Source organism: Fibrobacter sp. UWH1 (assembly GCF_002210365.1).
Classification (GTDB): domain Bacteria; phylum Fibrobacterota; class Fibrobacteria; order Fibrobacterales; family Fibrobacteraceae; genus Fibrobacter.
The window spans coordinates 57,672-108,091 of the sequence record NZ_MWQG01000012.1 but is presented as its reverse complement, the minus strand read 5'-3'; the positions used below and the strand labels follow the sequence as shown (position 1 = coordinate 108,091).

Annotated in this window: 30 protein-coding genes, 1 tRNA gene and 2 pseudogenes (1 of these 33 only partly in view); 21 read left to right on the top strand and 12 right to left on the bottom strand. The window is 51.1% G+C overall.

What is annotated here, in order from left to right; all coding sequences use genetic code 11:
- Positions 1 to 84 precede the first annotated feature (84 nt).
- Positions 85 to 759 (top strand): type II restriction endonuclease, encoded by a 675-nt coding sequence (locus tag B7992_RS07605; protein WP_217897590.1) that lies wholly within the window; start codon positions 85 to 87, stop codon positions 757 to 759.
- Between the two features lie 256 nt (positions 760 to 1,015).
- Positions 1,016 to 4,048, top strand: coding sequence for a discoidin domain-containing protein (locus B7992_RS07595; protein WP_088665955.1), 3,033 nt, complete (start codon positions 1,016 to 1,018; stop codon positions 4,046 to 4,048).
- An 86-nt stretch (positions 4,049 to 4,134) separates the two neighbouring features.
- Here the strand turns inward: B7992_RS07595 and B7992_RS07590 are convergent, their stop codons facing one another.
- The 4 genes and pseudogenes from B7992_RS07590 to B7992_RS17380 all read right to left on the bottom strand — a co-directional run bounded on the left by B7992_RS07590 (position 4,135) and on the right by B7992_RS17380 (position 8,536).
- On the bottom strand, positions 4,135 to 4,638 hold the full coding sequence (locus B7992_RS07590; protein ID WP_175547674.1) for a hypothetical protein: 504 nt from the start codon (positions 4,636 to 4,638) through the stop codon (positions 4,135 to 4,137).
- An 83-nt stretch (positions 4,639 to 4,721) separates the two neighbouring features.
- Complete coding sequence (locus tag B7992_RS07585) at positions 4,722 to 6,011, bottom strand: citrate synthase (RefSeq protein WP_073160268.1); 1,290 nt, start codon at positions 6,009 to 6,011, stop codon at positions 4,722 to 4,724.
- A gap of 230 nt (positions 6,012 to 6,241) precedes the next feature.
- On the bottom strand, positions 6,242 to 7,537 hold the full coding sequence (locus B7992_RS07580; RefSeq protein WP_088665954.1) for an aminotransferase class I/II-fold pyridoxal phosphate-dependent enzyme: 1,296 nt from the start codon (positions 7,535 to 7,537) through the stop codon (positions 6,242 to 6,244).
- A gap of 219 nt (positions 7,538 to 7,756) precedes the next feature.
- Positions 7,757 to 8,536, bottom strand: a pseudogene (locus tag B7992_RS17380) (virulence RhuM family protein).
- Positions 8,537 to 8,719: 183 nt separating this feature from the next.
- Between B7992_RS17380 and B7992_RS07565 the strand changes: the two are divergent.
- The 13 genes and pseudogenes from B7992_RS07565 (at position 8,720) to B7992_RS07510 (ending at position 23,304) form a co-directional block, all read left to right on the top strand.
- Positions 8,720 to 9,913: a hypothetical protein gene (locus B7992_RS07565; protein ID WP_088665953.1), complete on the top strand. Its 1,194-nt coding sequence runs from the start codon at positions 8,720 to 8,722 to the stop codon at positions 9,911 to 9,913.
- A gap of 617 nt (positions 9,914 to 10,530) precedes the next feature.
- Positions 10,531 to 11,356 (top strand): annotated as a pseudogene (locus tag B7992_RS07560) (PDDEXK nuclease domain-containing protein).
- Positions 11,357 to 11,791: 435 nt separating this feature from the next.
- On the top strand, positions 11,792 to 12,814 hold the full coding sequence (locus B7992_RS07555; RefSeq protein WP_073160365.1) for a branched-chain amino acid aminotransferase: 1,023 nt from the start codon (positions 11,792 to 11,794) through the stop codon (positions 12,812 to 12,814).
- Positions 12,815 to 13,009: 195 nt separating this feature from the next.
- Positions 13,010 to 15,850 (top strand): ATP-binding protein, encoded by a 2,841-nt coding sequence (locus B7992_RS07550; RefSeq protein ID WP_088665952.1) that lies wholly within the window; start codon positions 13,010 to 13,012, stop codon positions 15,848 to 15,850.
- A gap of 35 nt (positions 15,851 to 15,885) precedes the next feature.
- A complete protein-coding gene (locus B7992_RS07545; protein WP_073160276.1) occupies positions 15,886 to 16,413 on the top strand; it encodes a DUF177 domain-containing protein in 528 nt (175 codons plus the stop codon).
- Between the two features lie 17 nt (positions 16,414 to 16,430).
- Positions 16,431 to 16,616, top strand: coding sequence for a 50S ribosomal protein L32 (rpmF, locus tag B7992_RS07540; protein ID WP_073160278.1), 186 nt, complete (start codon positions 16,431 to 16,433; stop codon positions 16,614 to 16,616).
- Positions 16,617 to 16,688: 72 nt separating this feature from the next.
- The gene (gene plsX / locus B7992_RS07535; protein ID WP_088665951.1) at positions 16,689 to 17,675 is read left to right on the top strand and encodes a phosphate acyltransferase PlsX; all 987 of its coding nucleotides are present in this window, start codon (positions 16,689 to 16,691) and stop codon (positions 17,673 to 17,675) included.
- Positions 17,676 to 17,976: 301 nt separating this feature from the next.
- Complete coding sequence (locus B7992_RS16625; RefSeq protein ID WP_158535511.1) at positions 17,977 to 18,126, top strand: hypothetical protein; 150 nt, start codon at positions 17,977 to 17,979, stop codon at positions 18,124 to 18,126.
- Between the two features lie 270 nt (positions 18,127 to 18,396).
- On the top strand, positions 18,397 to 19,317 hold the full coding sequence (gene fabD, locus B7992_RS07530) for an ACP S-malonyltransferase (protein WP_073160283.1): 921 nt from the start codon (positions 18,397 to 18,399) through the stop codon (positions 19,315 to 19,317).
- Positions 19,318 to 19,465: 148 nt separating this feature from the next.
- Entirely contained in the window at positions 19,466 to 20,206 is a 741-nt protein-coding gene (fabG, locus tag B7992_RS07525; protein ID WP_073160286.1) for a 3-oxoacyl-[acyl-carrier-protein] reductase, read from the top strand.
- A gap of 52 nt (positions 20,207 to 20,258) precedes the next feature.
- Positions 20,259 to 20,495, top strand: coding sequence for an acyl carrier protein (acpP, locus tag B7992_RS07520; RefSeq protein WP_073160288.1), 237 nt, complete (start codon positions 20,259 to 20,261; stop codon positions 20,493 to 20,495).
- 154 nt (positions 20,496 to 20,649) lie between these two features.
- Entirely contained in the window at positions 20,650 to 21,480 is an 831-nt protein-coding gene (gene rnc, locus B7992_RS07515) for a ribonuclease III (RefSeq protein ID WP_073160290.1), read from the top strand.
- A 12-nt stretch (positions 21,481 to 21,492) separates the two neighbouring features.
- Positions 21,493 to 23,304 carry an extracellular solute-binding protein gene (locus B7992_RS07510; protein ID WP_088665950.1) on the top strand — a complete coding sequence of 604 codons (1,812 nt, stop codon included), beginning with the start codon at positions 21,493 to 21,495 and terminating at the stop codon, positions 23,302 to 23,304.
- Between the two features lie 75 nt (positions 23,305 to 23,379).
- On the opposite strand, the gene B7992_RS07505 is transcribed toward B7992_RS07510, so the two are convergent.
- From B7992_RS07505 to B7992_RS07495, 3 genes are all read right to left on the bottom strand, one after another.
- Entirely contained in the window at positions 23,380 to 24,957 is a 1,578-nt protein-coding gene (locus tag B7992_RS07505) for a hypothetical protein (RefSeq protein ID WP_141100408.1), read from the bottom strand.
- Between the two features lie 80 nt (positions 24,958 to 25,037).
- Complete coding sequence (locus B7992_RS07500) at positions 25,038 to 25,832, bottom strand: hypothetical protein (protein WP_073160296.1); 795 nt, start codon at positions 25,830 to 25,832, stop codon at positions 25,038 to 25,040.
- Between the two features lie 164 nt (positions 25,833 to 25,996).
- Positions 25,997 to 26,764, bottom strand: a complete 768-nt coding sequence (locus B7992_RS07495) for a hypothetical protein (protein ID WP_088665948.1) — start codon at positions 26,762 to 26,764, stop codon at positions 25,997 to 25,999.
- Between the two features lie 302 nt (positions 26,765 to 27,066).
- Between B7992_RS07495 and B7992_RS07490 the strand changes: the two genes are divergently transcribed.
- The 3 genes from B7992_RS07490 (at position 27,067) to B7992_RS07480 (ending at position 38,743) form a co-directional block, all read left to right on the top strand.
- Positions 27,067 to 32,427, top strand: a complete 5,361-nt coding sequence (locus B7992_RS07490; protein WP_088665947.1) for an InlB B-repeat-containing protein — start codon at positions 27,067 to 27,069, stop codon at positions 32,425 to 32,427.
- 137 nt (positions 32,428 to 32,564) lie between these two features.
- Positions 32,565 to 36,800 carry a T9SS type A sorting domain-containing protein gene (locus B7992_RS07485; protein ID WP_141100407.1) on the top strand — a complete coding sequence of 1,412 codons (4,236 nt, stop codon included), beginning with the start codon at positions 32,565 to 32,567 and terminating at the stop codon, positions 36,798 to 36,800.
- 221 nt (positions 36,801 to 37,021) lie between these two features.
- Positions 37,022 to 38,743, top strand: a complete 1,722-nt coding sequence (locus tag B7992_RS07480; protein ID WP_088665945.1) for an SLC13 family permease — start codon at positions 37,022 to 37,024, stop codon at positions 38,741 to 38,743.
- A gap of 230 nt (positions 38,744 to 38,973) precedes the next feature.
- Here the strand turns inward: B7992_RS07480 and B7992_RS07475 are convergent.
- Positions 38,974 to 39,047, bottom strand: a tRNA-Val gene (locus B7992_RS07475).
- 114 nt (positions 39,048 to 39,161) lie between these two features.
- Positions 39,162 to 39,713, bottom strand: coding sequence for a hypothetical protein (locus tag B7992_RS07470; protein WP_073236888.1), 552 nt, complete (start codon positions 39,711 to 39,713; stop codon positions 39,162 to 39,164).
- Positions 39,714 to 39,744: 31 nt separating this feature from the next.
- On the opposite strand from B7992_RS07470, the gene B7992_RS07465 reads away from it, so the two are divergent.
- The gene (locus B7992_RS07465) at positions 39,745 to 40,383 is read left to right on the top strand and encodes a 4'-phosphopantetheinyl transferase superfamily protein (RefSeq protein ID WP_073160304.1); all 639 of its coding nucleotides are present in this window, start codon (positions 39,745 to 39,747) and stop codon (positions 40,381 to 40,383) included.
- On the opposite strand, the gene B7992_RS07460 is transcribed toward B7992_RS07465, so the two are convergent.
- A complete protein-coding gene (locus B7992_RS07460; protein WP_073160306.1) occupies positions 40,380 to 40,826 on the bottom strand; it encodes a hypothetical protein in 447 nt (148 codons plus the stop codon). The genes B7992_RS07465 and B7992_RS07460 overlap by 4 nt on opposite strands.
- 3 nt (positions 40,827 to 40,829) lie before the next feature.
- Positions 40,830 to 46,181, bottom strand: a complete 5,352-nt coding sequence (locus tag B7992_RS07455; protein ID WP_141100406.1) for a hypothetical protein — start codon at positions 46,179 to 46,181, stop codon at positions 40,830 to 40,832.
- 112 nt (positions 46,182 to 46,293) lie between these two features.
- Here B7992_RS07455 and B7992_RS07450 point away from each other — a divergent pair, with 112 nt between their 5' ends.
- Positions 46,294 to 47,175 (top strand): A24 family peptidase, encoded by an 882-nt coding sequence (locus tag B7992_RS07450; protein WP_073160310.1) that lies wholly within the window; start codon positions 46,294 to 46,296, stop codon positions 47,173 to 47,175.
- 81 nt (positions 47,176 to 47,256) lie between these two features.
- On the opposite strand, the gene B7992_RS07445 is transcribed toward B7992_RS07450, so the two are convergent.
- Positions 47,257 to 49,599, bottom strand: a complete 2,343-nt coding sequence (locus tag B7992_RS07445; protein ID WP_176421883.1) for an Ig-like domain-containing protein — start codon at positions 49,597 to 49,599, stop codon at positions 47,257 to 47,259.
- A 216-nt stretch (positions 49,600 to 49,815) separates the two neighbouring features.
- Here B7992_RS07445 and B7992_RS07440 point away from each other — a divergent pair, with 216 nt between their 5' ends.
- Positions 49,816 to 50,420: the 5' portion of a TIGR02147 family protein gene (locus B7992_RS07440; protein ID WP_073236948.1), read on the top strand. The gene runs 253 nt beyond the window's last position; the window shows 605 of its 858 coding nt (coding positions 1-605); its start codon is at positions 49,816 to 49,818; its stop codon lies beyond the right edge, outside the window.

Genomic DNA, 50,420 nt, shown 5'->3' with positions numbered 1-50,420 from the left:
AAATGAGTATCTTTTGAAAAAGTTCAACATTATGCGTTAGCGATTAGAAATCGCCAAATATTAATTCATAATTTTATTGATGAATTGAATGAATTAGGAATTGAATTTCCTGACTCCTGTAAAATGGCAAAAAAAGCCAGAGAAATAAATGATAGGCTTCATAATCAATTGAATTATTCAATATTGAATCCTGACCAGTGCCTAATAGATTGGACTAATTCAGAATATAATGTTTTTAGAGCCATTGAACAATCGCGCTATGGAAAATTCCTCGCAAATGGTTTTCCTTCGGTGGACGAATTTATAAATGTTGCGAATCAGGTATTAAATCGTCGTAAAAGCCGAGCTGGAAAAAGTTTAGAACACCATCTGTCTGCGTTATTTGACAGCAATGGTGTTCGTTATGAATCTCAGGTCATAACAGAGGGAAATAAGAAACCAGATTTTATTTTTCCATCCAGTGCCGCTTACCATAATTATTCATTTCCTACCAATAAATTGATATCTCTAGCGGCAAAAACTACATGTAAAGATCGTTGGCGTCAGATTCTTAATGAGGCTGATCGACTAAAAAATGGATATAAATATCTTTGCACGTTACAACAAGGTATTTCAGAAAAGCAAATGGATGAAATGAAATCTGAAAAAGTGGTTCTTGTTGTTCCCAAGCCATATATCAAATCTTTCCCCCAAAGCAAACAATCTGATATTTGGACTATTGAAAAATTTGTGTCCTTTGTGAAAGAAACTGAAATGTAAGTCGAAATTGTATTTTGACAATTCTAAACCTTACCACAAAATCGTTGGCATTCAGCTGGATGTAAAGTCCGTAATGCGGAACTACCGCCGCAATGAAATTGCCCAATTCAGGTTGGCGGAAGTTGTGAAGGAAGAACTGTCGAAAATTGAAAAGTCTTCTGTATCGGGTGATATGATAGGCTTCTCGGATTTTATTAAAGAATTTATTTTTAGATTGCTATTATAAAATCTGAAAATTTAAAATCCGAAAAGTTTTATGAAAAAGAAATTTGTTTTGTCGGCGGCAATGATTGCTGCTCTTGGATTGGCGGGTACCGCCCAGGCGGCACAGACGGTGATTAAGGTGGATGATACCAAGCCGGGTGTGGTGATCAACAAGAATAATATGATGTCTGCGGATTTGGCCATCTGGAATCCGCCTAGCCGTTATTACGATATGACCGACGCCCTGGTGGATGGCGGTTACACTTTGTTCCGCTTCCCTAACGGCAGCTTGAGCAATGATTACCATTGGAATGGTATTGGCAAGTATGATAGCACGGGCCTTTGGATCACTACGGAAGAAGAGGGCAAGTACGCTCCGGGTTTCTTGGGTGAAACCATTTACCGCGGCACCACCAAGGACAATTACGGCTTTGTGCGTCGCAGTCATTTGGCTGATGGCAACATGAGTACCATGTGGTGGGGCGAGATTCTAGACCCCAACGATCCGCCTTGGGTTGTGGTGGAATTCCCCGAAAAGAAGAACATTGATTCCCTGCAGATTAGCTGGGGCGATTTGCGCCCCAAGGCTTTCCGGTATGAATACTGGACTACGGATTATGCGGAATATCCGGGTGTGCATCAGGCATTGACCAACGATTTGAAGTTGGAGGCCAACGTGAAGGTGACTGGCCCGGAAACTTTGTACAAGGGAAAGTCCGTGCGCACTCGTTATGTGGCGATCCGCTTTAAGTTGCAGGACTTGCCGGGCAAGGGCGTGCAGATTCGCGAAATGAAGATGTTCAGCAATGGCGAAGATTTGCTGGCTGGTAACGAATACAAGATGTATGCCATGTCTACCCGCAATGGCGACAAGGCCCGCACCGACTGGACCAACATTCCCTGGCATTTCGAAGAGTTCATGAAGTATCTGGGAACGCTGCCGAAGTCCGCCGACGGTAAGCCTGCCCAGGCTGTGATTTGCGTGAACGCGGGTACGGGCACTTCCAAGGAGGCTGCCGCCTGGGTGCGTTACGCCAACAAGGTGAAGGGTTACAATATTAAGCAGTGGGAAATCGGTAACGAACTGGACGGAGAGTGGGAGGAATCTGGCCCTATTTCTGCCCGCCATTATGCGGCCCGTTATCTGGAATACGCCCGCGCCATGAAGGCGGTGGACCCCACTATCATTTTGCATGGACCGCTGCTCAGTACTCACAAGATGATGCAGAAGGGCGCCGGCATTCTGGATGGAAAGTACTGGATGGAAGAATTCCTCCGCATTGTGGGGGAGGCGGAAATCGCCGATGGCAAGCGCTACCTGGATGCAGTGGACTTGCATAATTATCCGTACTGGACTCCCAATGGAGCCAACGCCAAGGACATGCTGAAGGCAATGCTGGATGTGGGCCCCAATATGGATACGTTGGATGTTTGGATGAAGCGCCACTTGCCTGGTGTGGACAAGGTTCCTTCTGCTTCTGGCGAAGAAAAGCGTCGCGTATTCCTTTCGGAATTCAGCACCAATGTTCAGGGCTACAGCCTGTTGATGGATTACCCCCAGGCAACGGCCATGGCCATGATTTTTGCGCAGCATGCGGTGCGTTTTGGTGACCGTTTGCAGGTGCTGCCCTGGGATGCTTTCGGTAACCTCTTCAAGAGCCCGGACGATACCTGGGGTACCATCAGTATGACCGCCCTTCTGAAGGAAGGTTCCTGGAACAAGTGGAAATCTCTGGAGCCTACTGCGGAATACTACGGCGTGTATATGACTTTCAAGCAGTTCCTGGAAGACGGCTTTGCTGTGGTTCCTGTGGAAAGTTCCAATTCTGAAGTTGTGGCTTATGCCTTGGCGAAGAAGGGTGCTGCAGGTGCTGGCGACTCGGCCCGTGTTCTTTTGGCAAATTTGTCTGACGTTGCGCAGGTTGTACAAATTGATCGCGCTTCCGTGGGGTCCAAGAAGGAAAATTCCCGCATTGAAGTGGACGTGTTTGGCGAAGATCAGTTCAAGTGGATTGGTGATGGCAAGAATGCCTATCCCTATCCGAAAATGGGTCCCAGTGGCCGCCGCCTGAATCCGGCAAAGTCCCGCGATGTTATGATTCCTCCTTTCGGTATGGCGGTGGTGCAAATCAATCCCCGCGTTGTTGGGGCTGACAAGGCCTCCGCAAAGAATGCCGCAACGCCTGTAGTCCTTGCCGCAGCTCTTGAAAAGAAGGTCATGATGCGTGGCGATACCCTGGACTTGTTCGGGACAGTCACCCAGCAGGATGGTGAAATTACTGGCGCATCCATTAAGATTCCTGATTTTGGCCCCAAGGGCGGTTCCAAGACGGTGAATATTACGCCCGATGACGGCAAGTGGAACGCGTCCATCGAAAGCTTCCATGTGAAGGTCCCTGTGCCGGAAACTGCAAAGATTACCGCCGCAACGGAAAAGCTTCCGGAAATGGAATTGACGGTTACAGGTCTTGGCGGCAAGAAAGTTGTGCAAAAAATTCCCTTCCGTGTCCGCGGCGCCTACCGCACCACCAGCTGCATGCAGAACTTCGACAACGGTATTGATGCCGTGGATTGGTTCCCCGTGGTGAATGGCGATAACGCCACTTCCATGGACGCCAAGGTCTATAACGGCAATCCGCCCCTGGGTGGTTATATCCGTCATGACTGGATTATTGAGCAACCTCCTGAACTGGGTTGGCCCAACTACTCCGGCGCTTACTATGTGCTGCCTCCCGAAGTGAAGAACTCCGTGGGCATTGTCTTTGATTACTCCACCAACCACAACAATCCCGACGGTTACATCGAACTGCAGATTATGTCGGAACAGGTGAAGGATTACGACGAGTTCATGGTCCGTCTGAAAAACACCCGCGGCAACTGGGTCCGTGACACCCTCATCTGGGAAAACATGACTCAGGAAGGTTGGGGCAAGAACGTTCCTCAGCTGGATCCGAGGCAAATCAAGAACTTCGCCTTCCGTGCCCGCTGGAGTGGCAAGGGTTTCATCAGCCTCGACAACATCTACCTGCTGCAGGAAGACGGGAAGGAAGTTCCCATGCCCAAGGGCCTGAGAAGATTGCGGTAAGTTTCACGGTTTCGGAAGAACTTTAAATAAAAAATCCGGGCTGCAAAAGCTCGGATTTTCTTTTCAAGAATTGTATTTAGTAGTGTTTATTCGTATGTTCCTACGAATAAATGTTCCTTGCGTGCGTTCTTCAGGTATTCTACATAAAAGTTTGTGGTCCCGGTTTCGATGCCGTCCCGGCATATGAAGGAGACGGCTATGTCGGTACAACCATATTTCTTGATGTAGCGGTAGCCCACGAATGAAACGAAGTTTCCTGAGCCTACGGATTCTGAAGCCTCTTCTGTCCATCCGGCAGCCTGCATGATGGCTGGGTAGGTGGTGTCGCACATGGCGGTATTGAATTCCTTGTGAGAAACCTTATACATGGGAGTTTCTGCGTCAAGGGTTTCTACGCCCGGTGTTGTGGTGGAAAATTTGAAACTTTCAAGAAGGGTTTTCATTTCTTCCACCGTCATGGGGGATTCCGTGCAGGAGTCTTCAATATTGTTGCCGTTGGTGCTGTTTGACGGGGATGAACTGTCGTCGGAACAGCCTGCCAATACGCAAAGGGCGATTGTTGATATAAGGGATAAAATTTTCATCTTCATTTTCTTGGCTGATAATCTCAAAATAAAAAAAGCCGCAGCTTAATAAACTGCAGCTTTTTGATAAGGGTGCTGTTGCAACGTTTTTAGCGAGCTTCGCGGTCCACCCAAGGTCTTGCGTTGAAACCAGTGTAAATCTGGCGGGGACGGTTAATCTTGGAGTTGGGATCGTCGTGCATTTCCTTCCAGTGGGCAATCCAGCCGGGCAGACGACCGATAGCGAACATCACAGTCAGCATGTCGGTGGGGATGCCCATGGCGCGGTACAGAATACCGGAGTAGAAGTCCACGTTGGGGTACAGCTTACGTTCGATGAAGTATTCATCCTTCAAGGCGGCTTCTTCAAGCTTCAGGGCGATGTCCAGCAGCGGGTCGTGAACGTGTTCGCGTTCGAAGACCTGGTACATCAGCTTCTTAAGAACCTTGGCGCGAGGGTCGTAGCTCTTGTAGACGCGATGACCGAAACCGGAAAGACGGAACGGGTCGTTCTTGTCCTTGGCCTTGGCCATGACCTGGTCGATGGTCATGCCGCTTTCCTGGATGCGGAGCAAAGTTTCAAGCACAGCCTGGTTAGCACCGCCGTGGAGGGGACCCCACAGGGCGCAAATGCCTGCGCAGATAGAAGCGTAAAGGTTAGCCTGGGAGCTGCCCACCATACGCACGGTAGAAGTGGAGCAGTTCTGTTCGTGGTCGGCGTGAACGATGAGCAAGGTGTTCAGGGCCTTTTCCATAATCGGATCCGGGTGATACGGACGAGCCTTGGAGCTGAACATCATGTTCAGGAAGTTACTGCAGTAGCTGCGTTCTGCTTCCGGGTACACAAACGGTTCACCGATGCTAGCCTTGTAGGAGAAGGCTGCAATGGTGCGGATCTTGGAAATAAGACCTGCGGTTGTGAGTTCGAAAGCGCTGGCGATGTTTTCGTCGTCGTAGAAGCGGGGGGTGAACAAGCCCACGGCGTTCACGATGGAGCTAAGGATACCCATGGGGTGGGCGTTAGGCGGCATCTGACGGAAGAAGCTCAGCAGGTTTTCGTGGAGGAGTGCGTTTTCGGTCAGCAAGGTGCGGAAATGGGACAGCTGCTGAGATGTGGGCAGTTCGCCGTAAATCAGGAGCCATGCAGTTTCCGGGAAGGTGGCCTTTTCAGCCAAGTCTTCGATGGCGTAACCGCGATAGCGGAGAATGCCCTGTTCACCATTCACGTAGGTGATAGAGCTCTTGGTGCTACCGGTGTTCAGGTAACCGTAGTCAAGCGTTACAAGGCCAGATTCCTTGCGGAGCTTGCTGATGTCGAGACCGTGTTCGTTCTCAGTACCTTCACAGACGGGGAGCTCGAAGCTCTTTCCGTTGTAGTTCAGTATTGCGTTGTCGGACATTGATCCTCCAGTGTGAGGTTTGAGGTGTGAGGTCGCTCGCGATGCTCGCTTTGAGGGGCGAGGCCTCTTGCCAAAACCTTTTTGTTCATCGTAAAATGTGTTTTGCAAAGATAGCTAACACAAAGTACTTATGCAAAATCCATGCCATGAAACTAAAGCAATGAAGTCGGACTCTAACCTCAAAGGGCCGAAGGCCCGACCTCATACCTCAAAGCCTCATGGCTTCGCTCTTACTTCTGCAGGTCCTTCACAGCCTTGTAGATGTTGTCGAAGAGCTTGCCCAACTTTTCGGTAGGCACTGCGGAGAAGGCCAGACGGATAAGACCACTCAGCATGATGGTGCCGGTGCTGTAATCCTTGATGAGCTTCTGGCGGAGTTCTTCTGCATCAACGCCCTTCGGCTTCACGCACATGAAGTAACCGCTGTTGAAGGGCATGGCTTCGAAGGATTCTGCGTATTCCGGATGGGAAGCGAGAATATCCTTGATGATGTCGTAGCGCTTCTTGAGGGTTGCGTACTTTTCAGCCTTCTGGTCGGCGTATTCGGCAGACTGGTAGGCGGCGAGAAGAATCTTCTGGCTGATGGACGGGCCGTTAGAGATGTTGCCACGGACGGTACCGGCGGCCTTGTCTTCCAGAGCCTTCAGCTGTGCTTCAGTTGCACCCTTGAAGCCGAAGCTCATGAAACCAACGCGGAAACCCCAGACGTAGTCTTCCTTGGTGGGGCCGTCCAGCTTCACAGCCAGCAAGTTTTCGTGTGCGTCGACAATTTTTGTAAAGAGGGATTCGCGGGTTACACCATCTTCGTAAACCAGGCCGAAGTAAGCGTCGTCCATGAGGGCCACAACCTTGTTGCCGGCAGCTGCGCATTCGGTAAGGATCTTTGCGATTTCAACAGCTTCAGTTTCGGTAGCGGTATAGCCAGTCGGGTTGTTGGGGAAGTTCAGGAGCACGACCTTCTTGTCGCTCTTGCCTGCAGCGAGGGCAGCCTTGAGAGCTTCGGTATCAAAACCACCGTTCTTGAAGGTATTGAAAGTCTTGATCTTTGCGCCGCGGGCGTTTTCAAAAACCAGTTCGTAGTTGTCCCAGTACAGGTCCGGAATGATGACTTCGTCACCGGCGTCCAGGAAGAGGTAGCCGGCGCAGCTGATAGCGTGGGTCAGAGCACAGGTGACCACCGGGTTGCTGAACTGCTTGGAAGCGAGGGTGGGGTTCTTCTTGATGACCTGTTCCTTCCATGCCTTACGCAGGTCCGGATTACCGAAGCTGGGAGCGTAGAGGAAGGAGTTCTTGGGGAGGTTCAGGGACTTGAGAACGCAATCCAGAACCAGCGGAGAACCGTCGTCTTCGAGAGCGGTACCGATGGTAGCGTTGATGTCGGAGCCCTTAGCTTCGGCACCCTGGCCAAGAATACCCTTGCGGGGGAAGAAAATGGCCTTGCCCTGTTCAGAGAGCATATCGAGGACCTTGCAGCCGTTTGCGGAAAGTTCGGCGTTCAAGGCAACTGCGAGAGGATTGTAGTTCATTTTTCGTGTCCTGTTGAAAAATTAGTTTAACCGGGGGCAATTTAGTTTTTTTTGACCCCACTCGCAAGGTAGGAGGGGACTTCCGCGAACACAAAAACAGCCCAAAAACGGCAAAAAAATGTTCGTCTTTTTCACAAATCGTATTACAATATTTGTTTGTAAGAAAAATGTGATTTTTTAGGGGGGGGGGGGGGGCTCCCCCGCAACGCCCCCGGCAAATCAAGTTGATTGTAGAGGAATCATGTTCAGCAATTGCTCTTTCGTCAAAAATTCTAAAACAGAAAATGCGGTCAGCTTGTTGCCCAAATCCTTTATGGATGCTCCTACGTGATAGACTATGTCGTCGACGATGATAAAACGGTCGTGAACATCTCGAATATTCAGGACCTGTACGGTGGGGTTTTGACGGTTTAATAGATTTTGCCGGGAGTCGTAGAGTCCTGTCGTCTGCATAGGGATCGATGATAATGATTTCTTGTTTTGCTGAACGGACGAGCTGGGCTGCGAATTCGTAGCCGCTCCACCAGGATTTCGCAGGAATTGCGCCTTCTGTGGGAGGCGTGTTTAGCTTGACAAAGAAATCTACTTGCTTTTCGAGAGCATCAAACGCTGGTTGATGCTGTAGCCTTTGAGAAGGTGGTTTTTAAGGACTTGGTTTGCCCAGCGACGAAAAAGGGTTGCATTTTTGCTGTTTACCCTATATCCGACGGATAATATCGCATCAAGATTGTAGTATTTCGTTTCGTAAACCTGTTGGCTTGCATTACCCATATGTTCCAAAACGGAACATGTGCTATGTTCATCTAGTTCCTGAGATGCGTAGATGTTTTTTAAGTGTTTTGTAATTGCGGGCCGTTTTGTGCCAAATAGCTCTGCAATTTGAGCCTGCGTCAGCCAGGCGGTTTCGTTTTCGAGACGGACATCAAGATGCAATTCGCCATCGGCATGGTAGGCGATGATTTCGCCTTTCTCAGGCTTTTTTTCCAGATGATTTTCCATCGGAAACTCCGCGGAACGCATTTCCCATGATGCGAGGAAACTCGCGGGCCCCTGTCGGGGGATGTAATAAAAACCGGCGTTTCCGGCTGGGATAAATATACAAATTGCAAAAGTCAAATTATGACAGTCTGTGTTTTTTGACTATATTTTTTTTTGAGAAAAGGGAATAAATTAGGAGAACATATGAATATAGGCCGCCTGCGAACTATTCTGAGCGCAAAACCGCGTGTCGCTCAGCTCGCTATGCTGTTGTTCGTGGCAACAATGCTTATTGCCTGCGGCGACGATAATGGCTCCAGCGCTACGGACGAAAGTGGTTCCTCCCACATGTCATCCACGACCGAGCCTGTCCCTGACCCAAATCGGGGAATTGAGGATTTGGATGAATCCTCCTCCAGCAGCCCTAACTCGGAATCAGCTGTTTTGTCGGCATCGAACCTTGAGCCTGTAGCGAATTCATCCAGCAGCTTCGTCTGGTTGCGTGAAGATATGGTGGATTCCTCTCGTCTGACCATTTATCGATTCCTGTATCCCCGCGCAGACATGTCCTTGGACACCGGGTACTTCAACGGAGACGAATGCCGCTTTGAAGCTGAAGGAAAGTTTCTTTGTGAACAACGTTCCTGTATTGCCTATGATGGTGGTGAAATTCGTATCCCGCAAAGTTATGGGATTCTTGGCGTTAGCGCAAGAGACAAGGACGGCGCCTATAGTGAGTACTTCCACACCAGCACAGATATTACGCGACTGGTGGATATAAACTTTGGCGATAGCGCACTTACTACATTCATTCCGTTTGCAGACATTCCCGAGTTTGATAGGGATGGCTTCTTGGAACAACTCTCTGTTTTACCTGCCGAGCCATGTTCAACTTTATTTCATTTTGAAGGAAATTATCAATTGCAAGCGGATGGATTGCCTGAAGGAATTGTACTTTATCGCGATGGCCAAGGAATCAAGGGGCGTGGAGATTCTCGGGAATACTATTCGGCTTTATTCCCGAAGGATGAATTGGACGCCGTAAAGGCACACATTTATGAGACCGGTCAAGATGAAAAGTCTTCTTACAACAAACTCATGGAAGGATATTACTGTGAACTGAAATATGCTCCAGATAGAGGACTTGATATCTCCAACCAAACGATTACAGCAGAGATTAATGATTTTGGCTGCGGAATTGTGTTGACATCCTATAAAACGGATATGATGGCTGGACTTTGTGAAGGCTGGAAAATCCCCGAAGATGCAAAGGTGTTTTCCTATCGTCTAATCAACATTTCTGGCAAGGTCCCTGAAAATCCTGTCCAGTGGAAGTTGACCTATATGGATCAGTATGGCCGAGGTGGCTCTTTGGATATTGTCACCCAATTTGAATAGGCAAAAATCTCAAATTTTAATTTAGCAGTTTTATTTAATGTACTCCTTTTAGTTGAAGTATTGGTTGTTTGTTCTCTATAACGACATTTGATGAGCTCTTAATGGGATGGGTGCCATTGACGAAATAGGACTCTTTTTTCTGCAACTTTTTAGTATTCCCTTTTTTTATTGAATTTATTTTAGCTGAGTAGTTGCATTCAGAGGGTATCTTAGAAAATGGAGCAAAACGAAGACTGCCGTCATCTTGATATTGACAAGAAATTGATGCTGGACGATCGCAAATCTTTCCGGTAAATGGAATCGAATGAAATCGAGTCGTTATTAAATAGTATGAACTCCATGTTTTCGCTTGTAAAAGAGAAATTGAAAAATAAGAATCAATAGTATTGGTTTCAATTTTTTTGAAAGAGCTAGAGGATTCCCATTTTTACAATTATTTTACATAAAATCATGCAACATTTCCTCGTTCAAAACGTGTTATAGTATGTAGGGCGAAAACGCCCTGCGCTATTGCGGGGGCGTTCCCGCCTGGATAAAACTATGGCGACATTTGATGAAAAAGTCGAAAATTCGATGGCACAACTGTGTTGAACTATGCCTAATTGCAGGAGGTCTTTTTGACAAAGAAAAGTGTTGAAACTATTAACAAGAGCTTTGTTCTTGATATTCGCGGAATCATTGAGCAGTCTCGTAGGAATGCTGTCCGTAGCGTAGATTTTTGCCGCGTTCAAATGTATTGGAACATCGGGCGGCGCATTCAAGTAGAGGAACAGAAAGGCAAGAAACGGGCTGATTATGGTTCGTTTCTCTTGAAAAACCTTTCCAAGGAGCTGGAACCGGAGTATGGCAGCGGATTTTCTGTGCGTCAGTTGGAAATGTGCAGGCGTTTTTATACCCTGTATCCAATTGCGAACGCAGTGCGTTCGCAATTGAACTGGACGCAATATCGAGATTTGATTAAGATTGATGATCCTGAAAAACGTGAATATTATGAACTGGAAACGATCAATAACGCCTGGACCAGCCGTGAACTAGAACGCCAGATTCATTCTCAGCTTTATGAACGTCTCTTGATGAGTTCTGACAAGGAAAAAGTCCTGGCTGTGGCTCGCAAGCAGCGTATTCCAGAAACGCCTCAGGAAGTTATCAAGGATCCCATGGTCTTGGAATTCCTGGGCTTGGAACGAAACCCTGAATATTACGAGAGGGATCTTGAAACAGCCATCATCAATCACCTGCAGCGTTTCTTGTTGGAACTTGGAAACGGTTTTGCCTTTATCGCAAGGCAAAGAAGAATTCTCCTTGAAGATGACCTTGCCCGAAGATAACGAGACAATTCTAGCAAGTGAGTTCAAACTTTACATGCCGAGCAAGGAACAGCTGATCGCTGAAGTTAAACAGATCCGTGAGGATTTTGAAAAAATACATGCTGAAAGGTCCTAGGTTTTTAAGAAATTACCTATAAATTTCCCAAAATTTTGGTGTTTATAGGTAGGATTTTAGTTTGTGCGTGATGAAACGAGGCGTTTTCGGGCAAATGAACTGTATTTTTGGCCAAAAACGGCCTTATTCAGGTGCTTTCCAAGAGTGTTTTACAAGAATTTTCTTCTTTAGCGTGAATTTTTACCTATAAATGCGATTCTTTTCGGCAATTTATGGGTAAAATCAGCATAAACAGGCTAAATCGATGAAGCCCTTGGCTTTGGGTTGAATTTGAAAGCCTTCGACTTGTATCCCTTGAATGTTTTGCCATAAAAATCACAGGGTTTTTATGATTTTTTGTTGCCGATTACGTGAACTTTTATAAATTTCAAACAGAAATTTTTAACTCTGGCGCCTTGTGACGCCTTATAAAAGGTCGCAAATATGCAGATTGATTTGAATAATGTCGATTGGAAGACTCTCCCCTTCGGTTACTCCGACACCGATTACAACGTTCGTTGCTACTACCGCAATGGCCAGTGGGGCAAGATTGAAGTCTCCTCCGACAAGAACATCAGCATCCACATGGCCGCTACCTGCCTCCACTACGGTCAGGAAGGTTTCGAAGGCCTCAAGGCTTACACCGGTAAGGATGGCAAGGTCCGTCTGTTCCGCGTTGACGAAAATGCAAAGCGCATGCAGAGCACTGCAAACCGCGTCCTCATGGCTGTTCCGCCTATCGAACTTTTCCGCGAAATGGCTCACCTGGTGACCAAGCTGAATGCTCGCTTCGTTCCGCCCTATGGCCATGGCGCAACCCTTTACATCCGCCCGCTCCTCATCGGTACTGGCGCAGAAGTTGGCGTGAAGCCTTCTGACGAATACCTGTTCATGATGTTCGTCTGCCCGGTTGGCCCCTACTTCAAGGATGGCTTCAAGCCTGTTGACATGATGATCAGCCGTAACTACGACCGCGCCGCTCCTCAGGGTACCGGTACTGTCAAGGTTGGCGGTAACTACGCTGCTTCCCTCCAGTCTCTTGCAGAAGCCAAGAAGCTGGGCTACTCCAGCACCATCTATCTGGATGCCAAGGAAAAGAAGTACATCGACGAATGCGGTCCGGCAAACTTCTTCGGTATCAAGGGCAAGTCCTACATTACCCCGAAGTCCGAATCCATCCTTCCGTCCATCACCAACAAGAGCCTGCAGCAGCTGGCCGAATACCTGGGCTACACTGTTGAAAAGCGCCCGGTGGCTTTCGAAGAACTGGCTGAATTCTCTGAAACTGCAGAATGCGGTACCGCAGCTGTGATTACCCCGATCAAGAAGATCGTGGACCCCGTTGCAAACAAGACCTTCACCTATGGTGACGGCGTAAACCCGGGCCCTGTCTGCACCGAACTCTTCACCAAGTACACTGCAATCCAGTTCGGTGAAGCTGAAGACCCGTTCGGCTGGACTGAAGTGGTTGACCTGTAATCAGGTCGCTGCGCTTTGAGGGCGGCCTTTGGCCTTTGAGGTATGAGGTCGCCACTACGTGGCTAGAGGCTTTACGAAAAAGCTCGCGATGGTTGTCGCGGGCTTCTTGTTTTATGACGCTTTTTCCTTAAGAAAAACTTACAACGCGGTGTGAAAATGTTATATCTACCTCTGTAAGGAGTATTTGAGGTATTTATGACGATGTTCCAGATTGGCTTTCTGGTAACGGCCCTTGGCTTTATGGGGCTCGACATACTGGGGGCCGTGCTATCGTTTAAGAAAGGCGGACCGGCAGGTAGACTGCTGGGTGTTACCTGTACTTTCTGTTCTTTGGTTGTCTTGACTTATTTGGCAAGCGTTATGAGTGTGGAGTATTTTTCCTACTCCTGTTTTACCAGTTTGCATTACATATGTGTGATGTCCATGTTGGTTTGCGTGGTGGCATTTACGTTCCATCTTGTGGAACTGGCTGACCGGCCTTTTGTGCCCTATGTAAATAAGTTGCTCCTGATACTGGTTAGCCTTGATGCGGTCTGCTGGATTATCAATCCTTTTAAGGAAATCATGTTGAGCTTTGCGGCTCGTCCAGAGGGATTCAACCGGTTTGACCTGGTTCCAAGTGTTCTCTTTGGGTTGCATCTGACGTTTACCTACGTGATGGCCGCTGTGGTAGTTTGTTTGCTGGTTTACAAGTGGGTCCGCTCCGATAGGGATTATCACCGCAAGTATCGTTTTGCATTGCTGGGCTTTTCAACGGTGGTCATGTTCAGCGCCGTGTCGGAACTGTTCCCCGGATTCTTGGGCTCGTCCCGTCTTGATTATACGGTCTTTGCGCTCAGCTTGGCGGCTGCCGCTTTTTACTGGTCTGCGTTTATCTTCTCGACGGAACGTTATGTCTATGACCACAGTGTTCCGCTGGAACAGCGAACCAACACCATGTTCGTGGTGACTGGTATTATCGGTACCACTTGCGGTTTGCTGATTTGCCTTGCTGCGTCAGTCAGTTTTGCGGGAATCATGGCGGTGGCTTCGGTTGTCCTCGCCATGATGGTTATTTCGGTGGTGGCACGTAAGACGGGGCACGAAGATCTTGGGTTCTGGATCCTGATTGCCTGTATTCTGGTGGCCATGCCTATTGTCTGGCTTTCGGCTGGAGGTGTGAGTAGCGGCGTGAACAGCTGGTTCGTTTACGAATTCTTCTATATCGCCTTTGCCCTGAAGGGGCGCCGCATGTACATCGCCATGGCAATCGCCTTTGTTCTAGATGGAGCCAGCTATGGCATTGGCTATTACCGCCCCGATTTCGTCTACCTTTTTACGAACATGGCCGACACCTACATCAGTACGGTGGCCTCCACCTTTGTGGTGGGCATAACGGTGGTGGTTACGGTACTCTACCAGAAGAACATCTATTACGATGAACAGGCCGCCCTCCAGGAAGCCTACAAGACCCAGGAACTGCTGAAGCGCGAAGCCGAAAAGGCCAACAACGCCAAGAGCGACTTCCTGGCCAGCATGAGCCATGAAATCCGTACGCCGATCAATGCGGTGCTTGGCATGGACGAGATGATCCTGCGCGGCGGTACGCCCGAAGAAATTGCGGAGTACGCCCGGAATATCAAGCTGGCAGGAAACATGCTGTTGTCTCTGGTGAACGACGTCCTTGATTTCTCTAAAATTGAAAGCGGCAAGATGAACATCGTCCCGGTGGAATACAGACTGTCTAACGTCCTGGCCGACTTGAAGACCATGATTGCGACGAAGGTGGAAGAACGTGGTCTGGAATTCAAGACCGAGATTTCTCCTGATTTGCCGTCGGTGTTGGTGGGCGATGATTTCCGCCTGCGCCAGATTATCATGAACTTGCTGACCAATGCGGTGAAGTATACGCCTAAGGGTTCCGTGATATTGAAGGTCTGGGGCGAGACCGCAGACTCGAAATGCAAACTTTATGTGTCGGTCAAGGACACGGGCGTCGGTGTTCGCGAAGAAGACAAACCGCGCTTGCTGGAATCCTTCAAGCGACTGGAAGAAACCCGTAACCGTGGCATCGAAGGGACCGGCCTTGGACTTTCCATTACCGAGAAGTTGCTTGAACTGATGGGGAGTTCTCTCCAGATCAAGAGCGAATACGGCAAGGGCTCCGAGTTCTATTTTGTGCTGTCCCAGGATGTGGTGGATGGGGCCGCCATAGGAAACGCAGACCTTGAAAATGCAGATGGGCAAAAGTCTGTAGGCGTATTCCAGGAATGCTTCGAGGCGCCTGAGGCGAAGATTCTTGTGGTTGATGATAACCGCATGAACCTGATGGTGGTTAGGGGACTGCTGAAAAATTCCAGGATGCAGATTGACTGCGTGGAGAGCGGTCAGGAGTGTTTGAATAAAGTAGAAGAAAACTGCTACCAGGTTATCTTGATGGACCATATGATGCCCCAGATGGATGGCGTGGAAACTTTGGAACGGTTGAAGGCGAAGTCCAATAACAAGTCCGCTGAAGCCAAGGTGGTGGCGCTGACGGCCAATGCCATGTCGGGAGCCCAGGAGATGTACCTGGCTCGCGGCTTCGATGACTTCCTGGCGAAGCCTGTCCGCGGCTCCCTGCTAGAAAAGGTGCTCCTGCGGCACCTTCCGGCAGAGATGGTCCACATGAAGTCAGACGAGGCGGGTGTTGCGAAACCTGAGGCGAAAACGGAATCGGTGTTGATCGATTTCGAGAAGGGGCTGGCCCTTTGCGTTAATGACAGGGGACTGTACAAGGAAGTGTTGCAGTCCTTGCCCGACGAACATTTTGACTACTACCTCCAGGAGTATTACGAAAAGTCTGACTGGGCCAACTACCGGGTCAAGGTTCATGCCTTGAGGTCTTGCCTGGTGAACGTGGGGGCCGACAAGGTCTCCCTTATGGCGAAGAAGTTGGAAGATGCCGCTAAGGAAGAGAATTTCAAGGTGATTTTTGAGTCCCATCCGGCCTTGATGGAAGAATTCCGCAAGGTTCTGCTGGATATCCAGCGTTATTGCGATGATACCCTATGTTGACTTAAATACCGTGATTTACTAAATTTGCGCTCACTGTGAGAATAGAAATTGCACAAACCTTGACTGAACCCGAAGACCGCCAGGTGGTCTGGTCCCATGCCGATGCCCCTGAACTCTTCGACGAACTGCACCTAAAGGGCGATCTGGTAGCTCAGGTGCTGGTTAGCCCCGAAGGCGACAACAAGTGGCTTGTGACTGGCTCTATCTCTGGCGTTCAGACGCTGACCTGCTCCCGTACTCTTGAACCGTTCGATCGACCCTTCTCCACTGAAATCGTGGTCGAAGTTGAACGTCTTCAGGTGGCCAAGCAAGAATTGGACGAGGAAGATGTAGACGTTTTTGCCTACAAGATTCCCCAGGGGCAGTACTTCGTCGATGTTTCCGAGTGCGTTCGTGAGCTAATTATACTGCAAGAACCGCAAGCACCCGTGAAAAATCCCGACGAAGATTTTATCTTTGTAACAAACAATCAAGCTGGCGAAGAATCCGATGGTGAAAAGCCTATGGATCCTCGCTGGGACAAACTCAAGGCCCTCAAAGACAAAATGTCTAAGGGTAACTAGACTAACAGGAGTTAAAAATGGCAGTACCTAAAAGAAAAACCTCTACCGCTCGTCGTGACAAGCGCCGCACCCACTGGAAGATGGACGTGCCCGCTATGGCTACCTGCGATCATTGCGGTTCCGTGAAGCGTCCGCACCGCGTGTGCCCGGTTTGCGGTTTCTATAACGGTGTCGAAGTTGTCGACATGAAGGCCGAAGCCTAATTTAATTGATTATATTAAGGTAAGTTCCGGCATGCGCCGGGGCTTACTTTTTTTGATGTATAAGGAGTTATTGTGGTTAAAGTTGCACTGGATGCCCTGGGTGGCGATTTCGCTCCCGACGTTGTGATTGAAGGCGCCATTAACGCTGCCAACAAGGATGCCGATCTGCATATTGTTTTGTGCGGACCTGAGGCCGAGGTCAAGGCTGGTCTTGAAAAGCGTGGCTACACCGGTCACGGCATTTCTGTGGTTGACGCACCGGATCCGGTGGCCATGGATGAACATCCTGTACAGGTCCTCAAGAAGAAGCCTCATTCCGGTCTGGTGACTTGCGTCGCCCTCCAGAAGAAGGGTATGGTCGATGCTTCCGTCAGTGCCGGTAACTCTGGCGCCATGATGGCCAGCTGCCTTATGCTTCTTGGCAAGACCACCGAAAAGTTTGGCCGTCCGCCTATCGGCTGCGTGATCCCCACCGCCGAAAAGCCCATCGTCCTCGTGGATGCTGGCGCTAACGTAGATGAACGCGCTTCTGTACTCGTAGACTTCGCTATTGCAGGTTCTGCATTTGCCGAAACCTACTTCGGTCGCGAAAAGCCGAAGGTCGGTCTCGTGAACATGGGCGAAGAAGAACACAAGGGCCCCGCAGTTTGCCAGGAAGCCTACCAGCTCCTGAAGAACGCTCCCGTGAACTTCATCGGCAACATCGAAGGCGAAGACCTGATCATGGGTAAGGCCGACGTGGCTGTTACCTCTGGCTTTACAGGTAACGTAATTCTCAAGATGATCGAAGGCTTCTACGAAATGCATCACAAGATGTTCGGCAACATCGATTCCGAAGCTGGTCGCAAGTTCGACGAAATGTGGGACTACCGCATGACCGGTGGCGCCTTGCTCCTGGGTCTCAACGGCACCGGCATTATCGCTCACGGCCGTTCCGACGCTCTGGCTATCGAAAAGGCTGTTGAAGTTGCCGCCAAGTACGCTCGCCTCGGCGTGGCCAAGGCTGTGAACGCTCGTTTGTCTGAAATCAAGGACGACGCAGCTCCCGCTCAGGCATAATCCGCGGATTGTCATCCTGAGCGGAACGAAGTGAAGCGAAGGATCCAGTGACGAACGAAAAAAGACAGGACTGAAATCCTGTCTTTTTTTTACAAATTCAATTTTACCCTCGATACGCCTTTTGCGTATCATTATCATTTAAACTTGGGAATGGGAGCCCTCACCAGAGGGTTCCCTAGAATCTTTTTTGGGGAGAATTGTTTAGGAGATTGGTGTTACTCCACCATTACACAACGGACGGAGAAGCCATTGGACTTATTTATCGAAACGATTTGAAATACAGAGCTGGAGTTACTTGCCCATGACGCGCTTGATCTCTTTTCCGCTTTTTCCTCGGGATAATTTCGTCGTCCTTGGCGCTGGAACCGTTATCGCCTCCGCAGGCAATAAGCATGATCGCGGCGATGGACATCACGGCAAGATTCTTGAATATATTTATATGTTCTCCTAATTTATTCCCAGAAAAAAGATGTAAACATTCAACAAAAAGGCTCCAGGACTAGGCCCGTCCCGATGATGTTTTGCGTAAAATATAAAATCCTTGACCTTGTTCTAATGCGCTTAATCCTTTGATGCTCAAAGAGATTGCCTTTTTGGTGACGTAAGTCTTTAGACACCTTTTTATATCATTGAATTTGGACTGGCCCCTCCTGTTTGCGGTATGATTTTTGTAATTTTGTGACGTATATTACAAGTCGTTGTTTTACACTCAAGGAAAAACATGTCTAAGACCATTCTTCTTTTCCCGGGCCAGGGTGCCCAGTATGTTGGTATGGGCCAGACTCTGGCTTCTACTTTTGAACCTGCCAAGAAGATCATGCAGGAAGCTGACGAAATTCTCGGCTTCTCCCTGTCCAAGCTCATGGCAGAAGGTCCGGAAGACGTTCTCAAGAGCACCGACAATACCCAGCCCGCTCTCTTCACCGTTTCTGCAATGGTGATGGAACTTCTCAAGTCCGAAGGTTTTGAATTTGACTACGTTGCAGGTCACTCCCTGGGTGAATACTCTGCAATCTATGCCGCTGGCGGTTTCAGCTTCGCCGACGGTCTCCGCCTGGTCCGCACCCGTGGCGAACTGATGGCCTCTGCCGGTTCCAAGAACCCCGGTGCCATGGCTGCCATCATGGGTCAGGACGAAGCAAAGATTATCGAACTCTGCGAATCCGTGAAGGATGCAGGTGTCGTGGTTCCGGCAAACATCAACTGCCCGGGCCAGATCGTGGTGTCCGGTGCCGTCGAAGGCGTGAACAAGCTGGTTGAAAACTGCGCTGCTGCTGGCATCAAGGCTATCCCCCTGGCCGTGTCCGGTGCTTTCCACTCTCCGCTGATGCAGTTCGCTCAGCCGGGTCTGGCTGAAGCTATCGCAAAGACTACTTTCAACGATGTGGCTAAGCCGGTTATCGCTAACGTCATTGCAGAACCTGTGACTTCCGGCAAGGAAATTGCAGACCTACTGGTCCGCCAGCTGGTATCCCCGGTTCGCTGGAACGACTGCATGAACAAGGCCATCTCCCTCGGTGTAACCCAGGGTGTTGAAGTGGGTTCCGGCAAGGTTCTCATGGGCCTCATGCGCAAGATCAGCCGCGACGTGAAGGTCACCCCCGTCGAAACCATCGAAGCATTTGCTGCCCTGAAGGGCTAATAGGTCGGCACTTCGTGCCTTGAGGCATGAGGTCGCTCACTACGTTCGCTTTGAGGTTGTTAGGCTTTAACCTCATACCTCAAAGGGAGCCGAAGGCGACCGACCTCGCACCTGACTGCTAAACTTTTAATTTATGAGGAACTATCAAATGGGTAAACTTACTGGCAAGAAGGCTATTGTTACTGGCGCATCCCGCGGTATCGGTCTCGCCATTGCGACTGAACTGGCACGCGAAGGTGCCGATGTGGCCATCCTTTCCACCTCCGTGAAGGAAGACTTGGCTGCCAAGTTGAGCGCCGAACTGGGTGTGCAGGTCAAGAGCTATGCCTGCAACGTTGGCGACTCCGAAACTGTACAGAACGTGTTCAAGCAGATCATTGCTGATATGGGTACCGTGGATATCCTGGTGAACAACGCCGGTATCACCCGCGACGGCCTGCTGATGCGCATGAAGGACGAAGACTTCGACGCCGTCATCCAGACCAACCTCCGTTCCGTGTTCCTCTGCACCCGTGCCGTGGCCCGCACCATGATGGGCAAGCGCACTGGCCGTATCGTGAACATCACTAGCATTAACGCTATCCGTGGCCAGGCTGGCCAGGCCAACTATGCCGCAGCCAAGGCCGGTATCATCGGCATGACCAAGTCCAACGCCATGGAATTCGCTTCCCGCGGCATTACCGTGAATGCTGTGGCTCCTGGCTTTATCGGCACCGACATGACTGCCAAGATGGACGACGCTACCAAGGAAAAGTACGCCGCTTCTATCCCCCTGCAGCGCATTGGCAACCCCGAAGATGTGGCCAAGGCAGTGGCATTTTTGGCATCCGACGACGCTTCCTACATTACCGGACAGGTATTGGGCGTTGACGGGGGCTTGAACGCTTAACGATTTTTTACTAAATTAAACTCAAACACTTAATCCAAAAATGGAGACTAAAATGAACGAAGAAATTTTTAAGAAGGTTGTCGACGTTATCGTTGCCAAACTCGAAGTTAAGGCTGAAGATGTGAAGCCGGAATCCGAATTCGGTAACGACCTCGGTGCTGACTCCCTCGACCGCGTCGAACTGGTTATGGCTCTCGAAGACGAATTCGAAGTCGAAATCCTCGACAGCGATGCAGAAAAGTTCCAGAAGGTTTCCGACGTTGTCGCCTTCATCGAATCCAAGAAGTAATTTCTTGATTTGTTGGAATTAAGCAATCGAATTTAAAGCGGTCCCTGGAACTTCCCGGGGCCGTTTTATTTTTGTGCGGTTGGGCGGTCTTTTTATCTTTACGTATTATATTCAGTATGCGGATCCAACCCGCGTTTCCCCATAGGAGATAAATTTGGAAAACGAAAATTTATTGCACAAAGTATTAAAGCTCTGGTTTCGCCAGAAGTCCGAGGACGGGCTTGAGGCAAAGCTTGGGTACAGATTCAGAGATCCGGAACTGCTGGCTCATGCCCTGGTGCATCGTTCCTTCCTGACAGGAAAGGATATGCCCTACGAGAGCAACAACGAACGTCTGGAATTTCTGGGCGATTCCGTGCTCAACATGCTTACCACCGAGTATCTGTACCGCAACTATCCCAACGACCCGGAAGGTGATCTTTCCAAGCGCAAGAGTGCCATCGTGTCGGGTCACGCCTGCGCCCAGTCCAGCAAGGAATGGGGCTTGAGCGAATATATCAAGATTGGAAAGTCCGAGATGAAGATGGGTGGCCGCGGCAAGGAAACTATTGTGGCTGACGCCTACGAAGCCGTACTTGGTGCTGTATACCTGGATGGCGGTCTGGAAGAAGTCCGTGCCATTCTCAACAAGTTCCATTTCCCTCGCATCAAGGAAATCATTGTGGCCGACGATTTCGTAAACCACAAGAGCGCCTTGCTGGAATACCTGCAGGGGAAGCGTCGTACGTCGCCGGTTTACGTCTTGATTGGCGAAGACGGCCCGGAACATCAGAAGGTGTTCACCACCGAAGTCCACATCAACGATAAAACCTACGGTCGTGGTTCTGGCCCCAACAAGAAGAAGGCCGAACAGGAAGCGGCCCGCGTCAGCCTTGAAATGCTCTTGGCTGAAGACGCCGCCAACTCCGCTGATGATGCAGACAAGTCTGCCGACGCAAATTCCAAACCCAAGAAACAATCCGCACGCCACGTTGGTTTGCCCTAGTTGAGACGAAAGATGAATTTTAAGAAAGTTGCTTTTGGTTTAATGATGCCTCTGGCGGTGTCCGCCGTTTTGATCGCCTGCAATGAGTCTGGTTCCAATTCGGGTAAGGGCTCTGCATCAAAGGCTGCCGTTTCTGAAGCGGATTGCCCGATTCTGCCTATGGATTCCGAAGCTACTGGCGAGTTTGACCCGGTGGCTTCCAAGGAGGCTCGCCCCTGCGGTGCCATTACCTTGTGGGGTTCCGCCATGCCCAAGTCCTTCAACATGTGGGAAGACTACAACAGCTTCTCTGCAGAGTTGATGGGCATGATGTTCGAACCGCTGGTCTCCCTCCATAGTACCGAAGACAAGGAAGTGGGCGTATTGGCTGATTCCTGGAGCGTGGGCGAAGACGGCAAGACTTTTACTTTCCACGTGGACCCTCGCGCCAAGTGGAGCGACGGCAAGTCCATTACCGCCGAAGATGTGCAGTACTACTACGACGTGATCATGGACGAGAAGAACCTGACTCCCATTTTCAAGGTGGGACTTTCTCGCTTTGACCGTCCCGAAGTTGTGGATAGCTTGACCATCAAGATGACCGCCAAGGAAATTCACTGGGGCAACTTCTGGGAAGCGGCCGGTATGCTGGCATTCCCCAAGCATGCCTGGCAGGGCAAGGACTTCAACCAGATCCGTTACGATTTCCCGGTGGTTTCTGGCCCCTACATCATCAAGACCTTCCGTGAAGACCGCTATGTGGAACTGGCCCGCCGTGCCGACTGGTGGGGCTTCAAGAAGAACTGGAACCGTGGCAAGTACAACTTCCAGAAGATCCGTTACCGCTTCATGAACGACCAGACCAAGGCCTTGGAAGCATTCAAGAAGCAGGACTTCAACGCCTACGCTATCTACACCAGCAGCATCTGGATGAAGCAGACTGACTTCGATGCCGTGCAGAAGGGCTGGGCCGTAAAGCAGCGCATCTTCAATAAGGAACCTATCGGTTTCCAGGGCATGGCCATCAATATGCGCAAGCCCGAGTACCAGGATGTTCGCGTCCGTCGTGCTCTGAACTTTATGCTGAACCGCGAAGCCATGAACGAAAAGTACATGTACGGTCAGTACTTCCTGCAGAACAGCTACTATCCGGACCTGTGGCCCAACAATACCAACCCCAAGGCCACTATGTACAAGTTCAATCCGGACAGTGCCCGCGCCCTCTTTGCGGAAGCGGGTTACAAGGTGAATGGTCAGGGTGTTCTGGAAAAGGATGGCAAACCTTTTGCAATTAACTTCATTACCAGCAGCGAAGACCTGCGTCATCTGACGCTCTTCCAGGAAGACCTGAAGAAGATCGGCGTGGTGGCCACCATCGAACAGATGAGCCAGAGCACCTTGCGTAAGCGTCTTGACGATGCGGACTTTGACCTTTACTGGGTGAACTGGGGCGCAGGCCGACTTCGTGATCCCGAGGCCAGCTGGTCCTCCAAGACGGCTATGGACAAGGGCACTAACAACTTGAGCGGTTTGCAGGACCCTGTGGTGGACAGCCTGATTGAATTGCAGAAGACTGAATTTGATTTGGCGAAGCGCAACGAAATCCTGAAGGCACTGGATAACCGTCTTTCCGAGATTGTGCCTTACGTTCTGATGTGGCAGTGCGATCACCACCGCATACTGTACTGGAACCGTTATGGCATGCCCGAAAAGGTTCTGGACAATTTCAATCGCGAAGACGCCATCCCCGTTTACTGGTGGGTGGATCCGGTAAAGTCTGCAGCTCTCGATAAGGCCATGAAGGCTGGCGAAGCCCTGCCCATTCCTGAATATGATGTAAAGTAATTGCGGATGACCGCCATGGTATAAACGAAATGCCCGTCAAGCGACGGGCATTTTTAAGTCTGCATTTTTTTGCGGTTACTTCTTTTTGGAACCTGTTTCCTTTAGTAAGTCGCTCAAGTGTCGGGGCGGGAGTCTCAGGCTCAGCCCCATGTAGATATTGTCCCATAGACCGTCGGCGTGGGCCCATCCCAGTTCTATTCCTAGAACGTTTCCCAGTTCCGCGAACCCCGCCAGATAGGTGGTGGGCATGTCCTTGTCAAAGATGTAGCTGAAGCGGACGCCTCCGTTCAATCCTTCGCCGATATTGATTTCTGCGGTGGCCATTGGGGCTGCTGCCTGGTGGATGTTTTCTTCATCGCAGCTGGTGTCAAAATGCCCGTTGCAATGTTCGTAGGTCACGTTGTTCCAGGAGATTCCTCCGCCTAGGCCGATGGCGAATTGCCTTGTGAATTCAAAGACAAGCAAGCCAACTGCGTATCCGGTGATGGCTGTGACGGAATCATTTTCGGTTTCGAAATCCTTGAACGGTTCGGCTTCGCTTGCTTCCCCGAAGGTGAGGTTGATGCCGCCTAGAGCCTGGAGGTAGATTCCGAAGGAACTTGGTGTACTGCTGGTCTGTACAGATGAAGTGCTGTTATGATTTTCCCAACCGTCATCGTAGGATTTGTATTCTGCGGCAGGAGAGCTTGTGGAAGGCTGCTTGGTGTCGAGCCAGGGATTGCGGGGTTTACCCCACACGAACCTGCCCATGAGTCCGTCCCTCAGGTCGCTGTCGTCAAATATGACGCGGTCTCGCCAATGGTCTCCCTGAACAAGGTCAGCGCTTGACCGTCTGCCGTCCAGGTTAATCGAAAAGACGATCCGGCTTGACTGGATTTTATAGTTGAACAGTTCTCGGCCGTTCAGGTAGTAGACTCCCTCGATGCCGTCCTTTGTTTTTACTAGCAGTCTTTTGCCGTATCCTTGTTCCAGTTCAAAATACAGGCCGCCGTTCGCCTTGCTTGCGTTAGCGCGGCTCTGTCGGACCAGTTCCACGAAGATGGGGGCCAGGGCGCCGCTGTTGTCGCTGTGGTGGATGATCTTCCCGCAGGCGTTGTACCATTGGCGGATCCGGTCGTTCAGGTCGTTGATGGCGCCTCGGTTTTCTTCTAGGCTAAAGTTGTAGCTGACTTCGACGCCCTTGGAAAGGGGTTCCGGAGTGTAGCTGCCTTCGAGAGTGAAATAGCGGGTGGGGTAGAAGGCGTCGACCTGCAGGGCTTCATAACACTGGTTGATGGCCTGGCGCCTTTGTTCGATAGCGTTTGAAAGTCTGTTGGGGCTCAGGCGGATTTCGCCGGTGAGCTTGAAATACTGGGTTTCGAACTTGGGAAGTTCATACTGGTAGAAGTTTCCGCATGATTCATCGATTTCTTCGGTAATGGAAATCGTGCCGCATCGGTCATTCATCACCTCGATATCGGCGGCGGTGCGCCACAGTTCATCTAGCTGCTCCCTTTCGGCTGCGGAGAACTTGCCGCTGTTTCGCATTTCCCTCAGTTGGGAAATGTATGCCTTGAGTACGGCAGGGTCCTGTTGGGACATCACCAGTTGAGGGCTTGCGAAGGCAATCCCGGCCGCCAGGCTGAACAACACCATAACCAATTTGCGTATCATGCTGAATGTAAATATAAGTTAAACAACAAAAAAGAACATCCCGCAATGGGATGTTCCTTAAAGCTTGTGAGATTTTCAACTTAGAAGTTGAAGTCTACGCCTGCATAGAGACCGGTTGCATCGCCGTCCATGTCGCCAGAACGGAAGATGAGACGTGCATCCAGGAGAATCTGCGGGTTGAGGGCGAACTTACAGCCCAGCCACAGGTTGAACTGGGAGTCGCCGCTGTCGTCAGCGCCCCATTCGTTACCCTTGTCGTCTTCCCAGGTATCTTCGGTGAGCTGCAGCTTGAACTTCAGGCCCAGATAGGGGATAAAGATCTGGTTGGGAACGGCGAAGTCCATTTCGCCAGCAATGTGGATTTCGAGACCGCGTTCGTAGTTGTCGTGTTCGAAACCCCAGTCAAGGCCGGCTTCGGTACCGAAGGAGAGGCCCTGAACGCCCTGGATCGGCATAGAGAACTGGCCGCCCAGGTAAATGGAAACTTCGCTATTGGAAGGCGGATGGCCGTTGACGCCGTCGTCATCGTTACCGATGGGGAGACGCAGGTCGATGAAACCGCTAACCATGGGGGTAATCTGATAACGGCCGCCGATGGTCAGGTCGCGGAGACCGTCGCCACCGTTGGTGCAGCCCTGGCAATCCACTTCGCTCCAGAACTGGTAGCCCCAGCCCTGCAGAGAAAGTTCCAAGTTCTGGATGACGGTGTAACGTGCGCCCAGGTTGAGGCCTGCCTGAGACCATTCATGGTGCCAGTCGTAGTAGAGGCCGCCATGGAGGGTTCCCTTGCCTGCTTCCTGAACCGGGAAATAGTCCCAAGTTGCGAATGCTGCAGAGGCTGCGATAGCTGCTGCTGCGATAATTTTCTTGAACATAAACATCTCCTTAGTTTTTCAAACCAGTCCAAAATGTAGAAAAGGTTAGACGTTTTTATATGTTAAATAATATTATCGTAAGTTTTTGTGACCGCCACCAAAAAAAGGGCCTGCCTTGCGGCAGAACCCTTTGTAATTCCAGTCTAGCGAGCGCTAGCAGGGAATTAGAAGTTGAACTTGGCGTTCACGTCGATGGTCAGGTCCATATCGTCGTCAACGAGATGTTCGTTGCCGAGGCCCAGGCTGACGGATGCGTCAAGAGAAATCATCTGGTTGATGGAGTAGCCTACGCCAACATAGGGGAAGATACCCAGGTCGCCAGTGTGGCCTTCGCCAACATTGTCGCCATCATAGGTGTACTTGCCCAGTTCCATGATCAGGTCCAAGCCTACGTACGGAGTGACAGGGCCGCCCAGAGCGAAGTCAGCTTCTGCACCGATGTTCAGCTTCCAAGGAGGAGTGGTCTTGTCGTCGCCGGCAGTTTCGAGAGCGAGGCCAGCTTCGGTACCCAGGCTGATCATGCCGAAGTTCTGAGAGAACTGGACACCTGCGTGGAAACCGATTTCGCCATCTTCACCGACAACTTCGTCAGCACCGATGGGGAGGGTTACGTCCAAGAAGGCGTTCATGGTGGGCATGAACTGGTAGCGGACCATGATCGGCAGGTTGTCGAGACCATCGCGCTTTGCGTCTTCGCCATCATAGTGGGTGAACAGACGGTAGTCAAGAACTACGCCCAATTCCAAGTTCTGGATCACGGCGTAGCGTGCGCCAACGTAGAGGTCTGCTGCAGACCACTTGTCTTCGGGCATCTGATACTTGAAGCCGACTTTAGCCTGGCCCTTGCCAGCGTCGAGAACGGGGAACTTGTCCCAGGTTGCAAAGGATGCTGTTGCAGCCAGAGCGCCTGCGAGTGCAATCTTCTTGATCATCTTTTTGTCTCCTTGATAGGGTTTTGAAGTGTTTTCGTAATAAATATAATATGCTGAATGTAATAATGTAAAGAGAATACGCTTTTTTTGGGTGATTTTTTTTACAAATGTATGACGAGTACGCTGACTCGTTGTTTGTCGACGGTTTACGGCTTGCGTAAAGACGGACGGAATGGTGCGCATGTGTGATGTGTGAACAGCTGTTGCGGTATGTCACAATGGAAGACCCATATTAAGTGAAAATCCCCTTTTTTACGAAATAATGGGTATCTTTGTAAAGTAAGGATTACAGAGGTGGAATTATGAAGATGAGATTCAATTTTATCCTGTGTGCCATGCTGTTTGCCGCCAGCATGGTTTTTGCTGCTGGAAACAGCTTTTTTTCCTTGAATTTGCAGGTTTCTTCGGTTGTTTGCGGTTTTGGTTGCGTTACGCAGGATTCTGTGTTCTACCTAAAGCAGGAAGCTGCTAGGTGCGGGGGCCCCGCAGGGCCTGCTGGTAAGACTTGTGTGCAGTCTGTAAAGGCAACACCCGATAGCCTTTACTACCTGCTGGAAAAGCACTGGATCGGTGCAAAAAGCAAGCACACCCTCAGATTGGAATCCAATATCGACCTGGGAGAAATTTCTGCCGATGGTTCCTGTGCCGTCAATCATAAGCCGTTGCCGTTCCGTGTTAGCAATGAATTTTATGGTGATGGCAAGAAAATCACCAATTTGTGCTACCATAGTTCCAAAATGAGCGGACCGGTCGGTCTTTTTGAATCAATCGACAATGCAAACATCTCTAACTTTACCATTGAAAACGTCCGCATTATCATTGATGGCGAAAGTGAAAAGGGCGAAGATTATTATCCGGTGGGAGCCCTTGTTGGTCGAATCAGCCTGTCTTCTATTGACAAAGTCAAACTTTCCAATGTCCAGATTGATGCACCTTTTGCAGGTGCCCTCGTTGGTGTACTGAACAATTCCACTGTCAAGAATTCTGTTGTGGAAGATGGTATCAGCATTATCAACAACACCAAGATCACTAGCGGTTTTGCCGGTTCCAAGGTTATGGGGAATGCCTATAACTCCACGGTCAAGAGCACGAACTATGGATATGGAGTATTCCTTGGCGGTATCGCCGGTGTGTCTGTCCGTTCTCAGGCAGACCCTTCTTTCAAGGATACTCGTGTTAATGCTGTTGTGCAGAACATCCCTGCAGATAATAATTCTGCCCTGGGTGGCGTTGTGGGTATGATGGCCGCCTCCTTCGACTCCGTTCTCAATGTGACCTCCGGTTCCCAGGCTGGCGAAGATGTTGCCAGGATTTCTGGTGGCAGCGCCATGGGTGGCCTTGTTGGTTTTGCCGGCGTGCTTTATGAAAACGGTTCCCAGCAGGAAGGTTCCATTAACATCATCAAGTCCTCTTTCAATGGTGAAATTTCTGATGGTTCCGTGGGAGGCGTATCTGTTAATAGCGTTCTCCAGAAGAATATCTTTGCCGGTGGCCTTGTGGGTCGTGATTCTCTTCTTGGTATGTCTAGACTGCTTATCAAGAATAGCCAGGCGGAACTTTCTCTGAAGGATTCTCTCAAGGTTGAAGGTATTTACCGCTATGCAGCCGGTGGTATCATTGGTGCAAGTAACCGCTGTCTCGGCGGTGATTCCGATACGATTTACGTTTCTATCAAGGAATCCCGTTCTCAAGGAAATATTCGTATTGCCGGATCCGCCAAGGATGTTGATGGCCTTCATGTTCAGGCCTTTGTGGGTGGCATTGCCGGTGACGCCTGTTTTGCTACCAATGGCGATGGGTTGTCCAAGGATACGTCTTCTGTGAATATCGATGTTCGTACAAAGACCGCCTATGGTGACTTGATGTCCAACGGCTTTACCGTATTTGACTCGGTTGTTGTGGGCGGCGTGGTTGGCTTTATGAATTCTGCCACGGCCAAGGCTCTGCCTCTTACCGAAATTTACTATGACGGTGCCATCGAAGTGGCTGACAGTTTGAATACTGTTGTTGTGGGTGGTGTTGTCGGTACGTATCCGAACCTTAATGGCGGAAAGGCTGTTGATTTTAATAGCATCTTTGTTCGTTCCGAAAACCTGATTAAGTTGAATGCGGTTCACGCCGATCCGGTAACTCGAACCTATAATGACAATCAGGTGGCTAAAATTGGTGGTGTCTGCGGTGTCTGTCGCGAACTCCACGATGTGTCCTCTGTGGCCGTAGTTGCAAATATTACTGCAGAGGGTACTTTCTCGGGTGACTCCCTTCTTATGGGTGGCATGGTTGGCCAGTCTGTGAATGTGAATGAAAAGGATACCGTGTCCATTGTAGGTGCTTTTAGCGTTGGTAACATTCTGGTAAATGCTACAATGGAAGGTAATTCCAAGAATGACAAGGGTGTTAAAAGGTTGGCTTACCTTGTGGCCGATCAGCAAACGAAAGCATATAGCATCAAGTCCTGCTACCACTACGGTGAAGACGATCTGGATGTTGGTCCCTTTGGTGGAAAGGGTGTTGCTGGAGACTGGACCGAAGACACCAATATCAAGTTCCTAATCCGTAACGGTGACGAGGCCAATCTCAATGCCAGCTACAATGGTGTACAGAAAAGTGCTGACGTGAAAAAGGAATCCTTTGCGGGTCTCCTGAACAGTGCCTTCGAAAACAGCAAGGACTATATCTGGTCTTTTGACAAAGATTACTATTTGGGAACTTTGCCCTTCCTTGCTCATGGTAGTTATTCTCCGACAATTCCCGAAGGAAAGGTCTCGTTTAAGGTGACCTTCCTGGGCTTTGACGACAAACAGTTGGTTGTGGTGAATGCAGATCCTGGTTCGGCTGCCAATGCTCCCGACGTTCCCGAAGTCGCAGGCTACACCTTTGTGAAGTGGGATAAGGATTTTTCTGAAGTTACGGGTGATCTGACTGTTAGAGCTATCTATGAAATCAACTCCTATACCGTCACCTTCCTTAAGGCCTTGGACGACACTATCTCTACGCAGCTTGTTGAGTATGGTAAATCTGCCGTTGTTCCCAGCGGTGTCAAGAAGATTGGCCATACCTTTACTGGTTGGGATAGCGATGACTACAAGGATGTCAGGAGTGACATCACTGTCTATGCAAAGTTTACGGCTAATGTTCATCAGCTGGTCTATATGGATGATGAAGATGGTGTGCTTGAAAATATTGAAGTTGCTTACGGAAGCGCAATCACATTGATGTCTGACATCGAGAAGGCTGCCGACGAAAAGTATTCCTATACCTTTGTCAAGTGGGTAATGGAAGATGGCTCTGATGTGATTCCTGCAACCATGCCCGATGAAGACGTGGTGTTGAAGGCTGTCTTTAAATCTGAAGCCGTTATGTATAAAGTTGTATTCCAGGATTTTGATGGAACAGAACTGCTGACCAAGGAAATAACTTATGAAGGTTCCGTTGAAACTCCTGCCGATCCGTCCCGTCTAGGTTATAAATTCATTGGCTGGAGCAGTGATGAATACAAGCAGGTAAAGGCAGATCTTGTAATCAAGGCTGAATATGAACAGCTCAACTATGCTGTTGTGTTCGAAGATTACGATGGCGATACCCTCAAGTTCCTGTCGCTGACTTATGGTGCAGAAGTGACTGCCCCTGCAGTACCGCGCCGTCAGTCTACGGAACAGTATGATTACACCTTCAAGGGTTGGACTCCTGCTGTAGAAAAGGTGACCGACAATGTTGTGTATGTGGCCGAATACGATTCTTCCCTGGTAAAGTACACCGTGTCCTTTGTAATCAATGGAACGGTTTATGAATCTCAGGTAGAATATGGCCAGGCAGCGGTGGCTCCCGAAGCTCCTGTTATTGAAGGTCTGACTTTTGTGGGTTGGGATTCCAGCTACGCCGAAATTGTCGGTGATCTCAAGATCAACGCAATCTATGATACTATTAAATACAAGGTAGTCTTCAGGGATTACAAGGATAGCATCGTTTACGAAATGATGGTTCCCCATGGCGACACCATCCACTTGGCCAACAGCATGGCTCTGGATCGCAAGGCTACCGAAGATTATGTGTACTCCTTTAAGGGCTGGAGCGAAGCTCTGGGCAAGGTTGTCCGCGACATGAATATAAAGGCCGTTTACGACTCTACCTACATTGGAAAGCCCAGTTCTTCCGCCTCTGAAGAACCTGCCTCCAGCAGCTCTAATCAGGTAGAAGTGCAGATTGTCTCTCCGAAGTTTGAACAATCTGGCAACGCTATCCGCCTGTCTTTCAAGACCGAGGGTTCCGACGAACCTGCCACGGTGACTGTGCTTGACGAACTGGGAATGGTTATTGCTACGGCTACGGTCACTGACGGCTACTGGGAAATGGTGCCCGCTCCCAAGGGCAAGTCCTACGTAACTGTTGAAGTGGGTGGCAAGGTGATTTACCAGGAGTCCTACGAGGTAAAGAAGGAAGTGGTCATGCAGGCCAAGAGCTGGCAGATGGTTTCTGTAGTGGCAATGGATGAAAGCACCTTGAGCGCTTCTGAAATGAATTTCTACTGGTGGGATGAACTGAATCCTGTCGGAGAATACTGGCAGTATCGTTCCTATCGCGGTGGCCCCATTGATGAAACCCGCGGTTACTGGGTTGGCTCTGCAAGGGAAGTTGCCATTCCCCTTCGTGAAGTGGAAGTTTCTGCAGATGCCGAAATCCAGTGGAAACTGGATAACAAGTATAGCGGTTGGAATCTGGTGGCAAATCCCTATGGCTGGTACGTAGACCTTTCTAAGGGAAAAACGGAAGGTGACGCCGAGGTTATCTTCTGGCACTGGGATTCCGAACTGGGTGCCTACAGCGTTGCCGAAGTGGTTGGCCCCTATGAAGCGGTATGGGCTCAGGTGGATCACTCCACGGTGTTCAGCGTGAAGGCTGACCCTGATTACAATTATGCCGAGAAGAATGACCTGTCTGTTGCTGGAAAGGTTGCCTCTATGCGCAAGGGTTCCGCCCGTAAGGCTTCTGCGGATAACTGGAGTGTGGTTGTTGCCCTTTCCGACGATAACGGCAAGGTGGACTCCTGGAACATTCTGGGTGCCGGCAGCAGTGCCGAAACCTTGGATGAGCCTCCTTCTGGCATGGGCGACCGCGTGAATCTCTCGATCCGCGAAAGTGCCAAGGGTTCTGTTCTGGCCAAGAGTATCAAGGCTGTGGCATCGGAATACGAATGGTTCCTGGACCTGAGTGCAAATACCGCCCGCGAAGGCAAGCTAACCTTTGAAGGTGTTGACGCCCTTAAGGAATTGGGTTACGTCATGTATGTGACTGTTGACGGTGAAACCAAGGAAGTGACCGACGGAAAGTCCCTGAATGTCGCCCTGAAGCAGGATGCCAAGCAGGTGCAGGTCCGTGTGTCTGCTCGCAGTGACATGGCTGTTGCCTCTGCCGCCCTGAACGGATTCAAGGTGTTGCAGAACGCAGGATCGCTGCAGGTTGGCTTCAATGCGGCCGACGCATTGGCTGGGGCCAATGGCCGCTACGCTCTGGTGAGTGTAAACGGCAAGAGCGTGGCCCGCGGCAACTTTGCCGCCCGCGCCGGCCAGAACGTACTTGATCTGCAGGCTCCCAAGTCCGGCCTTTACTTCATGCAGGTGAAGGTTGGAAGCCAGACCATGAACGCCAAGGTGATGGTGAAGTAACCTTTCGCGGTCCTAATAGTTCTTGTTTAACCGTATGAGCTTAGCCACTGGGGTTTTGCCCCGGTGGCTTTCTTACAATACTCTTACAAGTAGCTATATTTCCTATCGGAAGTATGTACTGAATAAAAGGGACTCTTATGGTGAGATTCTCGAAATTTTTGTGTGCCATGGCCTTGTCCGTGGTGAGTTTAGCAAGTCTTGCTATGGGGCAGGATGAAGAAGTCTATACGGTTTACTTCGACCTGAATCAGAAAAGTCGGCCGGGTAATGTTTTCCTGTCAGACGGTTTTATGCAGTCTTTTGAGGGTCCCGTTGATGATCAAGGTGGGGCCGAGTTCCCCAGTATAGATCAAATTTTTAGGACGGATGGTTACTGCTTTGATGGTTGGACTTTGGAGCCTGAGAACAGCCTTGCTAGTTCATACGGTAGGATAACTTCGGCTTTGGTGGCTGCTTCCGGGACAGATGATGGCAATATCCAATTGTACGCCCGATGGACTGGTATCAATTGCATTAATCCGGCTACTGTGCCTGTAGAGATTGTTCCTGAGAACGAGGGGGCTAGCTTGCATGGAAGCATTCGGTTGCAGCAGTATTATTATTCGCAGTTGTCTCCGAAATTGGAGATGGATTCGATCTCAATTGCTCCCAACTCCACGACTTTTGAGATTCCCTGGAAGTTGATTTCAGTCGGCACTACAGAAGGGAATTCGGAATATGCTTCGTTTACGTTCCATGTCCTGGATTTGCCTGATGCGGGTTATGAACTTAGCGATATTGAGATGGTTCGTGATGAGGCTAGTGCTGTAAATGGATCCGTTTGTAATGATGACTTTTCTTATGAGCGTGAAACACGGATTCTCAAAATTAAGCCGATAAGAGGTTGTAAGTACAAGCTGAAGGCTTCGTATTCCGCTTTGACCTATTCCTTGTCTTTTGAACATCCCATCGATGGTCAGGGCCTATTCTACGTGAAGGACGAATATGGTTATGGCTGGCCCAGCGGGGCCGTTGGCTATAGTATCGGGAGTGGGGATTTCCCCATTGTTTACGACATGAATGGTTGCCAATATGGCTGGGTTCCGGCCTCCGAGGAATTGGCTGAACAGTATAAGGGTGGCGTTGCCCTGGGGATGACTGCCGAACTTGCCGCAATCATGAATGCCGAAGATTCCTATTCCATGAAGTTGTCTAAGGTAGACCAGTGCAACATGGTGATGGACAAGTGGGAAAATGTTTTTTATGCGGATGAAGGGGGCTCTGTAGAAGTTGTACAGACTTACCCCAATGGCGATGAAGTAGACCTGGTTAAGCTTGAATTGAAAACCAATGTCAGCGGCGTTCCGGAATTGGATCTTCCTGTTCTATGGGGATATTCTATCCCTGTTACGGTTGTGCCCAAGCCTAAGGATGGTTACTCCTTACGTCAGATTTCCGTGGAGAAGGTAATCGATGGAGTTTCTGGAACCTTCGTGTTTAACGAAACGGCCAACGTCAATTTGATGGAAAGTGCAAGCTGGACTATTTCTTTTGAACGGAGCTCGCCCCGCTATTACGCTTATGATTTCGAGTTGACTCCCGAAGAAATGGAGGACCTGTTCTTTGAAAGTGCGGTGATCCCCCAGCCGGATACGGTTTATTACGGCCAGTCCCATAGTAGGATGGTATTCCACAAGACAAAGGCTTTTTTGGGATGGTCCTTGATCCGCGCGAGTCGTAGGAGTGCAACCGACCGTATTTATGTTGACTTGCAGGAATTGCAGGATTATGGAAGCATGAACCCCAATGCGCCCACGACCCTCTATGCCGTGTGGAAGGACAAGGACGCCAGTGATGCAAAGGAAATTGCTGTTTTTGAAGAGGGCCATGCATCGGTCTGGGCTTACCAGTTTTTTGGAAAGGATACCTTGTTCCATGCCTTTGACGAGAATGGCAAGCTGTTCGCTTCCGATACTATGGGAGTTCAAGTCTGGTTCAAGGTTGTGCCGGACGAGAAATACGAATTTGTCAAAAACAGCGTAAAAGTTTACGCAATGGAATGTGAGACTGAATATAACTCCCTCGGAGAATCTGGCAGTGAAGAGGACGGGATGAGTTATAACTCGTTAGAGGAATTTCTTGAATTCCGCGAGTGTTATCGCTTCTCGAACGAAGAGGAGGAAAACTATTATCTTGGCTGGGGTAATTTAGCGAAGGTCGTATTTGAGATTAACAAGAAGCCTGAAGAGGAAGAGCCGGTGGATGTAGAACTGGTCTTTGACGTACTGTTCGACGAAAAGACAACAGCCCTTGATAAAAAGCAGATTTATTATGGCTATGACTGGGTGGACAGTGCCCGTTACACATTCGCCAATCAGAATGATACAGCGACCTATAAGCTGCCGGCTTACGTCTATACTTCTGACGCCTGCGTTGTTGGCTGGTCCGAAAAGACGGAGCTTTCGGAACAGGACTGGGTGTATACGGCCTTTGACTTGCATCTGGCGGAACGTTCTGCCGAATCCGGCAAGAATAAGCTTTATGCCGTGTGGGCCGACGCACAGGAATGTGGCAACTACAACCACCTGAAGGTCTCCTCCGAACATGGTGTGCTGGTGCTGCAGAATGTGTCCCTGGAAAATGATTCCGTTGCCAGTGAGTATCGCTTTGCTGCAGACGGTTCCACTTTGCTTCCGAAGCGGATGGATGGATTCCGTCTTGTGGCGAATGGAACGCCGGATGCGGGCTATGAGCTGGATTCCCTGGTGCTGCATGGTTCCGATAGCATCACCTATTATTTTGCGGAAGGTGTCGCTTTGCCTCTGGCCCGCATGGATGGCGAACTGAAGGCTTACTTCGGCAAGGCCAACAAGACGCCTGTTGAAATTGTGTACGATACCTTGATGGGTTCCGGCAATGCGGTTGCGATGAAGTTCAAGACGAGCGATTTCGATGTGGCTCGTGGCGTGATGGCTTATGCCTTCCTGATCGATGCCATGGGCGTGGTGGATACGCTTTTGACAAAGTCCGTGGAGAAAACTTCTGACACTTTGAGCTTCCGCAAGTTCCCTCTTCGACCGGGAAGCTACAAGTTTAGCGTGCGCCTGTCCGAAGGCGGCAAGTTTGTGGATTCCAGGGAATATCCCTACGTGGTGGAAGATCGGATTGTGGCTACCGGCGAGGATACCTGGCAGATGATTTCTATGGCGCTGGTGGATACGTCTAAGCTTTCCCGTGATGACGACCAGATTTTCTACTGGTGGGACGACATGGGTACTCCCGGTTTGTACTGGCAGTACAAGGAACTGGGCCGTGGCGAAGAATTTGACGACCGCCGTGGTTTCTGGTATAACACTCTGACCGGTCAGGACTTGCTGCTGAATTCCAAGAGGGAACCTCTTTATAAGGACGTGAAGTGGAACCTGGACAGTTCCTACAGCGGTTGGAACCTGGTGGCAAATCCCTATGGTTGTTACGTCAGCCTTTATGCGGGGCACGAAAATGAACGCAAGTCGGTCAACGAAAAGTCCCGCGTAAACTTCGTGCGTTACGATGTAAAGTCGGGCGACTATGTGGCTGCCGATACGTTGATGCCCTACGAAGCGGTATGGGCTGAAGTGTCTGGACCTGTGGAATGGCGTCTAAAGGCGGAACCGGTATACATCTCCGATTCCAAGGTTAGCGGTAATTCGCCTGCGGTCCTCAAAAAATCCCTGGCCAAGGCCGAAAATAACTCCAATTGGTACATCCAGGCCGTTCTTTCCGATAAGAATGGTCGCGAAGATTCCTGGAACATCATGGGTGTGAGCCCGGAACCCTTTGTGGGTTCTGAACCGCCTGCCGCCATGGGTGACCGTGTTTCGCTGTCTATCGTCGAAGGCAAGCGCGCCCTGGCCAAGTCCTTTAAGTCTGAATCCCAGAGCTATAAGTGGGATTTGAGCCTGAGTGCAAGTTCTGACCGAATGGGTGAACTGACCCTGGTGGGCGTGGCCGCCCTGAATGATATGGGTTACCGCGTATTTGTAACCGCAAACGGTGAAACAACGGAGATGAAGGAAGGTGCCGCCCTGAAGGTCGCCCTGAAGACCTCCGGTTCCAATGCCACGGTCCATGTGACCAGGGCGAACGCCGTGGTGGCTTCGGCTGTGGGTGGGCTTCGCTTTGTCCAGGCTGCAGGTTCTTTGGATGTGGGCTTTACCGTGGAAGAATCCCTGGCTGGCGCCCGTATGGTCGTAAATGTGCTGGATCTGCACGGCAAGGTGAAGGCTTCTTACAAGGGCCGTGCCGCTGCCGGAACGAACCGCGTGGCCCTCGAGGCTCCCAGAACCGGCTTGTACCTGCTCCATGTCCAGGTGGCAGGGGAGAAGGCTTCCCGGAAGATTATGGTAAAATAGGTCAAATTCGACCGTTTTTGCAGATGTATGGCGAAGAAGACGCCCGGGAAACCGGACGTCTTTTATAATAAATAATGATTAATTCGTAAAGGAAAGTTGTTAATTGATGGAATTTGATTGATTTTAAAGATTTATTGATAAAAGCTATTGATATTCCGATTCTCAATTATGAATTAAAGACATTGCCATAGGTATCCTTTTATTCTAAATTTGGGCGCACTATGACAAAGGCTAAATTCATCAAATTCGTTATCGCAACAATTCTCGCAATTGTTGCTCTCTACTTGCCGTACGAATCCCTGGGATTCGATGCAGCAAGCCCCATGGGCATCCTGAACCCGCTGGAAATTCGCGTCATTGGCGTATTCGTCATGGCTGCTCTCTTCTGGATTCTCCAACCGTTCCCGATTTGGTCTACTTCCATGCTGGTGATCGTCCTCATGATCATCACCATGTCTGATTCCGCTCTTGCCCCGTTCCGCGTTGATGGCGTGACCATGATTAGCCACAAGTCCATTATGGCTACCTTTGCAAACCCCATCATCATGCTGTTCCTGGGTGGCTTCTTCCTGGCTGCTGCCGCCACCAAGTACAAGCTTGACTTGAACCTGGCCCGCGTGCTCCTGAAGCCCTTCGGCAAGAACCCGAAGTTCGTGCTTCTTGGCCTTATGCTCATCACCGCCGTGTTCTCTATGTTCATGAGCAACACCGCTACCGCTGCCATGATGCTCGCCATCCTCGCTCCGGTGCTGAAGCTCTTCGACGAAAACGACCGCGGTAAGGCTGCTTTTGCTCTCGCCATTCCTCTCGGTGCAAACATCGGTGGTATGGGTACTCCTATCGGTACTCCTCCTAACGCTATCGCTCTTGGCGCCCTGAACGACGCTATCGCCCGCGGCGACCTGGCTGCAAATCCGGTTTCCTTCGGTCAGTGGATGGCTTTCGGTGTTCCTTACGTTATTATCCTTATGGTTGTTGCTTGGGTTCTCCTCATGAAGATTTACCCCATCAAGATGAAGGAAATGGTCCTGAACATCGAAGGTGCCGGCAAGTTCGATACTAGCCCCAAGGCAATCATCGTTTACATTACTTTCGTTCTCTGCGTTCTCCTGTGGGTTACCGGTAAGGGTGTTCACGGCATCAACGATAACGCTATTGCTATGATTCCTATGGCTGTATTCGCCCTGACTGGTGTGATCACCAAGAAGGACCTTAACGAAATGAGCTGGGACGTTCTGTGGCTGGTTGCTGGTGGTTTCGCTCTGGGTGTTGGCCTGAACGCTACTGGCCTTGCCGCTCACTTGATCAAGACCATTCCGTTTGCAAGCTGGTCTCCGGTTGCTCTCATGGTCGGTTGCGGTATCATCTGCCTGTTCATGGCAAACTTCATGAGCCATACCTCTACTGCAACTCTCCTCGTTCCTATTCTTTGTGCAGTTGGCATTGCTTGCCAGGACAACCTGGTTGGCCTGGGTGGCGTTACCGCTCTGTTGGTTTCTGTCGCCTTCGCTTCTTCTCTCGGTATGTCTATGCCGATCTCCACTCCGCCTAACGCTCTTGCCCACGCTACCGGCTACACCGATACCAAGGGTATGGCAATCACTGGCGTTGTGATGGGTCTCGTTGGTCTCGTACTCTCCTGGGGTATGATGATTATCCTGGCTAAGGCTCAGTTCTTTGGCGCTCCCGTTGTGAAGCCCACCGAAGCTGCTCCGGTTGCTGCACCTGTGGCTGCTGAAGCTCCGGCTCCTGCCGCTGTTGCTGACACCGCCGCTGCAGTTGCTGCCGATAGCACTGTCGCCCTGCCGGCTGACTCTGCCGCCAAGGTTGAAGTGGTTGACTCCGCTGCTGCCGCTCCTGCTGCAGGAGCTGCTAAGGTTGAAGAAGTTAAGGCTGAAGCTGCTCCCGCCGCTGAAGCCCCGGCTGCTGCCGAAGCTAAGTAATTAAGGTGGCGGGTTCTTCCCGCTGCTATATCGCGGGCCTGGTCCCGCAAACATTCGCAAGTTTAGCGGAATAGAGGCGCTCTGGAAACAGGGCGTCTCGTTTTTTTATGCGGTCTGGGAACTTGACTTTCTGAATTCTACGCCAGTCCTTCAAAAAGGGATGACGGACTTTGTTTGACGTATTTTATATATACGAAAAAAACCTCGCTTTTCAGCGAGGTTTCTTTCAGTGGTCGATACAGAACTCGAATCTGTGACCTCTACCATGTCAAGGTAGCGCTCTAACCAACTGAGCTAATCGACCATTTGCGACCATTTGGTTCTAACTTCCGTTAGGGTAGCCCAAATATAGAAAGCTTCTGTAATTTGTCAAGGGGATTTGGGCAAAAAAATTGAGTTTGTTTCTTTGTGCCGGAATTTATCGCTCGTCTTCGGGGACCCAGTAACGCAGGCGGCCCTTCACGTGGAGTGGTGGCTGGGCGTCCTTGCAGGAGCCGGAACGGCAATCCTTGAAATACAGGTTCAGGTCGGCAGTCCACAGGGAATCTCCGATGATCTCGTCGAAATGGATCGAGCTGCTGTCGGGAATTATGGGGGACTGGGACGAACCTTCCGCTTTCATCCAGGTGACATTCTGCATTCTTCCGTTGATGCTTGCCCGTGCCACAGGGGTCAGGTCCTTGCCTGTAGAGGGGTTGTTTACCAGCAGGGCAAACTGGTCCTTTCGGCTGCTTGCGGAGAGCTGCGTCTGGAAGTAGAAATAATGGTGCTGGTTGTTGACGTAGTAAGGGGGCTCCACATCGTTTTTATCCAGGTCGATGGTGTAGGGGCCCTCTCCGTTGACAGTGTACTTGAAATAGCCGCCGCCCTTGACTTCCCAACTGCTGTTGATGTCGCTGCACCCCATCAAGGTGGTGGCGAAAGTGGCGCCTGTAATTATGGCTGTAAAAATGCGGGTTGGGAACTTCATAGCCCTAAACTAGAAATTATCTTTGGCATTGATGACTGAATTTCCGGAGTTGGATCGGCTTGACGTAGAAACGCCCCTGGGTGTAGTTCACCTGGCGGGCTTTGTCATGGACGGTCCCCATCGGGAAGTAATCTTCAGAATTCTAAGGGAGGCGTCGGGGGAGCCCATCGCCGCCTCTGATCTGCAGGAGTCCGAGGATGATCCTAGGCCCCGGTTCCCGAAGCTGGACTTTGACGTGAACTGGACCCATTCCAAGGGCTATTGCGTCGTGGCCTATGGAGACCCTGCGACCGGCAAGGATTTGCTGGTGGGGGTGGACCTGGAACGCCATTCCCCCAAGCATTTGCGCCTGGCAGAACGTTTTTATAATGCCCAGGAGATTACCGCACTCCGTGAACTTGAAAATCGCGGGATAGAAGCGCAGACGGTTGAGTTTTACCGCCTGTGGTCTCGGAAAGAGGCCCTCTACAAGTGCGTAGGAGGATCATTCTTCGAAGGCGCCATCGGTCGCTCTGTACTGGAGGATTCGGTGTGGGCAGGGCCCGAAGGCGGTGAGCGTCAGGTTCATTTTGTTGACCTGGACGGGCAATGTTTTTCAGAAAATAAAAAAGGCGCCGGTTTCCCGGCGGCCCTTTGTGTTGCGGTTTCCCGCAAGTCTAACCTTGATTAGTTGAGGTTCTGTTCGCCCTGTGCAGCGGGTGCGCCCGGCGGCAGGGGAGCGGTCAGTGCATAGAGGGGCAGGCTGACCAGTTCTTCGTTGTCGACGGAGAGGCGTACGATGTACTTGTCGGCGCGCTTAATGGGAAGGCGCTGCAGGTTCAGGACCATGTTCACGGCGGCGGTGTCGAAACCCTGTGCTACCGGTGCCAGAGGAATCTTGGACTGCATGGGGTTAACCACCGGGTTGCCGCATACGTCTTCGAAGACCAGGGACAGCTCATGTTCGCCGGCTTCTGCACGCTGGTAGCGGATACGGAAGGCTACAGCGCACTGGGGAATCTGCATGGGGAACTGCTGGGCAAAAACGCGGTCAAATGCGCCAAGAATGTTCAGACGGCCACCCATGTCGCTGGCAGTAGCGGCGTCACAAATTGCTGCAACTTCAATATTCATTATTTACTCCCAATTTTCGGCCACATACTTCATGACGAGCGGGCCGTTGTATTTGTTAGGTTTGCTAGATCCATTTTCGCGGGCCAGCATCGACAGGAACAGCTTTCCTGCACCGTCAAATGCCAGCAGCGGGCTTGAACCACGAAGGTAGTAATTGTTTTTCTTCTGGAAGACCGCATTGAAGTACGGAAGCTGGTTTTCGCCGTAGAAGTGCCATACCTGCTTGCCGTTGACGGTCTTCAGCTTGAATACGTGGACCTGGGAGTAGTCGGCCTTATGGTCGTCCATGGCCAGGTAGACGTCGTTGTTTCGGGTAACTACGCTCAGATGGTAGGCGATGAAGCCTTCGAAAATCGGCTTGCCGAAGACGTCGGACTTGTTCCAGCTGATGCTATTGGTGTTCAGGGTTCCCTTGTACACGTAGGGACCGTAGTTGTTGTAGTCTCTGTTGGCGAATGCCATGTAGAAGGTGGAACCGCTGGCAGACAGCGACATCTTGCTGACGTTCTTGGCAACGGAAGAGGTTCCCTGCTTTTCGTTGTAGGACGCATCGTAGATGGCGCTGTAGAGGGTGTAGTCCGAAGTGTTGTCGACTGCGGTAACGACCAGGCTGCCGTTCACGAATACGCCGTTGATTTCGCGGAACGTGACATTCTGGTTGTTCTGGGTCTTTCTGGCGATATCCTTTGTGCTCCACTTGCTGCTGCTGTAGTAGGCCAGCTTGTTCAGCTTGCTGGAGTTGATGTACAGAACGACCGGCTGTTGCTTGGAGGTGTTGTACAGCAACTGGGGGCTGGTGGTGCTGGCGATATTTCCCAGAGAAGTGAAGTTCTTTGCCGTCTTGTCGCTGGAGTAGATGAAGAAGGTTCCCTTTTCATCCAGGAGGCCCACATACAGGCTGGTACCGTCGGTAGTCACCTTGATATCGACGATGGAGTCGGTCAGGGTGATGGTGCCGCCGCTGGTCCAGCTGTTACCGCTGAGGGCGGAGGCCTTGACGGATTTTCCACTGGTCGGGTATACTTCGATAGGTACATCGTCTACGATAACGAAGGCGGGGGCGACAATCAGGGAGGCGTTGTTGTTGAGGACGGTATCCTTGCCCTGGGTCTGCCATGCCTTTTCGAAGTAGATGGTGTGCTTGGCTTCTTCAGCGCGGTGACGGCTGTAGAAGGAAAGGGACGGTGTGGTCGTGGAACTGTCGCGGAAGTCCAGATAGATAGTCATGGAGCCCACGGCGGTTCTGCGCTTGAAGGCGGAGTTGAACTGGGAAATGTTGGTGTCCAGGGTGCCGTCGGGGTTACCCAGGTAGTAGCCGTTGTCGGAACCGCTAAAGCGCCAGTAGAAGACGTAATTGTCCTTGTCGCCCAGTTCACCCTGCTTGGAATTCTGTCCGCCCCAGGAAGGATCGAAGAAGTACATGGCGTCGTCATCCACGTTGGCGTCGCCACTCCACAGGTATGCGGTATCGGGAGCGGTAATGACACCCATGGGATGCTGCTTCAGGATGTGAACCACGGTGGTATCGCTGAAGGTTGCCTGGGTACTGGTTTCCTGGGCCTTAACGATACAGTACATGTCCTTGCCCTGTTCGGAGTAGCTGGAATCCTTGGAGATGGTCATCTTCTTGCCGTTGGCGTTGTAGTCGTACAGGGTGGCCTTTCCGCCCTTTTCTAGACTCTTGCCGGTTTCGATGACCTTACATTCCCATGAGAACCAGTCGATGCCCTGCCAGACGTCGTTCACGGTGGCAGAGAGGGTGAATGCGTCACCTACGTTGATGTAGATCTTTTCATCGTGGACCTGGATCAGGGGCTGTTCTGTGGTAAACTGGACCTTGACTGTGTCGGTGGCGGTGTTGCCGTCGTTGTCGGTTGCCCTTGCGACGCAGTAGTAGGAAACCTGAGGTGCGGGAGCCTTCCATACGGTGTCGTAGGCGCTAACAGTCTTCCAGTTGCGGTCGATTTCGCTGGGAGTTCCGCAACTCCATTCACGCTTGGAAATTTCGCCCGGGTCAGATGCGACGCCTTCGTTATCGTCGGTTGCCACGGCGCTAAGGGCCATGTTGAAGCCTTCGCGAACGATGATTTCCTTGCTCTTGACGGTAATGGTGGGTGGTGCGGTAATGACCTTGGTATGAATGGTATCGCGTGCGGTGTTTCCGTCATCGTCGGTGACCTGCACGATGCAGGAGTACTTGTCTTGCTTGGTGGAAGGCATGGTGGCTTCGGCGCTGCCGTTGCTGCCGGCGACGATGTTCAGGCCGATGTCGTTATCCTTGGAAAGGACACCGCAACCCCATTCGATCTTTACGATGGTGCCCAGTTCGTCGCGGGCGATGGCGTTCAGGGGGAGCTTGTCGTTGATGGTCACCATGTCGTAGCCGCTAGCTAGAACGGCCTTCACGGTGGGCGGGTCCAGAAGCACGGTGTAGGTTGCCGTATCGCGGGCGGTAAGGCCGTCGTCATCCTTGACCTGGACAACGCAGTAGTACTTTCCTTCGCGGTTGGGCATCTTCACTTCGGCCTTGTTGCTGGACATGATTTCCCAGTCGTTGGATGTCACGGTCTTGAGGTTGTCGCTACAGGCGTAGGAGTATTCGGCGATGTAACCCAGTTCGTCGTTTGCGATGGCGTTGATCGTCTGCACGGAATTGATCTTGACCGTGGCCTGACGTGTGCTGAGCTTGACGGTGGGCGGATCCAGCAGGACCTTGAAGGTCAGAGAGTCGTATCCGACTTCATCATCATCATCGGTAACCTTGAACTTGCAACGGAACTTGTCTGTTTCGGAGCCCGGCATGTTCAAGGTAATCTTGACATCGCTGACGCTCTTGGGAGTGTTGTCGAATACCTTCTTGTTGTCGAAGATGATTGTTCCGTTACTGCAACCCCATTCAATCTGCTTGACGTAGCCGTACTTGTCGCTTGCGTCTACGGTCACATTTACAGAGGAGTTGATCTTGAGCTTGTCGCTGCCGCTGTAGGTGGCCTTGACAGAAGGAGGATCTGCGATGACGATCACCTTGACGGTGTCGGAGACGCTTCTGTTCTTGACATCCTTGACGGTTACGACCACGTTGTAGGAGCCGGTCTTGTTAAAGGCCAGGGTGCCCTGGGTGTTGTAGCTTTCCTGTCCGTCGGTGAAGGTAGACGCTGTGGGGCAGGGGTACTTGGTATCGAGATTCTTGCTGTCGCCGCAGTTCCAGGAAACGGTCAGGTCGGAACTTCCGTTGCCGGGGAAGGCAGTCACCTTGAAGTCTATGGTGTCGTGCATGGTCACCGAGGTGGTAAAGCCGGGCTCGGTAAAGATGATGGCCGGGTTTTCGCCACGGACGCCGAACTTGACCTGGGCGCTGAGATTTACGTTGTTCTCTGTGTAGCGGACGGTCATGATGTAGTCGACGCCTTCTTCGGCCTTGGTAATATCGCTGTATTTCAGAACGAACTTGGCCTCGCCGTCGTCGTTGACTGCAGAAGTCTTGGTGACTGTGTCCTTACCGATGATGTAGGTCCAGCTGACGGACTTGGGGGCGGGGTAGGCTCCGGTAATCTTTGCGTTGAAGGTCAGTTCCTTGCCTTCGCTAATGAGCTGCTTCTGTGCGCCATCCACATCCAGGGTCAAGGTCGTTGCGTCGACCACGAAGCTGGGCTTGATGACTCGCTTGTTGCCGGCATTGTCGATAGCGGTGAATTCAAAGCTGTGGAGGCCGTCTTCCATGTTGGCCAAGTTGAATTCGCAGTTGTAGATTGCGCCCTGGTCTGTGTTGTTGCAGGTAAGGGTCTGTTCCTGCTTGTTGTGGGTTGCAGAAACGCTCTTGACTCGAGATCCCAGGTCGCGAACATAGACGGTCTGCCTTAAGTTGCGGACGGTCAGGGTGTCGTAGTTCTTTACCAGGATGATCGGGGCGACCGTATCCTTGAGGGACATGGAATCTACGGTGACCATGGCGCCGGATTCCACATAGATCTTGGTCAGGGAGTCGCTGGTGTATTCGCCGACGCCGGACTTTGCCAAAATGGTGTAGTTGCCCGGATCGACGTTGACTGTGTAGTTACCCTTGGTGTCGGTAACGCCGACAAAGGTGTTGATGCCGTTGTTCAGTTCCAGGTTGATTCCTTCGTGGGAGGTTCTGCCCTGGTAGTGTACCTGACCGGAGATGGAACCCTGGTTAGAGGAAATGTCGCCGATATAGAAGTTCCAGGGGCGGCTGGTGCCTTCGCCTGTAGAAATGCTTTCGATGTGGACGATGTCGTAGCCGTCGGTGACGTACATATCCCAGTAGATACGTCCTTTCAGTTCCTTGGCAGGATTGTTGATGAGCGTAATGGAGTTGCGTTCCTTTTCCTGGTCCCAGAAGTCGCACTTGGTGGACATGTAGTTTTCGGCAATCAGGTCTTCGGAGTCGAAAGCCTTAACAGGGGGAAGTCCGTTCTTGCCGTTCTGGGCGTAGATGAAGTACTTCAGGTCCTTGGGATTGTCTTCGTCGGTACCTTCGTAATAGAAGTAGAAGGGCTTGGTAATGTCGTGGCGTTCACCATCCTTGGGGTACAGGATTTCCAGCTTGGGGATCCTGTTGAAGTGGAGGTTTACGCTATCCTTGGTCTCGTTGTTATCGTCGTCGATGGCGATAACGTAAATCTTCTGGTTGCCCTTGGAGTCGATCTTCTTGGGATCGTTCTTGATGGTCAGGTACAGGGAGTCGTTATTCTTGCGGGTCTCGTACTTCCATTCCTTGGGGTCTTCCTTGCCGCTGGCGTCCAGGTCCACCATGATCTTCTTGATGGTGCCGAAGGAATCGCTAACGGTAATGGGGAAGACGATGTTGCCCTTGTTGCTGGTCCACAAGGTGTCCTTGGGAACGTTCAGGACAGGCTTGGTGTCGATGACGTTGATATAGGTGCGCTTGGTGTCGGTACCGGCGGTGTCGGTGGAGTTGTTACCGTCGAAGGCGATGAACAGCGGGTAGTACACGCCGGGCTTGGAGTAGGCCCAGGCCATGGGCGTTGCGTTGTTGCCCAGGATGACGGTGTCCTTGCCGTCGGCCTTGGTCAGGTTCCACTGGAATCGGTAGATCTTGTCGACGTTACGGGGCAGGATGCCCATCAGGTAGACCGTATCGTTTACGGTAACTGTCAATGTGTCTGCCAGGGAGTCCGAGGTGTTGAAGTTAGTGTTGGCCATGGAGTCGGCGAATGCCTTGGCGTCTTCGAAGGACTCGCGCTGGGCGAAAATTCGGGAATGGTTATTCTGGAGGCTCACGTCTTCCTTGACGGAGGGTTCCCTAGAGCAGTCCGAAAGGCCTGCTATGGCTAAAATACCAAAGAGCAATGTTAAATATCGTGACTTACGCATGACTTACCTATGTTGCACCTTTTGGGGTTAAACCTTGTATTGTAAACTTTTATAAAATGTATCTTTTTTGAAAGCATTTGGGTGTGGAATTTGCACCGATGGAGTAAGATTTATGGAATTAATACCCCTTTGGTATTGGTTGGCTGTTTTTTTTGTTTTTGGCGCCTGTGTCGGTAGCTTCTATAACGTTATCGTGTACCGCATGCCCCGCGGGATTTCGCTGATTAACCCGCCCTCCCACTGCCCGCTGTGCAAGAAGCAGATCCCCATCTACCTGAACCTGCCTGTAATCGGCTGGTTCATTCTGCGTGGCAAGACCGCCTGCTGCCATAAGCCCCTCAATATTATATATCCCATTGGCGAAGCCCTCTGCGGTTTGCTGGGGGCCCTGGCCCTGTTCGCTGCCGTGGCGGTCAATTACGGTGCCGTTGTGCCGGAACTTTTTGTATCGCCCGTGATGCAGCCCAGCGTGTGGGCCGATGCCCTGGCCATGTTCTGGCTCCTGCTGGGAGCTTACCCCGTCTGTGCGGTGGATTTTAAGTATAAATTAATTCCCGATTCCATGAGCGTTGGCGGCATTGTGGCTGGCCTCCTGATTTCGCTTATTCCCGGGGGCATTACCCCGCTGCAGAGCCTGATCGGCGCGGTTGCCGCCGGTGGCGGCCTCTATTTGCTTGGACTTGTGGCAAGCAAGGTCTTCAAGAAAGAAGCCATGGGCTTTGGCGACGTGAAGCTTTTGGCCGGCTACGGAGCCCTCATGGGTTGGCAGTCTGCGGCCATGATCCTGGTGGTTGCCGCCGTGGTGGGCCTGCTGGTGATGATCCCCTACGCCCGTATCCAGCGCAAGATTGCAGAAAAGGCCGTGGTGGATGATTCCGAAGATGTTTCTGGCCAGATTCCCTTTGGTCCGTTTCTGGCCCTGGCGGCCCCTATCGTGTACCTTTGGGGCGAAACCTTCCTTGAACTTTATATAAGGTTTGTAGTCGGAGAATAGAACGTCTAACTTTTAATAGAAAAACTGGCTCCCGGGTGGGGGCCAGTTTTTTTTGTTGGTTGGTATTGGAGGAGGAATTTCTTATTTCGTCTGGATGTAGCGTCTGATGGCGGTACCGGACTTGCTGTACTCTACGACGATGGCGCGGGTGGCGACCATCTTGTTCGGCTTGGTGTTGCCGGTGTAGAGGGGGCGGCCCTGCATATCGAAAACGCGGTAGTAGCTGGCTTCGGCCTCGGTAGCCGCATCTGCGATGGTTCGGATGGCAGATTCTTCGGAATCGCCGGATTCAATTTCTTCGGAAGAATTGCTGGATTCAATTTCTTCTTCGGAACCGCTAGACGCGATTTCTTCAGAGGAACTGCTGGCCGGGTCTTCGATTTCTTCTGCAGCCACTTCGAAAGTCACGAATTCAGACATCTGGGTCAATCCGGAATTGTCGGTAGCTACGGCCACGGCGGAGTAGGTTCCTGCAGCCAGGTCGTTTACGGTGACGCTATAGGGGGCAGAAGTTGCGGTTCCCACCAGCTCTGTTCCGATGTAGAAGCTTACGCTCTTTACGGAACCGTCGGCATCGCTTGCGGAGGCGGAAAGTGTTACGCTGGAGCCTGCATCAAAGGCCTTGTTGGCGGCGGGTGCCGTCATGGCGACGGTGGCTGCCTTGTTGCTTACGCCAAAGGCCTGGTCGTAGGCGGGCATGGATCCGTAGCGGCCTCCCACGCCTGAGAGAGAGGGCAGGTCGGTGGGAAGGCTGTTTACGTCTCGCTTTTCCCAGCTGTAGCTGGGGTTGAAAGTTTCTGCCTGAGGGGCACCCATGGTTACAGTACCATTGTAGCGGTGCTGCTGGGTGGTGTTGCTATAGGTGATGCCGCTAAAGTAGACATAGCCGTTGTCGCCCCATTCTGCCAGGTAGCCCTTGCCGTTCTTGATGTAGCTATTTTCGTAGCGGACATAGGCCTTGGCTGTGGCACTGTGGCCGCTGGCGCCTGCAATGAAGAAGCGGTTGCCGTCTACCAGCTGGTTGTAAAGGTGAACCTTGGAACCGTCGTTTTCACCCGTTACCTTGGGAACGCGGCCGTAGGTATTATGCCAATAGGAGTTGGCGTAAGTCAGCTGGGCGTCTTCTACCAGTGCCATGTAAGGGTCGGTTCCCCAGCAGTTGAAATCGTTGGCGCCGTCAAAATCCAGGTAGCTGATGGTAGCGTTGTCTACGAATTCCATGTCGAAACCGTCGCTAATCCACTTGTAGCTAATATGGTCGGCCCAGAACTTGTCCACATGCTTCGAAGAGGTTCCTACCGTTTCGAGACCGTCGCCACCTTCGATCAGGTGGGGGTTCACGTCGTAGATGGCCAGGTTGCGATAAATGTGGTTGCCGCTGCCTTCGTTACTGCGGACTGCAATAGAGGCTCCACGCAGATTGGCGCCGCGGCCCATGCCCACCAGGCTCTTGTTGGCCTTGGTGGTAATCCAGTTGGACCATGCCATCAGATTTTCGCTTTCCTGGACAATCTGCACGCCGGCTTCGGTCAGGTCGCTGCAGCTATTGGCCTTGAAGGTGATGCGGTAGAAAGTATTGGTCTTTCCGGTGACCGCATTCTTTTCGGAGCAGGTAGTTTTGCACCAGGTGCGTCCCTTGGCCTTGGCTTCGGTTACCGCATTGCGGAACTGGCGGAAATCGTAGGTTCCTTCGGGAACGAGAATAGTCAAGGCGTCAGAAGACTGCAGGTACTTGCGGACTTCTGCGGAATCCTTTGCGATAACGATTTTGCCTGCGTCGCCGCCTGTTGTAGAGGCACCGAAACCTTCTGCCCTTACATTCAGGGTAAACAGGAGGACTGCGACGGAATCGCTTTCGCTGCTGGTCCAGATCCACTTGGACTGGGTATTTGCGGCAAAGCCCTTCAGGTCGCCGCCGCTAGGCATCTTTGTGTTGGAATAGCTCAGGGCTGTAGCTCCGCCCCACATGCTCAAGTCGCGGCCCTTTTCCTTCCAGGAGGCGTTTCCTACAGACGGCTTGGATTTCCAGTCGCTGCCGCTGTAATAGGAACGGTCAAGATCGTCAATCTGGACCAATACGCCGGGGGCTCCCGCGCCGTTGACACCCACCACGGAGAATGCGTTCTCGCCGGGGAGCAAAGTCATAGGAATGAAGCGGACGCGACCGGCCTGATTGTCTTCGGCCAGCAGGGCGCCATTGTGGTAAAGGCGGTAGCCGCCATCTGCCACAATCCACACTCCCGGACCCTTTCCTGCGTTGTAGGTGGCGGCGATGAGCTGAGAGCCCACCTTGTCTCCACCTCCATAGTTTTTGTCTGCAGGAAGCGTCACCACTTCATTTGCAGGCGTGGCGGCCAGCGATACACCACACGTACCAGCCATAACCATGCCTGCGATAATTTTACCCAAAACACCTTTTTTCATAAAGTTAAACCTTTCTTTTTATGAAATCCCAAATATCCCTGGTTCCTAGACAACGGGCATCCCAACCTCGTCGGCTCTGAACCATTGATAAATCTACCCAAAAAGCGGGAATATTCCTACTTGTTTTATGACTGAACCTCATTTAGCGTTGTTTCTGGACAACGGCAATGCGCTGGCCGATACCCCCATTTGCCCCCTTTTTCTTACATTTTGGGCATGGTTGAACCGCAAAAACAGAAAAAAGTCTTCGAATACCTGGATTACCGGGAATTTTTGAGGGACTATTACAGTCAGAAGAAGGCTGCAAACCCGGCCTTCTCCCTGCGTGTATTTTCTGACAGGATCGGTTTCAAGGCCAAGGACTTTATTAGCCGCGTCATGAACGGCGAAAAGAACCTGAGCCAGCAAAGCATTCCCAAGGTGGCGTCTGGGCTGCGGTTGGGCAAGCACGAGACGGAATTTTTCGTGGCCCTGGTGGAATTCAACCAGGCCGAAACCACTGACGACCGCAATGCCGCTTTCGAAAAGATGCAGGCCGCCATGAAGGTGGTCCGCTTTGCCGAAAAGCAGCACATGCTGGGGCATGCCCAGTATATGATCTATTCCCACCCCCGTCATCTGTTTATCCGTAGCCTGATCGGCATGTTCGGATTCGACGGGGATTATGCCGCCCTGGCAAAACAGGTGAATCCAAAAATTACCGCCGACGAGGCGAAGCAATCCGTAAAGCTGCTGGAAGAATGCCGACTCATAAAGAAGGATGAGAACGGCAAGTACGTGCTTACAGAAAGCGCCATTACCACAGGGGATCGTACGTCAAA

What these genes read in the sequence shown, in the direction of transcription:
- B7992_RS07595 (WP_088665955.1), top strand. Translation starts at nt 1,016, where the DNA reads ATGAAAAAGAAATTTGTTTTGTCGGCGGCAATGATTGCTGCTCTTGGA.
- B7992_RS07590 (WP_175547674.1), bottom strand. Translation starts at nt 4,638, where the DNA reads ATGAAGATGAAAATTTTATCCCTTATATCAACAATCGCCCTTTGCGTA.
- B7992_RS07585 (WP_073160268.1), bottom strand. Translation starts at nt 6,011, where the DNA reads ATGTCCGACAACGCAATACTGAACTACAACGGAAAGAGCTTCGAGCTC.
- B7992_RS07580 (WP_088665954.1), bottom strand. Translation starts at nt 7,537, where the DNA reads ATGAACTACAATCCTCTCGCAGTTGCCTTGAACGCCGAACTTTCCGCA.
- B7992_RS07565 (WP_088665953.1), top strand. Translation starts at nt 8,720, where the DNA reads ATGAATATAGGCCGCCTGCGAACTATTCTGAGCGCAAAACCGCGTGTC.
- B7992_RS07550 (WP_088665952.1), top strand. Translation starts at nt 13,010, where the DNA reads ATGACGATGTTCCAGATTGGCTTTCTGGTAACGGCCCTTGGCTTTATG.
- rpmF (WP_073160278.1), top strand. Translation starts at nt 16,431, where the DNA reads ATGGCAGTACCTAAAAGAAAAACCTCTACCGCTCGTCGTGACAAGCGC.
- B7992_RS16625 (WP_158535511.1), top strand. Translation starts at nt 17,977, where the DNA reads ATGACGCGCTTGATCTCTTTTCCGCTTTTTCCTCGGGATAATTTCGTC.
- fabD (WP_073160283.1), top strand. Translation starts at nt 18,397, where the DNA reads ATGTCTAAGACCATTCTTCTTTTCCCGGGCCAGGGTGCCCAGTATGTT.
- fabG (WP_073160286.1), top strand. Translation starts at nt 19,466, where the DNA reads ATGGGTAAACTTACTGGCAAGAAGGCTATTGTTACTGGCGCATCCCGC.
- acpP (WP_073160288.1), top strand. Translation starts at nt 20,259, where the DNA reads ATGAACGAAGAAATTTTTAAGAAGGTTGTCGACGTTATCGTTGCCAAA.
- B7992_RS07510 (WP_088665950.1), top strand. Translation starts at nt 21,493, where the DNA reads ATGAATTTTAAGAAAGTTGCTTTTGGTTTAATGATGCCTCTGGCGGTG.
- B7992_RS07505 (WP_141100408.1), bottom strand. Translation starts at nt 24,957, where the DNA reads ATGATACGCAAATTGGTTATGGTGTTGTTCAGCCTGGCGGCCGGGATT.
- B7992_RS07500 (WP_073160296.1), bottom strand. Translation starts at nt 25,832, where the DNA reads ATGTTCAAGAAAATTATCGCAGCAGCAGCTATCGCAGCCTCTGCAGCA.
- B7992_RS07495 (WP_088665948.1), bottom strand. Translation starts at nt 26,764, where the DNA reads ATGATCAAGAAGATTGCACTCGCAGGCGCTCTGGCTGCAACAGCATCC.
- B7992_RS07490 (WP_088665947.1), top strand. Translation starts at nt 27,067, where the DNA reads ATGAAGATGAGATTCAATTTTATCCTGTGTGCCATGCTGTTTGCCGCC.
- B7992_RS07485 (WP_141100407.1), top strand. Translation starts at nt 32,565, where the DNA reads ATGGTGAGATTCTCGAAATTTTTGTGTGCCATGGCCTTGTCCGTGGTG.
- B7992_RS07480 (WP_088665945.1), top strand. Translation starts at nt 37,022, where the DNA reads ATGACAAAGGCTAAATTCATCAAATTCGTTATCGCAACAATTCTCGCA.
- B7992_RS07470 (WP_073236888.1), bottom strand. Translation starts at nt 39,713, where the DNA reads ATGAAGTTCCCAACCCGCATTTTTACAGCCATAATTACAGGCGCCACT.
- B7992_RS07465 (WP_073160304.1), top strand. Translation starts at nt 39,745, where the DNA reads ATGACTGAATTTCCGGAGTTGGATCGGCTTGACGTAGAAACGCCCCTG.
- B7992_RS07460 (WP_073160306.1), bottom strand. Translation starts at nt 40,826, where the DNA reads ATGAATATTGAAGTTGCAGCAATTTGTGACGCCGCTACTGCCAGCGAC.
- B7992_RS07455 (WP_141100406.1), bottom strand. Translation starts at nt 46,181, where the DNA reads ATGCGTAAGTCACGATATTTAACATTGCTCTTTGGTATTTTAGCCATA.
- B7992_RS07450 (WP_073160310.1), top strand. Translation starts at nt 46,294, where the DNA reads ATGGAATTAATACCCCTTTGGTATTGGTTGGCTGTTTTTTTTGTTTTT.
- B7992_RS07445 (WP_176421883.1), bottom strand. Translation starts at nt 49,599, where the DNA reads ATGAAAAAAGGTGTTTTGGGTAAAATTATCGCAGGCATGGTTATGGCT.